Source organism: Helicobacter canis, assembly GCF_008693005.1.
GTDB lineage: Bacteria > Campylobacterota > Campylobacteria > Campylobacterales > Helicobacteraceae > Helicobacter_B > Helicobacter_B canis.
The window spans coordinates 57672-115342 of record NZ_VXKE01000019.1 but is presented as its reverse complement, the minus strand read 5'-3'; the positions used below and the strand labels follow the sequence as shown (position 1 = coordinate 115342).

59 protein-coding genes (1 of these 59 only partly in view) are annotated in these 57671 nt (G+C 42.2%); 30 read left to right on the top strand and 29 right to left on the bottom strand.

Going from position 1 to position 57671, the window contains the following annotated elements:
• The first annotated feature begins 155 nt into the window (after positions 1-155).
• From F4V45_RS06530 to mnmA, 6 genes are all read left to right on the top strand, one after another.
• On the top strand, positions 156-671 hold the full coding sequence (locus F4V45_RS06530; protein ID WP_150337586.1) for a copper chaperone PCu(A)C: 516 nt from the start codon (positions 156-158) through the stop codon (positions 669-671).
• 12 nt (positions 672-683) lie between these two features.
• Positions 684-1247, top strand: coding sequence for a hypothetical protein (locus F4V45_RS06525; RefSeq protein ID WP_150337585.1), 564 nt, complete (start codon positions 684-686; stop codon positions 1245-1247).
• A 25-nt stretch (positions 1248-1272) separates the two neighbouring features.
• The gene (locus F4V45_RS06520) at positions 1273-1827 is read left to right on the top strand and encodes an SCO family protein (protein ID WP_150337584.1); all 555 of its coding nucleotides are present in this window, start codon (positions 1273-1275) and stop codon (positions 1825-1827) included.
• A gap of 8 nt (positions 1828-1835) precedes the next feature.
• Positions 1836-2351: a thioredoxin family protein gene (locus tag F4V45_RS06515; RefSeq protein WP_150337583.1), complete on the top strand. Its 516-nt coding sequence runs from the start codon at positions 1836-1838 to the stop codon at positions 2349-2351.
• Positions 2348-3154: a pyridoxine 5'-phosphate synthase gene (locus F4V45_RS06510; RefSeq protein ID WP_150337582.1), complete on the top strand. Its 807-nt coding sequence runs from the start codon at positions 2348-2350 to the stop codon at positions 3152-3154. The genes F4V45_RS06515 and F4V45_RS06510 overlap by 4 nt, the downstream gene beginning before the upstream one ends.
• Positions 3155-3306: 152 nt before the next feature.
• Positions 3307-4335, top strand: coding sequence for a tRNA 2-thiouridine(34) synthase MnmA (gene mnmA / locus F4V45_RS06505; RefSeq protein ID WP_150337581.1), 1029 nt, complete (start codon positions 3307-3309; stop codon positions 4333-4335).
• Positions 4336-4354: 19 nt separating this feature from the next.
• Here mnmA and F4V45_RS06500 read toward each other — a convergent pair whose 3' ends face one another.
• Entirely contained in the window at positions 4355-4744 is a 390-nt protein-coding gene (locus F4V45_RS06500) for a hypothetical protein (protein ID WP_150337580.1), read from the bottom strand.
• 66 nt (positions 4745-4810) lie between these two features.
• Between F4V45_RS06500 and F4V45_RS06495 the strand changes: the two genes are divergently transcribed.
• Positions 4811-5227 carry a hypothetical protein gene (locus F4V45_RS06495; protein WP_023930248.1) on the top strand — a complete coding sequence of 139 codons (417 nt, stop codon included), beginning with the start codon at positions 4811-4813 and terminating at the stop codon, positions 5225-5227.
• Here the strand turns inward: F4V45_RS06495 and pseC are convergent.
• The 4 genes from pseC to accB are packed head-to-tail and all read right to left on the bottom strand — an operon-like array spanning position 5224 to position 8971.
• A complete protein-coding gene (pseC, locus tag F4V45_RS06490) occupies positions 5224-6369 on the bottom strand; it encodes a UDP-4-amino-4,6-dideoxy-N-acetyl-beta-L-altrosamine transaminase (RefSeq protein ID WP_150337579.1) in 1146 nt (381 codons plus the stop codon). The genes F4V45_RS06495 and pseC overlap by 4 nt on opposite strands.
• A complete protein-coding gene (locus F4V45_RS06485; protein ID WP_150337578.1) occupies positions 6369-7097 on the bottom strand; it encodes a hypothetical protein in 729 nt (242 codons plus the stop codon). The genes pseC and F4V45_RS06485 overlap by 1 nt, the downstream gene beginning before the upstream one ends.
• A 27-nt stretch (positions 7098-7124) precedes the next feature.
• Entirely contained in the window at positions 7125-8483 is a 1359-nt protein-coding gene (locus F4V45_RS06480; RefSeq protein WP_150337577.1) for an acetyl-CoA carboxylase biotin carboxylase subunit, read from the bottom strand.
• A gap of 2 nt (positions 8484-8485) precedes the next feature.
• Positions 8486-8971 carry an acetyl-CoA carboxylase biotin carboxyl carrier protein gene (gene accB / locus F4V45_RS06475; protein ID WP_150337576.1) on the bottom strand — a complete coding sequence of 162 codons (486 nt, stop codon included), beginning with the start codon at positions 8969-8971 and terminating at the stop codon, positions 8486-8488.
• 126 nt (positions 8972-9097) lie between these two features.
• On the opposite strand from accB, the gene dcd reads away from it, so the two are divergent.
• Positions 9098-9667 carry a dCTP deaminase gene (gene dcd, locus F4V45_RS06470; protein ID WP_023930240.1) on the top strand — a complete coding sequence of 190 codons (570 nt, stop codon included), beginning with the start codon at positions 9098-9100 and terminating at the stop codon, positions 9665-9667.
• Positions 9668-9765: 98 nt separating this feature from the next.
• On the opposite strand, the gene F4V45_RS06465 is transcribed toward dcd, so the two are convergent.
• Positions 9766-11226, bottom strand: coding sequence for a hypothetical protein (locus tag F4V45_RS06465; RefSeq protein ID WP_150337575.1), 1461 nt, complete (start codon positions 11224-11226; stop codon positions 9766-9768).
• Between the two features lie 205 nt (positions 11227-11431).
• On the opposite strand from F4V45_RS06465, the gene F4V45_RS06460 reads away from it, so the two are divergent.
• The 12 genes from F4V45_RS06460 to F4V45_RS06405 all read left to right on the top strand — a co-directional run bounded on the left by F4V45_RS06460 (position 11432) and on the right by F4V45_RS06405 (position 22664).
• A complete protein-coding gene (locus tag F4V45_RS06460) occupies positions 11432-12079 on the top strand; it encodes an NADH-quinone oxidoreductase subunit I (protein WP_210670620.1) in 648 nt (215 codons plus the stop codon).
• Between the two features lie 10 nt (positions 12080-12089).
• Entirely contained in the window at positions 12090-13241 is a 1152-nt protein-coding gene (locus F4V45_RS06455) for a Coenzyme F420 hydrogenase/dehydrogenase, beta subunit C-terminal domain (RefSeq protein WP_150337574.1), read from the top strand.
• Positions 13234-14421: a polysaccharide pyruvyl transferase family protein gene (locus F4V45_RS06450; RefSeq protein WP_150337573.1), complete on the top strand. Its 1188-nt coding sequence runs from the start codon at positions 13234-13236 to the stop codon at positions 14419-14421. Before F4V45_RS06455 ends, F4V45_RS06450 begins: the two co-directional genes overlap by 8 nt.
• A gap of 177 nt (positions 14422-14598) precedes the next feature.
• Positions 14599-15933: a sodium-dependent transporter gene (locus tag F4V45_RS06445; RefSeq protein WP_150337572.1), complete on the top strand. Its 1335-nt coding sequence runs from the start codon at positions 14599-14601 to the stop codon at positions 15931-15933.
• Between the two features lie 5 nt (positions 15934-15938).
• On the top strand, positions 15939-17342 hold the full coding sequence (locus F4V45_RS06440; protein ID WP_150337571.1) for a sodium-dependent transporter: 1404 nt from the start codon (positions 15939-15941) through the stop codon (positions 17340-17342).
• A 12-nt stretch (positions 17343-17354) separates the two neighbouring features.
• The gene (gene xseB, locus F4V45_RS06435; RefSeq protein ID WP_150337570.1) at positions 17355-17567 is read left to right on the top strand and encodes an exodeoxyribonuclease VII small subunit; all 213 of its coding nucleotides are present in this window, start codon (positions 17355-17357) and stop codon (positions 17565-17567) included.
• On the top strand, positions 17568-18353 hold the full coding sequence (locus tag F4V45_RS06430) for a carbon-nitrogen hydrolase family protein (protein ID WP_150337569.1): 786 nt from the start codon (positions 17568-17570) through the stop codon (positions 18351-18353).
• Between the two features lie 91 nt (positions 18354-18444).
• Positions 18445-19479 (top strand): ribonucleotide-diphosphate reductase subunit beta, encoded by a 1035-nt coding sequence (locus F4V45_RS06425; protein ID WP_147600344.1) that lies wholly within the window; start codon positions 18445-18447, stop codon positions 19477-19479.
• Positions 19469-20206: a carbon-nitrogen hydrolase family protein gene (locus F4V45_RS06420; protein ID WP_150337568.1), complete on the top strand. Its 738-nt coding sequence runs from the start codon at positions 19469-19471 to the stop codon at positions 20204-20206. The genes F4V45_RS06425 and F4V45_RS06420 overlap by 11 nt, the downstream gene beginning before the upstream one ends.
• Positions 20194-20877 (top strand): protein-L-isoaspartate O-methyltransferase, encoded by a 684-nt coding sequence (pcm, locus tag F4V45_RS06415; protein ID WP_150337567.1) that lies wholly within the window; start codon positions 20194-20196, stop codon positions 20875-20877. Before F4V45_RS06420 ends, pcm begins: the two co-directional genes overlap by 13 nt.
• Before the next feature lie 9 nt (positions 20878-20886).
• A complete protein-coding gene (locus tag F4V45_RS06410) occupies positions 20887-21651 on the top strand; it encodes a prepilin peptidase (RefSeq protein ID WP_150337566.1) in 765 nt (254 codons plus the stop codon).
• Positions 21648-22664: an LptF/LptG family permease gene (locus F4V45_RS06405; protein ID WP_210670618.1), complete on the top strand. Its 1017-nt coding sequence runs from the start codon at positions 21648-21650 to the stop codon at positions 22662-22664. The genes F4V45_RS06410 and F4V45_RS06405 overlap by 4 nt, the downstream gene beginning before the upstream one ends.
• A gap of 7 nt (positions 22665-22671) precedes the next feature.
• Here the strand turns inward: F4V45_RS06405 and lolA are convergent, their stop codons facing one another.
• From lolA to motA, 21 genes are all read right to left on the bottom strand, one after another.
• Positions 22672-23274 (bottom strand): LolA-like outer membrane lipoprotein chaperone, encoded by a 603-nt coding sequence (gene lolA, locus F4V45_RS06400; protein ID WP_170235197.1) that lies wholly within the window; start codon positions 23272-23274, stop codon positions 22672-22674.
• Positions 23198-23764 carry an FKBP-type peptidyl-prolyl cis-trans isomerase gene (locus F4V45_RS06395; RefSeq protein WP_150337563.1) on the bottom strand — a complete coding sequence of 189 codons (567 nt, stop codon included), beginning with the start codon at positions 23762-23764 and terminating at the stop codon, positions 23198-23200. The genes lolA and F4V45_RS06395 overlap by 77 nt, the downstream gene beginning before the upstream one ends.
• Positions 23765-23767: 3 nt before the next feature.
• Positions 23768-24676: a tetratricopeptide repeat protein gene (locus F4V45_RS06390; RefSeq protein WP_150337562.1), complete on the bottom strand. Its 909-nt coding sequence runs from the start codon at positions 24674-24676 to the stop codon at positions 23768-23770.
• Positions 24677-24698: 22 nt separating this feature from the next.
• On the bottom strand, positions 24699-25187 hold the full coding sequence (locus F4V45_RS06385; RefSeq protein ID WP_150337561.1) for an OmpA family protein: 489 nt from the start codon (positions 25185-25187) through the stop codon (positions 24699-24701).
• 64 nt (positions 25188-25251) lie between these two features.
• Entirely contained in the window at positions 25252-26505 is a 1254-nt protein-coding gene (gene tolB / locus F4V45_RS06380) for a Tol-Pal system protein TolB (RefSeq protein WP_150337560.1), read from the bottom strand.
• 12 nt (positions 26506-26517) lie between these two features.
• Positions 26518-27231, bottom strand: coding sequence for an energy transducer TonB (locus F4V45_RS06375; protein WP_150337559.1), 714 nt, complete (start codon positions 27229-27231; stop codon positions 26518-26520).
• Positions 27224-27625, bottom strand: coding sequence for an ExbD/TolR family protein (locus F4V45_RS06370; RefSeq protein WP_023930218.1), 402 nt, complete (start codon positions 27623-27625; stop codon positions 27224-27226). Before F4V45_RS06370 ends, F4V45_RS06375 begins: the two co-directional genes overlap by 8 nt.
• A 9-nt stretch (positions 27626-27634) precedes the next feature.
• On the bottom strand, positions 27635-28192 hold the full coding sequence (locus F4V45_RS06365) for a MotA/TolQ/ExbB proton channel family protein (RefSeq protein ID WP_150337558.1): 558 nt from the start codon (positions 28190-28192) through the stop codon (positions 27635-27637).
• Positions 28192-28581 carry an ATP synthase F1 subunit epsilon gene (atpC, locus tag F4V45_RS06360; protein WP_023930215.1) on the bottom strand — a complete coding sequence of 130 codons (390 nt, stop codon included), beginning with the start codon at positions 28579-28581 and terminating at the stop codon, positions 28192-28194. The genes F4V45_RS06365 and atpC overlap by 1 nt, the downstream gene beginning before the upstream one ends.
• 11 nt (positions 28582-28592) lie before the next feature.
• Positions 28593-29990, bottom strand: coding sequence for a F0F1 ATP synthase subunit beta (gene atpD, locus F4V45_RS06355; protein ID WP_150337557.1), 1398 nt, complete (start codon positions 29988-29990; stop codon positions 28593-28595).
• A gap of 26 nt (positions 29991-30016) precedes the next feature.
• Complete coding sequence (gene atpG / locus F4V45_RS06350; RefSeq protein ID WP_150337556.1) at positions 30017-30925, bottom strand: ATP synthase F1 subunit gamma; 909 nt, start codon at positions 30923-30925, stop codon at positions 30017-30019.
• Positions 30926-30944: 19 nt separating this feature from the next.
• Positions 30945-32456 carry a F0F1 ATP synthase subunit alpha gene (gene atpA / locus F4V45_RS06345; RefSeq protein WP_023930210.1) on the bottom strand — a complete coding sequence of 504 codons (1512 nt, stop codon included), beginning with the start codon at positions 32454-32456 and terminating at the stop codon, positions 30945-30947.
• Between the two features lie 41 nt (positions 32457-32497).
• Positions 32498-33025, bottom strand: coding sequence for a F0F1 ATP synthase subunit delta (locus F4V45_RS06340; protein ID WP_150337555.1), 528 nt, complete (start codon positions 33023-33025; stop codon positions 32498-32500).
• Positions 33025-33549, bottom strand: a complete 525-nt coding sequence (locus tag F4V45_RS06335) for a F0F1 ATP synthase subunit B (RefSeq protein ID WP_170235196.1) — start codon at positions 33547-33549, stop codon at positions 33025-33027. The genes F4V45_RS06340 and F4V45_RS06335 overlap by 1 nt, the downstream gene beginning before the upstream one ends.
• A gap of 13 nt (positions 33550-33562) precedes the next feature.
• On the bottom strand, positions 33563-33991 hold the full coding sequence (locus tag F4V45_RS06330) for a F0F1 ATP synthase subunit B family protein (protein ID WP_150337553.1): 429 nt from the start codon (positions 33989-33991) through the stop codon (positions 33563-33565).
• Positions 33992-34045: 54 nt separating this feature from the next.
• Positions 34046-34915 (bottom strand): ParB/RepB/Spo0J family partition protein, encoded by an 870-nt coding sequence (locus tag F4V45_RS06325; RefSeq protein ID WP_150337552.1) that lies wholly within the window; start codon positions 34913-34915, stop codon positions 34046-34048.
• 1 nt (position 34916) lies between these two features.
• Positions 34917-35711 carry a ParA family protein gene (locus F4V45_RS06320; RefSeq protein WP_150337551.1) on the bottom strand — a complete coding sequence of 265 codons (795 nt, stop codon included), beginning with the start codon at positions 35709-35711 and terminating at the stop codon, positions 34917-34919.
• A gap of 3 nt (positions 35712-35714) precedes the next feature.
• Positions 35715-36374: a biotin--[acetyl-CoA-carboxylase] ligase gene (locus tag F4V45_RS06315; RefSeq protein WP_150337550.1), complete on the bottom strand. Its 660-nt coding sequence runs from the start codon at positions 36372-36374 to the stop codon at positions 35715-35717.
• Positions 36368-37318, bottom strand: coding sequence for a methionyl-tRNA formyltransferase (gene fmt, locus F4V45_RS06310; RefSeq protein WP_150337549.1), 951 nt, complete (start codon positions 37316-37318; stop codon positions 36368-36370). Before fmt ends, F4V45_RS06315 begins: the two co-directional genes overlap by 7 nt.
• 73 nt (positions 37319-37391) lie before the next feature.
• Positions 37392-38201: a flagellar motor protein MotB gene (motB, locus tag F4V45_RS06305; RefSeq protein WP_150337548.1), complete on the bottom strand. Its 810-nt coding sequence runs from the start codon at positions 38199-38201 to the stop codon at positions 37392-37394.
• 9 nt (positions 38202-38210) lie between these two features.
• A complete protein-coding gene (gene motA / locus F4V45_RS06300; RefSeq protein ID WP_150337547.1) occupies positions 38211-38981 on the bottom strand; it encodes a flagellar motor stator protein MotA in 771 nt (256 codons plus the stop codon).
• Between the two features lie 341 nt (positions 38982-39322).
• On the opposite strand from motA, the gene guaA reads away from it, so the two are divergent.
• The 8 genes from guaA (at position 39323) to F4V45_RS06260 (ending at position 49519) form a co-directional block, all read left to right on the top strand.
• Positions 39323-40897: a glutamine-hydrolyzing GMP synthase gene (gene guaA, locus F4V45_RS06295; RefSeq protein WP_150337626.1), complete on the top strand. Its 1575-nt coding sequence runs from the start codon at positions 39323-39325 to the stop codon at positions 40895-40897.
• An 18-nt stretch (positions 40898-40915) separates the two neighbouring features.
• On the top strand, positions 40916-42055 hold the full coding sequence (locus F4V45_RS06290; RefSeq protein WP_150337546.1) for a class I SAM-dependent methyltransferase: 1140 nt from the start codon (positions 40916-40918) through the stop codon (positions 42053-42055).
• Between the two features lie 26 nt (positions 42056-42081).
• Positions 42082-43881: an HsdM family class I SAM-dependent methyltransferase gene (locus tag F4V45_RS06285; protein WP_150337545.1), complete on the top strand. Its 1800-nt coding sequence runs from the start codon at positions 42082-42084 to the stop codon at positions 43879-43881.
• On the top strand, positions 43881-44708 hold the full coding sequence (locus tag F4V45_RS06280) for a restriction endonuclease (RefSeq protein ID WP_150337544.1): 828 nt from the start codon (positions 43881-43883) through the stop codon (positions 44706-44708). Before F4V45_RS06285 ends, F4V45_RS06280 begins: the two co-directional genes overlap by 1 nt.
• 9 nt (positions 44709-44717) lie before the next feature.
• Positions 44718-45509 (top strand): R.Pab1 family restriction endonuclease, encoded by a 792-nt coding sequence (locus F4V45_RS06275; RefSeq protein ID WP_150337543.1) that lies wholly within the window; start codon positions 44718-44720, stop codon positions 45507-45509.
• Positions 45491-45853 carry a DNA methyltransferase gene (locus F4V45_RS06270; RefSeq protein ID WP_150337542.1) on the top strand — a complete coding sequence of 121 codons (363 nt, stop codon included), beginning with the start codon at positions 45491-45493 and terminating at the stop codon, positions 45851-45853. Before F4V45_RS06275 ends, F4V45_RS06270 begins: the two co-directional genes overlap by 19 nt.
• Before the next feature lie 183 nt (positions 45854-46036).
• Positions 46037-48052 carry a DUF8426 domain-containing protein gene (locus tag F4V45_RS06265; protein ID WP_281292481.1) on the top strand — a complete coding sequence of 672 codons (2016 nt, stop codon included), beginning with the start codon at positions 46037-46039 and terminating at the stop codon, positions 48050-48052.
• 9 nt (positions 48053-48061) lie between these two features.
• A complete protein-coding gene (locus F4V45_RS06260; RefSeq protein ID WP_150337541.1) occupies positions 48062-49519 on the top strand; it encodes an McrC family protein in 1458 nt (485 codons plus the stop codon).
• 32 nt (positions 49520-49551) lie between these two features.
• Here the strand turns inward: F4V45_RS06260 and F4V45_RS06255 are convergent, their stop codons facing one another.
• Both F4V45_RS06255 and F4V45_RS06250 read right to left on the bottom strand, forming a co-directional pair.
• Positions 49552-55551: a S6 family peptidase gene (locus tag F4V45_RS06255; RefSeq protein ID WP_150337540.1), complete on the bottom strand. Its 6000-nt coding sequence runs from the start codon at positions 55549-55551 to the stop codon at positions 49552-49554.
• A 352-nt stretch (positions 55552-55903) separates the two neighbouring features.
• Positions 55904-56293, bottom strand: a complete 390-nt coding sequence (locus tag F4V45_RS06250) for an SEL1-like repeat protein (protein ID WP_150337539.1) — start codon at positions 56291-56293, stop codon at positions 55904-55906.
• A gap of 146 nt (positions 56294-56439) precedes the next feature.
• Between F4V45_RS06250 and F4V45_RS06245 the strand changes: the two genes are divergently transcribed.
• Positions 56440-57618, top strand: coding sequence for an FtsW/RodA/SpoVE family cell cycle protein (locus F4V45_RS06245; protein ID WP_150337538.1), 1179 nt, complete (start codon positions 56440-56442; stop codon positions 57616-57618).
• 3 nt (positions 57619-57621) lie between these two features.
• Positions 57622-57671: the 5' end (the start) of a tRNA (adenosine(37)-N6)-dimethylallyltransferase MiaA gene (gene miaA, locus F4V45_RS06240; RefSeq protein ID WP_150337537.1), read on the top strand. 907 nt of this gene lie beyond the right edge of the window; 50 of the gene's 957 nt are visible here — the first part of the coding sequence; the start codon lies at positions 57622-57624; the stop codon falls past the right edge of the window.

Here is a 57671-nt window from a genome sequence, read left to right as displayed (position 1 = left end):
GTGATATTGTCGTTTTTTTTTTTTTGAAGATTTGCTTAAATGGCAAGGATTTTGGCTAAAGTGGCTTATCATATAGTAGCTTGTAGTAGCGGCTTGCTTGATTTTTAATAGGCTTTGTTATACCATAGCCAGCTACCCAGAATCTAGGAGTGTGTATGAAAAGACAAGCAAAACTCTCACCAATTTTTCTCGCCCTAACGCTATGGCTCGGGGCTTTGCACTGCAGTGGCGCAGCCAAGCAAGATAATGCTCAAAATAACGCTATTGAAGCGCAGGGCTTTCACGCATTTGCCACGATTGATGGCTCAAATATTAGCGCAGCCTTTGGCACATTAAGCAATACAAGCGAGCAGCCCATAGCACTGCAAAAGGCTACAGTCATCAATAGCACAGCCACAGCAGAGCTACACCAAAGTATCAAAGAAAAAGGTGTGGTAAAAATGCTCCCGGTAGATTCTATTACAATCCCTGCCAAGCAGAGCGTAGAGCTTGCTCCGGGTGGGCTGCACATTATGCTAATCAATCTTCCAAAGCCCCTTGAAGCAGGCAAAACAATCGCTTTAGAGCTTGCCTTTGATAATGGCACAACACTAAAGATAGAAGCCCCCATTAAAGGGCGCAATATTAGAGAGCGCGTTATCAACAAGAGCGACAAGCACGCCCACCACTAATAGAGACCCGCAATGCCACGCAAAGATAAGCATTTAACCAAAAAGGGGATCATCACAATCCTTGTGGTGTGCCTATGCGCGCTTGCTATCTATCTCATCTGGGGCAGGGGCTCTCTCTATCTCTTGCAGCCCAAGGCAGACTCTAAGCCAAAGCACAAGGAGCAAAGTGTGCAAGAAGATGAAAGCAGGCAAGCACCAGAAGATCTAATGCGCCTATGTATGCTTAATGCAGGTAAATGCCAAGTAATTTTCACCAAGACTAATCACAGCACGCAAGAGCAGGAGCAAATTCGTGTCTTTGTGCAAGCCATACCTAGCAATATCGTCTCTATGGAATCTGTGGTATTCCGCGTGGAGGGGGCGGACTTCACTTCACTCTCTGGCAGTATCGTAGGGCTTAATATGGATATGGGCGAAACTATCGTGCGCTTCCACAAGGTCGATGATGAGCTTTATGAAGGCAGGGCGATTATGGCAAGCTGCACAGAAGAGACAATGCAATATCGTATGCGACTAAGCAGCGAAGACACAGACTCGGCAACATCTGTAGATTTTGATGCCAAGCGCAAAGAGTAGCCACTAGGCTTAAGGGGTAGAATCTATGGCAAGAGTTATGGGGATCATTGCTGTGGGGATGTTTCTCACAGGGCTTCTTTGGTGGAGTGTGCAGAAATACCACTCCTACCACTTCAATGCCCAAACCCTAGGCGGCGAAGTATCACTAAACACATTTGCTAATAAATATAAAATCGTGTATTTTGGCTATATGTCTTGCCCAGATGTTTGCCCAGCTACACTTGCGCTACTCCAAGATACCCTGCAAGATTTAGAAGATGAAACAGACCTTAGCGATGTGGTCGTGCTCTTTATCACGCTTGATCCTAAGCGCGATAAGCTAGAAGCACTTGATGCCTATGTCAAGCACTTTTATCCTAATGCCTATGGCTTGCGCTTTGAAGAGCCAACACTGCAAGAAGTTACCAAACGCTATGGAGTCAAATACGAAATAATCCCCCTTAAAGATTCTAAGCTTGGATATAGTATCGCGCATAGCTCTTCGCTCTATCTCTTTGACAAGCAAGGCTTCTTAACGCAAGAAGTGAGCAATCTCGCCACGCTCAAAGATGACTTGCTAAGCTTTTTTGCCAACCATTAGGAGCTACTATGCGCTGGGGCTTAATCCTGCTTGCTTGCTTTATTATTGGCTGCAAGGATCAAGCAAGCACACAAGTAGAATCTAGCACCACGCTTGCACTAGATTCTAGCATTGTAGAATCTAGCAAGCCAATCGTGCTTATGTTTTACTCCACCTCGTGCCAGCCCTGCAAAGTCCTAGAGCAGAATCTAGCCCACGCTAAGCTGCAGCACCTCCTTAGCTCCTTTGCGCTCTATCCCATTGATATTTATGCCAAAGACCCCATCACCCTGCCCTTTGCCACACCCACTAGCGCAAAGTCCCTACGGCAGGATCTACACATCTATGCCACGCCTACGCTTATGCTTTTTGACAAGCACCATTTAGTGGCTTTCAAGCACATTGGCATTCTTAGTGTTGATGATCTAGCACTTTTGCTCACACTTATCCCAACCCTGCCAGAAAATCTACAAACCCAAGAGTCCAAGCAGCAGTGGCTTAGCTCTCATCTTACGCACGCGCGTGCTAGCAAAGGATCATTATGAAGCTCCCGGATTTAGGATTAAACATCGATCATATCGCCACACTTAGGCAGGCTAGGCGTATCCACCAGCCAGACCCACTTGAAGCAGTTTTCATCGCTAAAAATGCCGGCGTGCAGCAGATCACTATCCACCTGCGTGAAGATCGCCGCCATATCCACGAAGATGATGTCGCGCGCATTATCAAAAGCTCCCCCCTGCCTGTGAATGTCGAGTGCGCAAGCGATTTGAGCAAGGGCGGGGTCGTGGAGATTCTATGTGCTTTGCGCCCGCATAAAATCACCCTTGTCCCAGAAAAGCGCGAAGAGATCACCACAGAAGGCGGGCTAAATATGTGCTCTAGCGCACTTGCTGAGACAATCGCGCGCTTTAAGCACCACAATATCCCTGTGGCAGTGTTTATCGAGCCAGATAGAGAAGCAATCCACCTAGCCAAGGAGCTAGAAGTCGATGGTATCGAGCTACACACAGGCGCGTATGCGCACTGTTATGATCTTTTGCACTCTTGCTTGCCACATAGCCACAATGCCGCACAAAGCCCACACACAAGCCAGAATCTAGCCCAACAAATAGAGCAAGCCCTGCAAGCCCTAGAATCTGCTGCCACACTCGCACACTCCTTAAATCTAGGGGTCTTTGCAGGACACGGGCTAAACTATGAAAACATAGTCCCCCTACTCTCTCTCCCCTATATTAGTGAGCTAAACATTGGGCATAGCATTATCGCGCGCGCTGTTATGGTAGGGCTCCATCAAGCCATCAAAGATATGCAGCAAGCCATCGCTCGCGCAGCTGGCTGTAAGTGATGCAAAAGTGGATTCTAGGGTAGCGATTCAGTCTTGGGCAGACAACCTTATGAAAAGTGCTCCTATGGGCAAAGTCAAAATCTAAGCCATTAAGGTGGCTATGAGATTCCTAGCGATACAATGCGCTTCCATTTTACTATAAAGGCGTATCTATGAAAGTTGCGTTACTAATGAGCGGGGGAGTAGATAGCTCCTACTCAGCTTATTTACTACAAAAACAAGGCTATGAAGTGCTTGGGATCTACCTAAAGCTACACAATAAAGAAGAAAAGCACAAAGTCTTTATCCCAAACTGCGAGAAAGTCGCTAAAAATTTAGGCTTTGAATTTATCGTGCTAGAGGCGCAAGAGCAGTTTAAAGCGATTGTGTATGACTATTTTGTGCGCTCCTATGAAAATGGCGAGACGCCAAATCCTTGCGCTATGTGCAATCCTAATATGAAATTTGGCTTCGCACTGCAAAAAGCCCTAGAGCTTGGCTGTGAGAAAATCGCCACAGGACACTATGCGCGCATACAAGAAGTCAATGGCATAAAGCGCATTGCCAAGGCGGTGGATTCTAGCAAAGATCAAAGCTACTTCCTCTATGCCATCTCTCAAGAGGCGATTGATCGGCTGATTTTCCCACTTGGCGATATGCTAAAGGCTGAAGTCAAGCCCAAAGCCTTTGAAGCGATGCCGTGGTTTGGGACTTTGGAGACCTATAAAGAGAGTCAAGAAATCTGCTTTGTGGAGACAGATTATATTGATATTTTAAAAAAGCACACCAAAGTCGATAACCCCGGACTCGTGCGCGATACACAGGGCAATGTCGTGGGTAGCCACAAAGGCTATATGCAATACACCATAGGCAAGCGCAAGGGCTTTAGCGTCAAGGGCGCGCTAGAGCCACACTTCGTGCTAGATATTAACCCCAAGGCAAATGAAATCATCGTAGGCAAAAAGCAAGATCTAGCCAAAAATCTCGTGCAAGCAAGCAATGTCAGCCTATCTACACTCTATAACGATAAAGAATACGACATCAAAATCCGCTATCGCTCCGAGCCTACAAAGGCTAGGCTTGAAGTGCGAGATGATGGGATTGTCGCGCATTTGAGCGAGCCGGTGTTTGGCGTGGCAAAGGGGCAGGCATTGGTAGTATATGATGGGGACTGCGTGCTAGGTGGAGGCGTGATCGCTTAAGCTAGATTCTAGCTTAGCCCTACCAGCCTCGAATCAAGGCGTGGCATTTCATACAATTATGGTTTAGCTCTTGGAATGCCTCATAAGCCCGGACTTTGTCATTGTTTTTCAAAAATGTCTCTAAGGCTACACGATTTTCTACGATGTTATTGAGAAATGATGTGATAATGGGTGAGTAATTGAGCGTTTTTTCATCTAAAAACACTTCAATGTTGAATTTTTGCAGCGCGCTAAAATCCGCCTTATGCTTACTAATCCCTTCTGCTACGATGTCAAATTTATTTAAGAAAAATCCCTTTTGGATAAGGTCAGAATCTCTCTGTAAATACTGCATAATCTCTATGATATTAGATTCTAGCGCGCAAAGCGAGCTACAAAAAAACGCGATAAAAGCTATACTACGAAGCATTGGCTGTCCTTTTTTGGGGCTTTGTGTATTGTATAATAAAGTCTATAAAAATGTAAAAGGGTGAAAATGCTTAAATATAGCTTGGCAGCGATAGTGAATATTTGCGCAGCATTAGGGATCACTGCGCTACTGCAGATCTCAGCTGGGATAAGCTTTGAAGTAGCGTATTTTTCTACACTGCTTGTGATTATAAGCTCATACTACGCGCTACAAAAGCGGCTAGCTAGAGAGCTAGAATCCACACAGCAGCAAGTAGCAGAGCAAGACAAGCAAGATCAAGCAGCAAGCAAAGGTGTGGGCGTATCTAAGTTTATGCTAGGGGTGCAGCTATCATTTGGGCTATATCGGCTACTCTCTTATATCGTGCTTGGGCTTTGCGTGGTGGTTTTAATCGATCTGGGACGCTTCCACATTGTGGGCTATGTGGCAGGCGTGCTAGTGTGCTTGTGTAGTGTAGTTATCTTGCGCGCAGCTAGAATCTAGCAATTTTTGCGCACTTTAGCGCAAACTTCGAGTGTGCTATCTATGCAGTATTGCACTTGCTCATCACTCATCGCCTGATGACAGGGCAGCGACAACTCGGCATAATACCAATCAAGCGCATTTTGCCCACCACTTTTGCGCGCATTGGCAAAAAGCTCATAGAGAAATATCGGCTTATAATGCACCTGCACGCCAAGCCCCTTCTCCCATAGCATTGTAAAAATCTCTTCCTTCGCGCAATAAAGCTCTTTATGGAGCAAAATAGGGTAGAGATGATTGGTGCTTGTATGGGTGCTAGGGATTGCTGGGTGCGTGGGCGTGAAGTAAGGGTTTTTCATAAATGCTTCGTCATAGATTCTAGCGATCGCCTCTCTGCGCGCTAAAAACTGCTCGATTTTATGGAGCTGGGAGAGCCCAAGTGTGGCTTGCAGCTCATTTAGGCGGAAGTTAAAGCCCACTTGCGCTACTTCTGTGTCCCAAAGCTGCTTTTTCACTAAGCCGTGTGCTCGTATCAGCTTGGCTTGCTCATAGATTTGCTCATCATTGGTGCTAATGGCACCGCCTTCAGCCGTGGTTATGGGCTTAATAGCGTGGAAGCTAAAAATGCTCACATCAGCAAGCCCTCCAATCTTGCGCCCATTCACGCTCCCACCAAAGGCGTGTGAGCTATCAGCGATAAAGTGTAGGCTATGCTCTCTTGCGATAGCTTGGATTCTCTCTACATCAGCACTATTGCCAGCAAAATCCACGCTTACAATCCCTTGCAATCTCTCCCTATCGCTAGAATCCAAACTATCAATAGCGCGCACAATGGAATCTGGAGCGATATTGCCATCAAACCCAATATCCGCAAATATCGGCTCACAGCCGCAAGCTAGCAGCATATTTGCCGTGGCGACAAAGCTTATGGGCGTGGTGATGACAAGCGCATTTTGGCTAAAGCAAGCGCGATATGCGGCATAGAGCGCAGAGGTGGCGGAGTTAAAGCCCACCACATAGCGCACCCCCAAATACTCAGCAAGAGCCTTTTCAAACTCTTCTACTGCCTGCCCTTGTGTAAGCAAAGGCGCGCGCAGAGCCTGCGCCACACAAGCAATGTCTTCTTCATCAATAAGCTGTGTGCTATAGGGGATAACTTGCATTATCGTAGTAGGTGTAGCACTCTATCGAGTGTAACGCCACTGCTCCCTTGTGCAGCCTTGAACTCACTAGGATTTAGCCTGCTAGATTCTAGCTTCGCATACCTAGAATCTGTCTTTTGCACAGAGTCTAGCTTCTCATCAAGCGCACTTTGGACAAGCTTTTTTGCCTGCTTTGCATAGGATCTTTGCTCGCTTAAATCCTTAGCATAAAGAGAGAGATTCTCGGGCTGCTTAATATCAAGCTTATTTGGCGAGAGCTTTTTGGCATTGAGATGACTCTCTGGGATTTCTGCATAGCTTTTGGTGAAAACATTTTCATCATTAAAAAGCGCGGAGTCAAAAGTTTCTTGCATTTTGTCTTTTACTGCGTCTGCTTTACTTGTAAGATCCTTGGCTTCTTGGGTGTTGTCTTGGAGATTTTGAAGCTTTAGGGCGAGCTTTTGGTAGGCTTTATTCTGCGTCTGCAAAGAGTGGATAGATCGTATCATTACATCAAGTGCGCCTATCGTAGTGTTGGCATTTTTCACTACTACGCCTAGATCTTTTGCTTCTTCTTTGCCCAAAGATCTAGGTGTAGGTTTAGAAACCCTTGCGCTCTCTTCTTGCGCGTTTTGGGTGGCTTGTGTCGCTTTTGGCTGCTCACTTTGCTTTGCAGTCTTTCTTGCGCTCTCGCTCTTTAGAGCATCATCTTTCAAGGTAGTTGAAGCACTTGTATTTGCTACTTTCACGCTTGTCTCCTAATCCTAAGCCTACCGCTACTCCATATTTTGCTCAAGGTATTTGGTATGGATAGTGGATTTTAGAAAATCGGCATTACTCATCATTTTTAAATGGAAAGGTATGGTAGTTTTAATCCCTTCAATGCTAAATTCTTTAAGCGCGCGGCGCATTCTAGCGATTGCCTTATTGCGATCTTCGCCCCAGACGATGAGCTTGCCAATCATCGAGTCATAAAACATCGGCACGACATAGCCGCTATATGCGTGGCTATCAAGTCGCACATTTGCCCCACCGGGTGCTATCCACTGCGTGATTTTCCCCGCACTTGGATAGAATTTGACAGGATCTTCAGCGGTGATCCTACACTCTATGCTATGTCCTTTGCATTGGATCTCTTCTTGCTTTGGTAGCTTCTCACCCTCTGCTATGCGGATCATCCACTCCACCAAATCAAGTCCGCTCACCATCTCACTCACGGTGTGTTCTACTTGCAAGCGCGTATTCATCTCCATGAAGAAAAAGTCTTTGTTGTTAGAATCTAGCAGAAATTCAAAAGTCCCAGCCCCCACATAACCGATATGTTTAGCAGCCTTGACGGCTGTGGCAAGCAGTCTTTGGCGCACATCATCACTTAACACCACAGCTGGAGTTTCTTCGATGAGCTTTTGCTGGCGGCGTTGAGCAGAGCAATCACGCTCGCCGATATGCACGACATTGCCGTGTTTATCAGCTAGAATTTGCACTTCTATATGCTTTGGCTTGTTGATAAACTTCTCCATATAGATTGTGCCATCGCCAAATGCGCTTAAAGCTTCGGACTCTGCGGCTAGGTAGAGGTTTTTGAGCAGGGATTCACTCTCTACAATCCGCATTCCCCTACCCCCTCCGCCAGCAGCAGCCTTTAGGATCACAGGGTAGCCGATTTGCTTAGCGACTTCTTGGGCATGGTTGGCGTCTTTTAGCGCACCATCGCTGCCCTCAATCACCGGCACACCGGCATCTTTCATCACATCTTTTGCCTTAGATTTATCGCTCATCATCACCATCACATCACTACTTGGTCCAATAAACTCTATCCCGTGATGCGTGCAGATCTCTACAAAATGCTGATTCTCGCTCAAAAACCCATACCCCGGGAATATCGCGTCAGCATCAACAAGTGCCGCGGTGCTCATAATCGCTGGGATATTAAGATAGCTCTCTGCGCTCTTTGCCCCACCTACGCAAATCTTGGCATCAGCCACATCAAGATAATGCGTATCTTTATCCGCCACAGAGTAAATAGCGATTGCCTGCTTGCCCATCTCCTGTATCGTCCGTATCGCTCGAAGCGCGATTTCTCCGCGGTTTGCGACTAGAATGCGCTCAAGCTTCTTTGCAGCTACCTTTTTCATCTCTATACTTTTTCCACTTTGATAAGATGGCTACCAAACTCCACGGGCTGCCCATCTCCTGTCTCAATAGCTAGAATCTTGCAGTCAAACTCTGCTTCAATCTCATTCATAATCTTCATCGCCTCAATGATCCCTATCGTCTGCCCCTTTTTAATCACATCGCCAACCTTAATATACGGGTCAGCATCTGGGCTTGGGCGGTGGTAGAATGTCCCTACCATAGGAGAAGTGATAAAATCTCCACCCTTGCTAGCACTCACGCTAGATTCTAGGGCTTGGGCTGGGGCTGGCTCTACTGCTTTTGGCGCGTGCGCTTGCGCCTGTGGAGCGTGGGCAGCTGGCAGAGCTGGTGCTGGTGCAGCAGGGAGAGCTGATGCGCTACTTTTGTCAAGCTTTAGCTCAAAGTTGTCTTGCTTTATGCTAAGTCTTGCAATTTGTGAGCTACTATTGAAAATCTCGATAAGCTTCTTGATTTCAGCCAAATTCATCAAAAATCCTTTAAAAATGAAGTAAATTTTGTATAATAGCACACTTTTAAGCGCAAAATTGCTTAAAATCGTTTGGACCACTACTCACCCCACAAGATAAATTCACTTACTTAAAGGACAAACACTATGGGACTAAAATCAGATGCGTGGATACGGCAAATGAGCCTAGAGCATAAAATGATCGATCCATTTTGCGAGAAGCAAATCGGCAAAAATGTCGTGTCTTACGGGCTTTCAAGCTATGGGTATGATATTCGCGTGGGCGATAGATTTATGATCTTTAGCAATGTGGATTCTATGGTCGTAGATCCTAAAAACTTTGATGAGAAAAATGTCATCACCAAAACCGCTAAAGACGGATTCTGCATAGTCCCGCCCAACTCTTTCGCCCTAGCCCACACGATAGAATACTTCAAAATGCCCCGCGATGTGCTAGCGATTTGCCTAGGCAAAAGCACTTATGCAAGGTGCGGGATCATCGTCAATGTTACGCCATTTGAGCCAGAGTTTGAGGGGCATATCACCATTGAGATTAGCAACACCACGCCCCTGCCTGCCAAAATCTATGCCAATGAAGGCATAGCGCAAGTGCTATTCCTCCAAGGTGATGAGCCCTGCGAAGTAAGCTACAAAGACAAAAATGGCAAATACCAAGGACAAAGAGACATCACCCTCCCTAGAATCTTGCGAGATTAAGGCAGATTCTATATGCACGCAATGCCACATCTATACATTAAGATTCTAGCCTGCTAGAATCTTGCGCTAATGTTAAAAGCGCGACACACTACTCTATATTATGGAATCTTATATATGTAATCACGCAAAGGAAGCTTAAAGAAATTTTCATACCCTCGTGTAATCTCTTTGACAGCTTGATTAGAAAAAATGTATTTAATTATAGGTCTCAAACCAATGTATGGCAGCCCAAACCACGCACTTTCATATACAAGCGTGTATTTTTGCCGCATAGTAGCAAGATAGGTAGAATCTATCATTTTATTTGTATTAAGATTAAGCATAATATAATCACCACTCTGCGGTGCTTTTTGCAGCTGGATTGAGACATTATAAGTATCATAAAAAGCCTTTATATATATGTCAAAATAGCCCCAATACCAAGTAAAATCTCGCCACTTATCATTGTCATCACCATCAAAATAGAGATTGATATGCTCTGTATGCTTTGCCTCTTGCGCGATAAACATTAGCGCATTGTGGAATTTGATACCCTCTGTCTTTAAGCCCACATATGTTGTTATACCTTGGGGCAGGGAGTTTGTTATGTAAAAAACAAGTGTAGCAATACCCACTAGTTTAAAAACAAATTTTTTCCAATATCCTTGCACAAAAAGAAAATATATCACCCCACCAAATGAGATAAAATACATAGGCAAAATATAATAATTTCTAAAAAAACCCATTTTTATAAAAACACCGACATAAAGCAAAGAGCCAAACAATAAACCATCATAAATGATATGGACTGCATATCTATGCCGCACATATAAATAGATTCTATATACTACAAGCATAGGAAGAAATATAAGCAAAAACATATCATTTGTCGCAAGATTAGCAATGCCACTTATAAATGACAAAATCATCGCTCTTTGACTTTCATAGCCGACACCATAATATCCATTAACATTAGGAATAATTAACACGCAATAGAGTATAAAATACAGCAATGCACTACACACTAAAAATGCGTAATAGATATGCAGCTGTCTATGTCGTATATAATGCACAACAACGCCAAACACACCAAAAAATCCAATGAACAAAAATGTAGGCTCTTTATAATATAGAGCAATGGTAGCAGCAATGAAGCCAGCCCAAGCATAGCGCACTTTATCTGTTGCAGCAAATTTCATACTTGCCCACACAAATAGCAGTAAAAATAAAATCTGCATCCGCTCTGGATAGCAAATACCAAGCATTATAGTGGCAAACCCGGGGTGAAAGAGAAGAAGCCCAAGCGCAAATACTCTAAGCCATTTGTATGCTTCTCCGCAAACCAAGCGCGAAATCTGCCACAGAAGTAGCCCCACACATAGCACAATACACGCATTGAAAGTGAAAAATGCGTATGGATTTTTGCTCCATCGCATCAATATATTTAAATCCAGCGAAGCAAAGGGGAAAAATCTTCCAGCTTGTGGATCCCAGCCATTAAAAATAGGCATACCATAATAGATTTCAAGCCACATCCAAATATCATCAAGATTGAAAGTGTAGCGGGAGTAGGCAACCATACCCGCACAATACAAAACAAGCAACAACGCATAAATAAAGGCTGGATAAGTGATCTTATTGGGTTGGGTTGGGTTGGGTTGGGTTGGGTTGGGTTGGGTTGGGTTGCATAACTAACCTTAATTATTCATAAATTTCATAGTAAAAGTGCAAATACACAACACTAGGCGTAATCATAGCTATTTGGACTCTGCCTTGCAAGGTTTTGTGGCAAGGTTTTGTAGTGGTGGTGTGAAGTTTAAGCTAGATTCTAGGGTGTTAGATTCTAGCCTAGCCTTTTTTCCAAAACTTGCAAAATACTTCGCACACTTAGATTCTACTAGCGCAAATGATTTAGCGAGATTTGTGTATAATCCGCACTTCACTCTAATCCCACTTCTTTTAAGGAGCATTATGCCAATACTGCCCAAGGATAATCACTGCTGTGGCTGTAGCGCGTGCTTTAGTGCCTGCCCGCACGATAGCATTACAATGGCGCAGGATTTTTGTGGATTCTACTACCCTAAAGTCGATCCTAGCACCTGCACGGAGTGCAAGCTTTGTGAGATCGCCTGCCCTACGCTGCCCTATTTAGACTTCGCGCCCTATGATCAAGTGCGCAAAAAGTCGCGCTTCCCCTATGATGTCAAAAGCCATAGCCTAGATTCTCGTGGGATTTATGTGCATTTCTCTTGGCATAAGCCAAGCTTTTACTCCAAGCCCCTAGAATCTAGCGCGCTAGATTCTAGTATGGATTGCCACGCCGACAAGTCGGCTCGCAATGACAGAAAAAATGCAGAGATTCTAAACAAGCCACAAGATCAAGCAAGGCTAGATTCTAGTAAAAGCTCATACGATTCTAAAGATTTTAGATGAAAAATGTGGGTTGCAAGGAAAATCACAAGGGAGTTACCTAAGCGGTAATGACCGCAGGGATTTTTCGCCGCTCCCGCATTTTTCGCTAAAAGCTGAATCCCTAAATATTACCCCCCCCCCCCCGTTTTGCCTAGCACTTAAAGCCAAAAACCCCACCCTAAGAGCAAAGTCTTCAAGTGGCGGAGTCTTCTCCCTGCTTGCACTTGAAGTGCTTAAGCGTGGTGGCGTGGTCTTTGGCGCGTGCTATGATGAGAGCCTAAAAGTTATCCACAAGCCCATCGCTTCTGCCGATGAGCTAGAATCTCTACGCCGCTCCAAATATGTAGAATCTTTTATCGGCGATAGCTTCAAACAAGCAAAAGCATATTTACAAGCTGGCAGGCTCGTGCTTTTTAGCGGTGTGCAGTGCCAGATCCAAGGGCTACATAGCTTCCTGCGCAAGTCTTATGCCAATCTCCTTACCATAGAAGTGATTTGCAACTCTGTCCCAAGTGCGAAAGTCTGGGAGATTTATAAGCACAGCCTGCTTGAAGAAGAGGGCGAAAAGCTGCTTGATGTAAATTTCCGTGGGAAGGACTATGGCTGGGGCAAGGGGGCATTCGCCATAAAGACAAAGACAAAGACAAAGACTGCCGGAAAAGTCGTTTATATGCAAGGATTTTTGCGGCATTTTATCACGCGCCCAAGTTGTGAAAACTGCTACGCCAAAGGCTTCAAGTCTGGCGCAGATATCACACTAGGGGACTATTGGGGAGTGCATATCCATCACCCAGAGTTTTATGACACCACAGGCGTTACCTGCGCGCTTATCCATAGTAGGCAAGGCGTGGAGTTTATGGAGCTTATCGCAGAATCTATGGAGATAGTGCCAAGCACCTTTGAGAAGATCGCTTCGTGGAATGTCTCTCTAGTGCGCTCCCACCCCTACCCTAAACGCCCCTTTATCACACAGAGCAAAGTCCTACACAAGATTATCACCACCTATGAGCAGACAAATGACCCACACAAAGCCCTAAAGCCGCTAGAGCGTGCTTGCCTTTTAGATTCTATCTATGAGCTGCCCACAATCCTAAAGTGGCGACTGCGGGCGGCTCTTGTCGCTTGCTTGCCCAAGCCCATCAAACTCTACCTAAAATCCAAACTAAGGAGACACAATGCCTAATCCAAACACACCCAAACTCCCACTAGATTCTAGTAAATGCACGACCAAACAACACAAGGCAAAGACATTGCGCATCGTTACCTTTGTCTTTTGCGAGGAAAATTACGGGCAGATTCTACAAGCCTACGCCCTGCAACGCTCACTTAGAGACAACTACCCAAAGTTTGACACCAAAGTCATCTGGGGGCTGCCACAAGCCTTTAGCAAGAAGCTCTACTACTTCCACAGAATCTGTGGCGACTCCATCTACCGCTTTGTGCGCGCGTGCAAAAAGCGCGTGCTTGGCAGCAGCATACAAGAGAGCCAAGCAGAGCTAGATATGCGCAAAAGGCGTGGGTTTAATGAGTTTAAACAATCTCACATCGCCCTACACGCTTCTAGATTGCAGCACTATATACTCCCGCAAAAGCACCACTACCCAGAGCTTAGCGGCGATATTTTTATCACAGGGAGTGATCAGCAGTGGAATGACTGGGGCACTGCGCCAAAGGAGAGCCTACAAGGCTATGCCTACTCGTGGCTACCCTACTTCACGCTAGAGTTTGCTAAACCAGAATCTACAAAAATCGCCTATGCCGCAAGCTTTGGCAAAAGAGTGTTTAAAAACCAAGCCCAGCAAGACTACTTCAAAAATGTCCTTACAAGTTTCACCGCCATTAGCACAAGAGAGCAAGCGGGCGTTACAATGCTTGAGAGCATAGCAATAAAAGCCACTTGCGTGCCAGACCCTACAATGCTTTTAAGCAGAGAGCATTACTGCAAGCTTATAGATTCTGCTACGCTTGATCTGCCTAGCAATCTTAGTGAAAGTATCTTTATTTACACCTATGGTGATAGCGCATTTGGCGGGGATTTGCTACCAAAGATTCTAGGCAAATATGCCAATGTCGTAGCTGTGGCTAGCACCTATAAGCCAAGCGATACCTACAATGCCACGATACAAGAGTGGCTTGCTTGCGTGAGAGAGTGTAAGCTAATGGCAACAGGCTCATTCCACGGCACTTGCTTTGCCATTATGATGAACACGCCATTTTTCCTAATGCGCATACAAGATCGTGCGAGCGAGAGCCTAAACACACGCTTTGAAACCTTGCTAGAAGTCTTTGAGCTACAAGATCGTATGGTCTCTAGCCTAGAAGAGCTAGAATCTAAAATCAAAGAAAATCCACCCATTGATTAGGGAAAAGTCAATGAGCGACTTAAAGCGTGGAGAAAAGTGGGGCAAGAGTTTTTGGCTAAGGAGCTAGAGCCACACCACGCTAGCATTCCCTAGATTCTAGGGCTAGAATCTAAGAATCAATAAGTTTTAAGCCTGATTAGTTATAATGCTCGTTTTATTATTTTTTAAGGTTTAGCAATGGGTAATTTTTCTAAATTTGGCTTTATTATGGCGACACTTGGTAGCTCCATTGGGCTTGGGCATATTTGGCGATTCCCCTATATGGCGGGGCAGATGGGCGGCGGGGCGTTTGTGCTGCTGTTTTTGGTGATGACGCTTTTTATCGGTGTGGCAATGCTCGTTGGCGAAATGCTTATGGGAAATAAGACACAGAAAAACACAGCTGATGCGTTTGTCGAGCTAGATCCAAGCCCTAAGAAGCCGTGGCGATTCGCTGGGCTTACGCTCATTGGCGGTCCTATTATCCTTGCTTTTTATGCAGTGGTGCTAGGCTGGGTAGTGTATTATCTCGTGGGGGTGAGTGTCGATCTCCCAGACAATGCCCAGCAAGCTGACCAAATCTATGGCGCGCTGCTTACTTCACACTCTCTCTACCAGATTCTAGGTTTTACCTCTGTGCTAGGACTCACAGGACTTATCGTCTCTCTTGGGATTAAAGACGGGATTGAGAAGCTTAATCTCGTGCTTATGCCACTGCTTTTTATCATCTTTATTGGACTGCTTATTTATGCGGCATTTCAGCCATCGTTTATGCAAGCGGTGCATTTTTTGTTTGACTTTAAATATGAAGATATTAGCTTTAATGTCATTGTGGCAGCTATGGGGCAGATGTGCTTCTCGCTTTCACTTGGCATTGGGATCATCATCACCTATGCCGCTTCCACAGATCCTAAGCAAAATCTCCTTGAGAGTGCGCTATATGTCGTAGTGTGTGGGATTGTTATTTCGCTCATTGCTGGGGTGATGATTTTTACCTTTGTCTATGAATACGAAGTAGAAGTAACACAAGGCACCGGGCTTGTGTTTAAAGCTCTGCCCATAGCCTTTAGCAAAATGGGCTTAAGTGGGGTGATTGTGGCGATACTCTTTTTCATAGGGCTGGCATTTGCTGGGATCACTTCCACAATCTCACTCCTTGAGCCAAGTGTGATGTATTTTGTGCAAAAATACAACAAAAATCGCAAGGCTGTTACTTGGGCGATTGTCGGGGCGATTTATGCAGTGGGACTCGTGCTGATCTTCTCACTCAATAGCGACTACTCGCAAACTCTAAGCCTAGCAGGAAAGCAGCTTTTCGTATGGTTTGATAGTGCTAGCTCAAATGTCATTATGCCTCTTGGTGCGCTTATTAGTATGATTTTTGTCGGCTATGTGATTGGCAGAGATAGAGTCAAAGAAATGGCGCAAGGATTCTTAGGTGAGAGGGGGTTTGTAGTGTGGTTTTTCATTATCCGCTATATTGTCCCACTTGTTATCATCACTGCGTGGATTGGCACGATTATAAGCGAGTAAGCACAATGAATACATTCTCTAAACTTGGCTTTATCCTAGCGACACTTGGCAGCTCCATTGGGCTTGGGCATATTTGGCGATTCCCCTATATGGCGGGGCAGATGGGCGGCGGGGCGTTTGTGCTGCTGTTTTTGGTGCTTGCACTAGTTATTGGCGCAAGTTTGCTTATCGCAGATATGATCATCGGCAATCGTGGTAAAAAAGATGTTGTAGGCTGCTTTGAAACGCTTGATCCAAGCCCTAAGAAGCCGTGGCGATTTGCTGGGATAGCGATCATCGGTGGTCCGCTTATTTTGTCATTTTATGCTGTGATTTTAGGCTGGATTCTCTACTACTTCGTGGCTATAAGCTTCAATCTCCCTAGCAATATGTTTTTATCCAAATGGGCGTTTAATGAGCTTATGAGTGAAAGGATTTGGTGTCAAGTCTTAGGACTTTTTGCCTGTCTGTTTATCACTGCGCTTATCGTCTCTCTTGGGATTAAAAAGGGGATTGAGAAGCTTAATCTCGTGCTTATGCCACTGCTTTTTATCATCTTTATTGGGCTGCTTATTTATGCGGCATTTCAGCCATCTTTTATGCAGGCGGTGCATTTTTTGTTTGACTTTAAATATGAAGATGTTAATGCAAATGTCTTTATGGAAGCTCTAGCGCAGATGTTTTTCTCTCTCTCGCTTGGGGTTGGGACGATCATCACCTATGCTGCTGTGAGCCAAGAGAAGCAAAACTTCCTTGCTTCAGCACTATGGGTGGTGATCCCGGGCATTATCATCTCGCTTGTGGCTGGGCTTATCATCTTCACTTTCTACTTCGGCTATGATGGCTCACTAGGAAGCGATGGAGATAAGGGGATAAATCTAGTCTTCATCTCATTACCACTTATCTTTTCGGAGTTTGGCGCAGTTGGGCAGATTCTATGCTTGGCGTTTTTGGGGGCTTTGCTCTTTGCTGGGATCACTTCTACAATCTCACTCCTTGAGCCAAGCGTGATGTATCTCACGCAAAGACGCGGCGTATCGCGAGCCAAAGCGAGCTTTTGGGTAAGTGCATTGGTATTTGTGCTAGGGCTTTTTGCTATCCACTCTTTTAGCTCATACCACATACAGAATCTACAAACCCCACTGCTTATCACGACAGATAAGCACAGCATATTCTTCTGGCTCAATACCCTTATGCAATACAACAACCCAGCATTTTTCTGGCTTGATTATCTAACAGCCAAAATCATTATGCCCCTTAGCGCGCTTGCTTCGATCATTTTCCTTGGCTATGTTATCAAAGAAGACACTCTAAGGGGTTTTACACACGGATTCCTTAATCCCACTGCGTTTGGGGTGTGGTATTTTATCATTCGCTATATCGCGCCGCTTGTGATTCTAGCGGTATTTATTTTTAAATTTTTTGAGTAGTTGGAGGGGTGTATGGAGCACTTTGAGGACAGAATTAAGCAGACCAAAGAGATTCTACAAAAGCTCAATACCCAAGACCTGAGCCTAAAAGAAAGCCTAGAGCTCTATAAACAGGGTATGCAAGAGCTTAAAAATGCTCAAGATCTTTTAGAAAAAGCCAAGCTAGAGTATGAAGAAATCAAAGCAGGCGATAGCTCATCTAGCCAAGCAGAAGTAGAATCTTAAATGCGTATAGAGCTCTACCAGCAAGACACACTTGCCCTTAACGACTCCCGCTTGGCACTCTTCTGCCATAAACTCCAGCGCGGCACGCTGGTCGCCTTGCCAGAATACACGCTTAACCCATTTTTCACAATCTTGCACACACAAAAGATGAGCGACACTCTCGCGCACTCTAGCGCACAGCTTAAGCTACTTGAGAATCTAGCAAGCAAGCACTATATCCACTTCATCGCGCCCATCATCACCAAAGCCAGAGGCACGCTCTATAAGCAGCTTGTATATATCAGCCCAGAATCTAAGAAGCATATTTACTACACCCAGCAGCGACTAATCGAGTATGAATACTGGGACGAAGCAGCATATTTTGGCAACCCGCAGCCAAAAAGCATAAAAACTCCAAGTATCTTTATGATAGGCGAGTGCAAGATCGCTATGCTATTTGGCTTTGAAATACATTTTGACGAAATCTGGTGCAAGCTAAAGGCGCAAGGCGTGGATATTGTCATTATGCCTTGTGCTAATACCTTTGACTCTGCAAATAGGTGGAGAGAGCTATGCAAAATGCGCGCCCTGCTTAATGGCTGTGCAATTTTACGCGTAAATCGTGTGGGCTCTTGTAAAGTTGATAGCGAGCAGTGGGACTTCTATGGAGATAGTCTAATTGCTATGCCTGATGGCACGATTTTAGATCATTTAGGTGATACACAGGAGCGACTATCCATCACACTTACACGAGCGCAGATAACGCATATCGCTAAAGAATGGGGATTTAGAAAGGTATTTGACTAAAGCCTAGTATCTTATAAGGATTTTAGAAAAACTTTTCTACAATTCCAGCCTTATAAATATTGCAAGGAGGACAATCTACACTATGGAAAGTATGCCTATATCTCTACTATCTCATAAGAAAATATACGACCCAAACTCTAATGAATCTCTAGCTGAGCGCAAAATATTTGGCGGTAACCCAACTGCGATGTTTGATCTAACAAGGATCAAATACCAATGGGCATATAAGCTTTGGAAGACAATGATGGCAAACACTTGGTTCCCAGAAGAGGTCAATATGAATGGGGACAAAAAGGACTACGCGGAGCTTAGCGGTGCAGAAAGACAAGGCTACGATAGGGCACTAGCGCAGCTGATCTTTATGGATTCCTTACAAACAAACAACATAAACGACAATATCAACCCATTTATCACAAGCCCAGAAATCAACCTACTACTCATACGACAGGCGTTTGAAGAGTCTTTACATAGCCAGTCTTATGCTGTTATGGTAGAATCCATTAGCGACAATACAAATGAAATATACGATATGTGGCGCAATGATATGCAACTCCGCAATAAAAATGACTATATTGCCAACATTTACATAGGACTTGCCCAGAATCCCACAGAAACAAACTTCATCAAAGCCCTATTTGCCAACCAGATCTTAGAAGGTATATATTTTTACAGCGGATTTTGCTACTTCTATGCTATCGCGCGCACAGAAAGAATGCTAAATACAGCACAAATGATACGCTTTATCCAAAGAGATGAAGTTACACATCTGCTCATTTTCCAAAATCTCATCAACACACTCAAAAAAGAGCGTCCTGATCTCTTTACAAAAACGCTACAAGATGAAGTTGTAGAAATGTTTAGGGCTGGAGTAAATGTAGAAGCCAAGTGGGGAGAGTATATCACCCAAGGTCAGTCGTTGGGACTATCTCCTGAAAGTATTCGTGGGTTTTTAGAATACTTGGCAGATGAAAGGCTAAGTAAAGTAGGTATGCCAAAGCTATATAATGCAAAAAATACGCTGGATTGGTTTAGAAGCTTTAGTAGCTTTAATAACCAAAGGACAAACTTCTTTGAAGGCAAAGTTACAAACTATACTAAAGGTGGGGTAGATTTCGATGATTTTTAAAGATATTGTATCGCTGCAGATAAAAACAAAGCAAAACTTCCAAGATAATCTTGCTCGTGTGATTACAGAGATCCGCAATAGCCAAAATGGCTCAATTATACTTACTCCGGAATTGGTGTTTAGTGGATTCTGCTACCAAAATATGAATGAGGCAAGTGAGTTTAGCAAACACGCCACGGAGCAGCTCCTTAATGCAAGTGCCAACCACACCATCATCACCACAATGATTGAGAAAAAAAACCACAAATTCTACAACAATCTCAAAGTGTTTTCACAAGGTGAGCTCATACATAAGCAAGCCAAACACCAGCTCTTTATGCTAGGAGAAGAGCATTTACACTTTGCGGCAGGATCGATAAATGAAATTATCCCCTTTCGGCTTGATGGCATAAATTGTGGAGCACTTATTTGCTTTGAGCTGCGATTTGTGGAGCTGTGGCAGAAACTTAGAGGGGTAGATGTGCTATTTATCCCAGCACAATGGGGGCAAGCACGCAAGGATCACTTCGAAACACTTTGTAAAGCACTAGCCGTAGCTAATCAGTGTTTTGTCGTGGCAAGCAATAGTGCTAGCATACATATGGCAAAATCAAGTGCAATCATCAGCCCCTATGGTAAAGTTATCCAAGATGATGCTAAAGAGATCATTCAAGCACAAATCGATGTCGCTGAAGTGGAAAAAATGCGCAAATACATCAATGTGGGATTGAAGGAATGCATAGGATAAAAGGGCATTTGATGTGCAATGAAATTGCCAAGCATTTTCCTCTGCAAGACAAAATACGCAATGCACTAGAATCTGTCGATAGAGAAATGTTTGTCCCAGATTTTTCTAAGCACTTAGCATACAGCCTAGATCCATTACCTATGGAAGCAGCACAATGGGTATCTTCCCCACTCACAGTCGCCAAAATGACACAATATCTCACTCCCGGCGATAGCGTTTTAGAAATTGGTTGTGGGAGTGGCTACCAAGCTATGGTGCTTGCACAAATATTTCGGCGCGTTTTTAGTATTGAGCGGATAGAGCCACTGCTTGCAGAAGCACGCAAAAGGATCCGCTCAATGGGAGTAAGTAATATCCACACGAAATTTGGAGATGGGCAGCAAGGCTGGGCAGAATACGCCCCCTATGATAGAATCCTGTTTTCCGCGTGCGTGGAAAAGGAAATCCCCCAAGCAATTATTGATCAGCTAGAAGAAGGTGGAGTTTTAGTCGCACCCATTCAAGAAGCGACTGCTGCGCAAAATATCCTATCTCTCTCTGGCACCAAAACCACCCAAAAACAGGTCAAACAATATATCACGCGTTTTACAAAGCGCAATGGCATATTAAGCAATAAGGAAATTTTAGAAGAGTGTTTGTTTGTGCCAGTTGTAGATGGCACAACGCACTAAGGGCAAACAATGGAAATATTTGCCATCGCGCTCGATACAATATGGCGCAACGCTTTTACTACAACATTTTCGATTTTATGGTGTCTTATTGGTGCTTGTGTTGGCGCGATTGGAGCTTGGCTACTTATCCCAAACACACACAATAACCATCTCCAGCAAGATGCCATAATACACCAAGCCCAACCGCGCACCAATTTTCATAAATCACGCTATTTTTGGAGTGCTCTTGGCGCACTTATTTGTGGCATAGTGGGCGGCTTTGGAGAATCTATTTTACTACCTTGGTTATTTGCACTTGTAATTTTACTTCTATCTCTATGTATATGGGATATATACTATTATGCCGTGCCAAACTGGCAGAATCTAGCACTTTTACTCATAGGCATTAGCAAAAGTGCTCTACCACTTATCTCTCAAGTGCCATCGCATACGGGTTTTACTATCGATTTGTCCATTGTTTATCTTGAAAGTGCAAGATCCGTTCTCACCGATCTTTTGCTAGGGGCTGGTCTTACTAGCCTGATCTACATCTTAGGAATAATGTTTTTGCAAAAACACTTACTCGGCGAAGGTGATATTGTGTTTTGCGCGGGCTTTAGCGCGCTCTTTGGCTTTGGAGTTACATTGATTAGCATATTTTGGGGCTGCGTATTAGCAAGCCTAATTATGGTGGTTGGCAAAATTCTTTCAAAGGATACGCCACCGCTTGTGCCCCTAATCCCTTGCATAGTCAGTGGGCTTGGTATGGGCATATTATATGGACTATGGCTATGATGCAGCGTTATCTCTTCCAAGCAGCCGCGCAAATATTTTTGCCATTTTTTATCGTGCTGTTTTTTATCGCATCTGTTGTGCTGCTTATTGGGCTTGCAACCATTACGCAATTCATCAAGCTTAATGTTTGGGACTTAGGGCAGATATTTTTATACTCTATACCAAATGGTGTCTTTTTTATCATTCCCATTACCTTTTTTTGCGCTTGTGTATTAGGGCTATCAAGGCTATCCTTTGACTATGAGCTGCTGGTGTTTTTTTCACTAGGGATTTCACCGCGCAAAGTTTTAGCCCCATTTATTGGGCTTAGTATTTTTGCTAGCGTTGTGTTGCTGTTTTTTTCTCTCGCACTCATTCCACTATCAAAGAGTGCTTATGGCAATTTTATGGCTCAAAAGCGCGCTGAAGTTAATATCAATATCAAAGCCGGTGAATTTGGGCAAAAACTGGGAGATTGGCTTGTGTATGCGGATACTGCTCACGATAGGCATTATGAAGGCTTGGTGCTTTTTTCCAGTAATCTAGAATCTCAAGAAGTCTTCATTACTGCCCAAGAAGGAGAAATGTCCAACAATGATGGAGTCTTCACCCTACTACTTCGCAATGGAAATGCCTACTTCACTGAGCCCAATAAGGTTGAAAGAGTAGATTTTGCCCAAATGCTCGTGCATACCAAAATCGATGAAATTAGCCTGAGTTCCTATGACTTATGGGCATACTGGAAGAGTGCTTTTGAAGGAAGTCGGTCGCAGGCTAGAAGATTAGCACAAGCCATCATCACTTCACTATTTCCCATAGCAAGTATATTTCTCATACCACTATTTGGCATAGCAAATCCACGATTCCACAAAAACCTTAGCTATGTATATCTGCTAATTAGCGTGGCTGGATACTTCATAGCAATGCATATCTTTAGCCAAAATGCACCATTCTACGGGATCGTCATATTGCCCATCGTGTGGTTTGTGCTATCTTATGGGCTCTATCGTAAATTTGTATTGCGAATCTATTGATACCAATCTACTGCTCAATAATATCAACACCTACTGGCGGGACAAATACAAATATCTCATCACTAAGCGCGCTGTTTAAGCGCACATTATGCAAAGCAATCTCCACAACATTGTCAAATTCATCTGTGAAAGTAAGCTTTTTGGGAATATCACCATCTACAATAAGCACATAGCGCGTGCCTTCAAAATCAGTGGCGTATGAACCATCTTGCCGCCTCTTTGCCTTATGCAAAATCTCCAAAAAATCTATTTTTGTTTTCCCAACACTAACTTGCTCTAGAGCAGGCTCATAGATTGTCGCCTTGCCTGTTTCTATGTATATTTCTTTTTGTATAGGGGTCTCATACACCCACTTTACTTGAGACGGGGCTTTGATATACAGCTTCCCGCCATATACAAGAACACTCTCTTGACTCACTGTGCGCTGCGTAAAATTGGCTTGCAGCGTTTTAATATGCTCACCATAGCCATAAGCAACATTGCAGACTATGCCGCTAAATGCAGCACAAATAAACAATACTCTCAAACTTTGACTAATGGCAGCCACAAGACCCACCACCACAGCAGCCACCGCCTTGACTATGTTCGCTATGCTGATGGGAAGTATCACAAGAGCCGCTACCACAGCAGCCACCGCCCACATAGCCCTGTAGCACTTCATCAGGGGTTGCTTCGCGCATATCAACAATCTCCACATCAAATAGCAGTGTTTTACCAGCTAGCGGGTGATTATAATCAATCATCACACTACTATCATTGAAGTCCTTGACAATAACCTGCACTGTTTGTCCATCTTCTGCTTGCCCAAACAATGTCATACCTTTTTCCAAGACAATTCCATCAAATTGATCTTTTGGGACTTCTTGAACAAAATCAGCTTGATAAACTCCATAAGCATCTTCTGGTGCTATCGATAGATTAAGCTTATCTCCCTTTTTGGCAGTAGAAACTGCCTTTTCAAGCCCGCTGATCACCTGCCCAGCACCCAATAAAAACTCCAAAGGTCTTGAAGCCAAATTGCTATCTATAATGTCTTGCGTATCAGCATCCTTAACTTCATAAAATATTGCCACAACTTGTTTTTGCTCATTAGTATTCATACCTTACCCTTTGCTTGTGTTTTGTCGTAGATTCTTGGCTTTCTTACCTTGCTCAGATTCCGGATATAGCCGGATGAGAGAATCCAAGAATTTATTGTAGTTATCCATATCTTTAGAATACCTAAAAGCCCACGCGGTATGCCACAGAAGGATAGGCATATAGCTGGCTTTATCATCTATGGATGCACTTTTTTTATAAAAACCTATCGCTTCTGCAAATTTGCCGCGTTGATATTCAATCTCTCCAAGCATATATAAAGATGTCGCAGGTCTGTAATTGCGCTGCACAAGCCACTCATAGCGTTTTTTAGATTCTAGGAGCTTCTTCTCCTTATAGAGCTTTCTAGCTTCATCAAACACTTCTTTATGGCTTAATTTTGTAAAAGCTTCAGCCCGACTTCCTGTATCTGCCTGCTTGGTGCTGGGCTTATCGGTCTGCGATTTTAAGCTCGACTTGGATTGCCCTGAAGACTCAGCCCTAAGCTCCGCTAAAATTTCTTGGTTTAGCTTGGTTGTAAGTGTGGTTAAATCACTAAGCTTAGCATTGAGCTGATCAATAGCCTTTTGCATATCTGCGATAGTGGCACTATGCTGCTTTACTAACTCCCCCTGATAATCAAGACTTGACTGCAAACTTTGTATGCTTGTCTCTTGCTTTCCTATAGTATCAAGCAATGATTTAATACGCAAAGCCTGCCCATCTAAAACACTCTGCATTCCATCTATAGACTGCTCAAGCGTTTGGATTCTAGCACTATAATCAATCGCTAGATTTTCAAGATTCTTGTTAGTAGATTGAAGTGTTTTGAGCTCTTTCTTGGTCGCACCACTCTGCAGCTCAAAGGCTGATGGCTCGCCCCAAAGGGCTGCCACAGAAAGCAATAAGCACGGGTGGAATCTATTGTATTTCACTTATGTTGCTTTAATTACAAAATTATTTCGAAATTTTCACATCAGACCGGCGATTTTTTTGGTAGCAATCCTTTGTTTTATCCATACAAATAGGCTTACTCTCACCAAAACTTACAACACGAACAGCATCTTTACCAACACCCTTTACAACAAGCGCATCGCGCACAGCAATTGCACGCTTTGTCCCAAGAGCATAGTTGTATTCATCTGTCCCAAATTCATCAGTATTACCCTCGATTACTAGCTGGATAGATTCTTGATCCTTAACGCGACTGGCGATATCATCAACCACAGATTGCATATCAGTCCTAATGACAAACTTATCAAAATCAAAATACACACTACCAAGCAAATCTCCAGACTCTCCTGATGAAGCACCGACTGCAGGCTCATTGGGAGTTGTGCTCGCGCCGCTTTCGCCCGTCCCCACTACATTAACTTTTTCCTTTGGACATCCAGTCAGCATAAAAAGTGCTGCAAATACACCAATAACCGCAATTGTTTTCTTCATTTCAAGCTCCTTGTGAGATTTAAGCTTAGATTATACCAAAGCTTTTTGTTTTTACTCCATTTACTTACCAATCAAACGACTGGATATTGGCTTTATTAAGCGGGAATAAGTAGCTTTTATTATAATCAAGCCTAATTACACCCAATGCTGTTTGCCCAGATGTATGCTTTAAAAACATCACACTCCCACCATCTTTAGAAAATCTTGGCATTTGATTGTTGCCTATCGCAGTCAATCGTCTAATATAATCCGTCTTAGTTGAAATAAGATAGATATTAAAGGTATTGGCACCAAACTCATTATCACTCTCCCTGCTTGAGTAAGCTACATAGTCTCTATAGGCTGTGATGGAGTTGTTGTTTCGTCCGTGATAGACCACCTGCTCTGCTGGAGCGTCAATATCAAGTTTTTTTGAATAAATATTGGCATAGCCAGATCGATCCGATACAAACACCATAGATCTTTCATTATCAATGAAGTAGCCTGACACATCAATACCAGAATACTTGGTAAGCTGAGAGATTTCTTTACTTGCCACATTATAAAGATAAATATCTGGCTGGTGCTTTGGTGCCAAAGTAATTAGGAGATTCTGCCCATCTCTGCTGACATCAGACACCGCCGCCATACCATCACTATCAATAATCTGTTCAGATCTCCCACTATGAATGTTGTATTTTATAATTGTGGGGTGCGCAAGATACTTAGTAAAATAAAATTCTTGCTGTGTAGAATCTGCCCATTTTGGGAAAATATTTAATCCGCCAGTAACTATTGTGCGATTATATGTAAGTGTATAGTCGCTTAAGACTATATTTGCCCGCCCGGAGCCTGTATATTGAGAGTAGATCACATAACGATTCATCCAAGCAATCGTTGGTGCTTTAATATAAGCATTAATATCAATTGCCATTTTATGTGCCACAAAAGGATAGAGAGTAGAATCAGAGAGCTGATAGGTTTTGTTGATCTTGAGAGCAGATGAGTTACTATCATAAACTAATATTGTCGCCTTGAGAATCTTGTTTTCTTTAATAACCTGCACAATAGCTACAAGATCAATTTTCTTTGCTTGATAGGCACTAAAATCTATAGAGTCTTTGGCATATATTGCGCCATCTGTTGGTTCAAAATGCCCAGAGACATTCAAGTCTCCCAAGAGAATTTTGTAAATCTTTTTAGCCAGTAAGGATTCTCCACTACTGATATATCCAATTTCTATTTTTGGTGTCTTTTGTCCCGATTTGACAATATCAATCGTCGCATCTGCACCAAACAAACCACACATCAACGACACAATCAACAAAAAACTTCTCATAGCACCCCTTTGTTATTTGAGTCTAAAATTAACCTCTATCTCAATCACCCTGCCTTTTGGATAAGGCGGGAGCCTATCTTGCTTCAAAGACTCTAGGAGATCAATCACACTTTGATTATAATCTTCATATGGAGAAAGCTTTGTAACGCGATAATAAAAACTTCCAGTATTTGTTATACGAAGCAAAACACTAACTTCTGCATCTTGGTAATATTTTGACTGCCACTTGCGGTAGATTATATCATAAATTTTGCCAAACCATTCGTTATATTCGCCATCTGCAAACTCTGGAGAAATAGTTTGAGACTGCACATCAAGAGTTCTATTTTCCATTGCACTCAAGTTGGAATTAAGCTTTTCAAGCTGCTGTTGAATAGCTTGTAATTTGCTAGAATCTTTCTTATCTCTCGTATTTTTAGCATTTACACTACGATCATCTCCACTCTCTTTCGCCGATGCTGTCATATCTGGAATTGTTGAAAAAATATCTTTAATGCCTGTCCCTTCAAGATGTGTTCCAGAATCTTTTTTATTATCTTGGGGTATTTCAATCGAAGTAAGATCAATAGCCACCATCTGCTCCATCATTGTATCAGCACGAGGTGCATACTTCGTCATAAAAATGGGGGAAAGCGTCAATAATAGCACAAAAACAACGATGCTATAAAAAACAAATGCACCTACACCACTCCAAACAAGCAAAAACTCCTGCTTATGCTCACCCATTTGTCACCAAAGAAATTTTATTAAACCCTGCCTCTTTAACACTCTTTAAAATATACATAACACTTTCATAGCTTAGATCCTTATCGGCGCGAATAGAAATTGAGGTATCCTTTTTGCTGTATTGCTTTGCCAACAAATTAAAACTATCTGGAAACATTTTATAATCATAAGTGCTGTTTTTAATATAGATTTTTTTCTGTTTGTCGATGCGAATATCAAGTATGTTATTTTGGGCTTTTTTTGCTGTTTTACTACCCTTGGGAAGAGTAATATCCTCCTGATATACTATAGTGGGCGTTGTAACCATAAGAATAGCCAACAAGACAAGCATAATATCTACAAGTGGGGTAATATTTAACTCTGGCTTATCCTCCCACAAAAACTGCTCATCCATAACAAATACCTACTTCGCAGATGATAGATAATCAATTTGCATTTGTATATAAACACCCAGATCATATACCTTTCGCTTAAGAATCAAAAAGAAAGTGTATGCAGGTATCGCTGTTAAGATTCCAGCTGCAGTAGCAATTAGAGCTTTTGATATTACAGGAGCAATAACATCAAAAGAAACTTGACCACCACTGCCAAGCCTACCAAAAGCATCAAGAATTTCTACAACTGTCCCAAACAACCCAATAAAGGGAGATGTAGAAGCAATAATACTAAGAAAGGAAAGCCCTGTTGTAGAATGCCTGATCATCTTATTTTTCCACAAAGAAAAAAACCCAGAAGAAGCACTTCCATCGGTAGCACTGATAAATATCGCATCTCTTGGGAGTCTCTGCTCACCTTGCAGAATCGCTTCCAGCGAACTCTGCTCATCTCTTACCATCTTTGCAATACTAATATACTTATAAAAAAATATCCACAAAGTTGCGAAGCAATAAACAGAGAGCCAGCATAATGTAATGATTGTAATTAAACTAGACTCTTCAAAAAACTGAAAAATAGAACCCATTAGAAACGACTTTTTGCAACATGTTCAATTCTTGACACAACAGAATAAATAGCAACCTTATCGTTAGAAGCACTCTCAAGCAACTCCTTGGCACTAGCAATTGCCTCTGATACTCCAGTCTCATTTTGTCCGCCAATAGCCACCGCACCATTTGCAATAATATCCACCTTTGAAGATGTTACTTCAGCATACCCCCAATCAATGGCGACTAACTCCCTTGATTGTCCCTGAAAAATCTCAATCACACCCGCTTTTAACAAGGAAAGAAGGTTAGAGTGCCCATATAAAACGCCAAACTCCCCATCTACACCGGGCATTGTTATGCTATCCACATCACCAGAGAAAATCTCCCCATAAGGAGTAACAATACTTACTGCAAGTTTTTTCATCACTGCTCTCTTTAAGATTTCATTTTTTCTGCTTTATCTATAGCTTCCTGAATATTCCCAACCATATAAAACGCATTTTCTGGTATGTGATCATACTTACCATCAAGAATACCTTTGAAACCTTCCAGCGTCTCTTCAAGGGTTACATATTTTCCCGGACTCCCTGTAAATACTTCAGCGACAAAGAATGGCTGAGATAAAAATTTCTCAATTTTCCTAGCTCTCTCAACCGTCTTCTTATCTTCCTCTGAGAGCTCATCCATACCCAAAATAGCGATAATATCCTGCAAATCTTTATATTTTTGAAGGATTTGCTGAATCCCAGTCGCTACCTTATAGTGATCTTCTCCAACAATCTGAGGATCTAGAATCCTTGATGTAGAATCCAATGGATCAACTGCAGGATAAATACCCTTTTCCGCAATTTTTCTATTTAGAACCGTAGTTGCATCAAGATGTGAAAAAACAGATGCTGGAGCGGGGTCTGTCAAATCGTCAGCTGGAACATAAACTGCCTGGACAGAAGTAATCGACCCTTTCTTAGTGGAAGTAATACGCTCTTGCAATTTCCCCATTTCACTCGCAAGTGTCGGCTGATAACCAACGGCTGATGGGATTCTACCCAAGAGCGCAGACATTTCGGCACCAGATTGCGCATAGCGGAAAATATTATCAATAAACATCAAAACATCAAGCCCCTTTTCATCACGGAAATACTCCGCCATAGTAAGTCCAGTAAAGGCGATTCTGTTTCTTGCTCCGGGTGGCTCATTCATCTGCCCATAACACAGAGCAACTTTATCTAAAACACCACCCTCTTTCATTTCGTGATATAGGTCATTCCCCTCACGCGTCCGCTCTCCAACTCCAGCAAATACCGAGTAGCCGCTATGCTTATATGCAACATTGTGGATAAGCTCCATAATAACAACAGTCTTACCTACACCAGCCCCACCAAATAGCCCAACTTTACCACCTTTAGAATACGGAGCAAGCAAATCTACCACTTTGATACCTGTCTCAAACATTTCCGTCTTTGTGCTTTGGTTTTCGAATTTTGGTGCTTCTCTGTGAATAGGCCACTTCAAATCGGTCTCGACAGGCTCTCCACCATCTACAACCTCTCCAACAACATTAAAGATTCTGCCAAGCACTTCCTCGCCAACCGGAACCTCTATCATCTTGCCTCTTGCTACGGCTGCTTGCCCCCTTGTCAAACCTTCTGTCATATCCATAGCGATAGTTCGCACCCTATTATCACCTAGGTGTGCAGCAACCTCCAGCACCAGACTCTTTTTCTCCCCATCAAAATCATAAAACACATCAAGTGCTTCATTAATCGAAGGGAGATATGAATCGAAATCCACATCAACTACCGGACCCATTACTTGAACAATTTTTCCTTGCATACTTACGCTCCTTTCCAAATATTAAGTTACTTCATCGCTTCAACGCCAGCATTAATCTCTACAAGCTCAGTCGTAATAGATTCCTGCCGCGCCTTATTGTATGAGATGGTTAAATCTCTTACAAGCTCACCAGCATTTTTTGTGGCTGCATCCATAGCCTGCATTCTCGCACTGTGCTCGGCTGCCAAAGAGTCTATCAATGCATAATACATATTATACTCGACATATCTCTGCGCCAACTGGTCCAATACCATATCCTCTTCTTCATCAGGTTCAATATTAACAATATTATCTGCAGGAGGCACTACTTCACTCCCCGCTTGAATATCCAAACCTAATGGCAAGATACTTTTCACCTTAAGCTCTTGGGAAATCTTATTCCTGAAGCCATTGTGAATTAAAATAACTTCATCGGTCAATCCATCTAAATAATCCTGCGCTACTTTATGGATAAACTCACTTGATTTCTCATAGTCTGGACTCGAGCTAAGCCCCACAATTTTATCCAAAATCTCAATCTCATTAAAAGTAAAATACGCTATACCCTTTTTGCCTATACCACGCAATCTTACTTTGATTCCCTTGGATTTAAGGTCTGTAATCAATCTAATAACCTCTTTGATTGTCGTTGCATTAAATCCGCCACACAAACCCTTATCGGCAGTTACAAATACAATATCAACCTTTTTAATCTCTCTACGCTTCGCATTTACAAAAAAACTGCTATTGATATTATCCAATCCTCTCACTTGAATCTTTGAGACAATATCTTCAAAAATATCATTGAGCTTGTTTGCATAGATACGAGATCGCTTTGCCATTTCTTCAGCTTTTTTCAACTTCGATGTAGAGACCAACTTCATTGCACGCGTAGTCTTTTGGGTATTCTTTACGCTCTCAATTTTCGTTTTTATCTCTTTTAAGTTATTTCCCATATCTCACTCCATCCTACTACTAACTAAAGCTAAGTTTATACTCTTCAATAGCCTTTGCCAAAGCAGCTTCCAAATCTTTGTCTAGAGCCTTTTTACTACGAATTTCCTCGAAAATCTTGGGATACTTAGCTTCTATAAAAGGGTAAAGTTCATTTTCAAACTCCACAACACGATTCACAGGAATATCATCTAAAAATCCCTTAGCTCCCGCAAAAACAACAACAACTTGCTTCTCAATCGCCAATGGAGAATATGGTGGCTGCTTAAGCACTTCAACCATTCTCTGCCCTCTCTCAAGCTGCTTGCGACTTGTCTCATCAAGGTCGGAGGCAAACTGCGAGAACGCCTGAAGCTCTCGATATTGCGCCAAATCAAGACGCAATGTCCCAGCTACTTGCTTTGTCGCCTTAATCTGTGCCGCACCTCCAACGCGAGAAACAGAGAGTCCAACATTAATAGCCGGTCGCACACCCGAATTAAATAGATTTGTTTCCAAAAATATCTGCCCATCAGTAATGGAAATGACATTTGTAGGAATATAAGCTGAAATATCCCCAGCTTGTGTCTCAATAATTGGCAAAGCAGTCAAAGAGCCCGCCCCCTTCTCATCAGACAATTTAGCCGCTCTCTCCAACAAACGAGAATGGATATAAAAAACATCTCCCGGAAATGCTTCACGCCCCGGAGGTCTGCGCAAAATCAAGCTCATCTCTCGATAAGCGACAGCGTGCTTACTCAAATCATCGTAAATAATAAGAGCGTGGCGAGCATTATCCCTAAAATACTCACCAATTGTTACGCCTGTATAAGGAGCAAGATACTGCATAGCAGCAGAAGAAGAAGCAGGAGCATTAACAATAACAGTATATTCCATCGCGCCGTGCTCCTCAAGCTTACGCACAACTTGTGCAACGGTAGATTCTTTTTGTCCTATTGCAACATAAATACAAATGACATCTTGCCCTTTTTGATTAATGATTGTATCAATCGCCACTGTCGTCTTTCCTGTCTGCCTATCACCGATAATCAACTCTCTTTGTCCTCGACCAATTGGCACGAGCGCATCAATAGCTTTGATACCGGTCTGCAATGGCTCATGGACCGACTTCCTATCCATAATGCCGGGCGCCTTCTGCTCAACAAATCGAAACTCACTTGCTTCGATAGCACCTTTTCCATCAATAGGCTCACCAACAGTATTAATTACACGACCAACAACACCATCTCCAACAGGAACCTTCATAAGACGCTTAAGGCGCTTTACAGACATTCCCTCCCGTATATTGTTTCCACTGCCGAGAATAACGACCCCCACATTTCCTTCTTCCAAGTTGGAAGCCAATCCCAAATCACCAGTCTCAAACTCAACCATCTCATAGGACATAACATTCTTCAAGCCATAAACTTTAGCAACGCCATCTGCGTAGCCGATAACTTTACCTGTTTCGGATATGTCAATACCAACATCAAAACTACTGATCTTATCTTTAATGATTGAGCTAATTTCCTCTGCTTTCAGTTTTTGTACCACTTGCACACTCCTTTAATTTGGTGTAATTTTATGTAAATAGTTTATATGGATCTTAAGATATAAGCCTTAAGATCATCAAAAAATCTTTTCTTGAGAAAAGACACCTCTATGCCCAAATCCTGGACAACCAAGCGAATGCCATCGACCTTTGTCGCAGACTGCTCAATGTGCAATTGAACTCCCAGTTTAGCAGAAAGACTTTTAGCCACATTGGCAATCGTGCTAGAATCTAAATTTTTAGGCGCACACAAAACAGCCTTGTAACTATTTTCAAGCGCACGCAAGTATCTCTCTAGCACACTATCCACAAAGGGAATAATATCAACACGATTATTCTCTATCAGCAAATCAAGAAAAGCATCCAACTGCTTATCATCATCAAACAATGACAATAGCAATTCTTTCTTCTTCGTCTTCCCTACATAAGGAGACCGGATAATATCCCTAAAATTCTCTACACAAAAAGCCTGTGAAGCCTGCGAAAATAATTTAGACACACGCTCCAAATCCTCTCTATTAAAACACTGAATAAGAGCCTGAGCGTATTTCTTAGCAATAATCTCTTCCATCACGCTACCTTCTTACTTAAGATTCTTACATACTCTTGTGTATCAATATCTGCTTCATTGCTATTAAACAGCTCTTTTAATACCGACTCTACAAGCTCAACTCGAGCTTTTCTCTGCTCAAAAAACATTAACGACTCACTTGAATGAATAAGATTTTCTATATCAGCACTACACTGCTCTTCATACTTCTGTGCTATTATCACTGCTTCCTTCTTCGCAGTAGCAATAATATCCGCTGCTTTCTTTTGTGCCTCCTCAAGCTGTTTCTGCGCCTGCTCCCTGCTTTTCCTTGCTTCATTGATCTTTTCTTGAGCCTGCTCAAAACGACTGCTGATAGCCTGCTGGCGATTTTGAAGCAAGGCTTTTAGTCTATGAGCGCCCAAATACCACAATATGGCAAGAAAAATCGCAAAATTTATCACTCTCTCGCTGAAATCGGTATGAGCTATATCCACCCCGCCATCAGCGCAAGCCACAGCAACAAAACCGATTAACACAAAACCACATCGAAGAAAAAATTTCACCACCTTATCCCCCTTATATCTGCTGAATCTTACTCTTAAGTGCCGACTCAAAGCCCGCCATGTCTGCCAACAACTCCTGCCTCACCTGATATTTTTGGCTTTCAAGATCAGCTCGAAAACTCTCTAGCTTTGCTTGAATCTCGCTAGTCTTTTTCTCCATTCTTGCATCATAATCAGCCTTGGCACTATCGATAGCGTCTTCAATGATCCTACTTGCCTGAGCCTTAGCATCGGCAAAGACAGAACGAATTTTTTCTTGGATTTCCTTCACTTCATTATCATCACTTACAGCCGATTCCATATCCTTGCGCAAGGAGTTTTCGCGCTCATCCATAAACCCTATCAGTGGCTTAAACAACCAAGTATTGAGTAAAAACATTGTTATGATGAACACCACGAAAACTAACAACATCAGCCACGGATCAGGAATTGTAATACTCATCTCTATCCTTTCTTAACGATCAACTACATCAATTCTAACAACCCAAAACTTAAATTAAGATTTTAATTTTTTAATTAACTGAATAATTGCGTCTTTTTTGGGCTGGATAATCACTTTACCTTGAGAAATCTTAGCTTGCACACCAAGATCAGTAAGCGCGGCAAGCAACTCCTTTAGCACCTTACTATCTGCGCTAGAGTCTTGCTTTTTTGTAACACTATGCTTATTTTTAGGATCTAAATGCTTTAGATCTTTGACTAGCTGCTCCGTTTCTCGCACAGAGAGCCTCTGTCCAACGATAGAATCCGCAAGAACCTTTTGTTCATTTTCTTCCAAACCTACCATTACTTTTGCGTGTCCTTGCGTAATTTTGTTTTGGACAATTAGGTCCTGCACATATCCGCATAGCTCCAAAATCCGCATTGTATTGGTGATTTGAGCGCGCGACTTCTTAAGCTTTGCAGCAAGCTCTTCGTGCGTAATTTTATACTCATTGATTAGCTCTTGATAAGAATGCGCCAAATCAAGCGGATTTAGATTCTCGCGCTGGATATTCTCGATGATTGCTAGCTCGCGTAGCCTACTCCTATCAATGTATTCGTTAGCTACGACCGCCTTAATCGTGCTTTTTCCTGCAATTTTACTAGCCCGCAGTCTGCGCTCTCCAGCGATGAGAAAATACTCCCCTTCATCATCATAGACGAGAATTGGCTGCAAAAGCCCGTGCTCAACAATAGAATCTGCCAAATCATTGAGCGCATCGCTATCAAAGCTCTTTCTAGGCTGGAATGGGTTTGGCTGGATAATATCAACACTAAGCTCGATGATGGACTCCGTGTATTCGCTTAAATTCTTCTCATAAGCATTCTGCACCTCACCGAGAAGCTCCCCAAGCCCGCTACCAAGAGCATTTTTCTTCGCCAATCTACGCTCCTTGTAAAATCGCTTGGGCGAGATCTTGATACGCTATGCTACCGCTTGATTTAATGTCATAAAGCAAAATCGGCTTCCCAAAGCTAGGGGACTCTGCAAGCTTGACATTGCGCGGGATAATGATATAAGAGTCATCATCTTTGCCAGCTTTCTTAAACAGCTTAGAGTCAAAATGTCTAGACAAATCCGTGAATACCTGCTTAGAGAGATTATTCTGCGCGGAAAACATCGTAGGAAGCAAGCCGCGGATCTCTAGCGTTGGATTCACGCCATTATCCTTGAGCAGGCGGATTGTAGTAATGAGCTGCGCCAAGCCCTGAAGCGCATAATACTCGCACTGGATAGGAATGATCACAGAATTTGCCGCAGCAAGAGCATTGATTGTAAGCGGTCCAAGCGCAGGTGGAGAATCTATAATGATAAAGTCATAGTCATTCTCCACCTCAACAAGCTTTTTCTTCAAGATCAGCTCTCGCCCGCCCTTGTTAGTATAAAAGCTCTTCTCAATCCCAACAAGCCCAATGTCTGATGGCACAAGATCCATAAAGGGAATGTTGGTCTTTTTTATCACTTCAGAAATTTTCTTGCTCCCCATTAGCACGTGATAGACATTAAACTCTATATCAGATCGGCGAAATCCAAGACTTGTCGTAGCATTTGACTGCGCGTCAAAATCTATTAAAAGCACCTTTTTCTCTGCAATCGCCAGCGATGCAGCAAGATTCACAGCTGTTGTCGTTTTGCCAACACCGCCTTTTTGATTCGCCACAGTGATTACTTCATACATAGCCTACACTCCACACTCTCGTAAATTGTAAATCACCCTACCCCCAACATTCACGCTCCCATCTTCTAGCAAAAGCGCATCACGCAAAGAGACTCGCTCATCTCCTGTATGAAAGGCAAAAGGATAATTTCGCCAAAATTCTAGCTTATAATTGCTGAAAATTTGCTTCCAGCTTGGTGGATTTTGCAAAACTTCAAATAGCCTAGCAAAAAACCTCTCTTCATCAAGCAAAATATCGAGCGCACCGAACTTTCGGCTATCAAAATTCACCCCAATCCCACAGAGCAAAGCACCACGCCAACGCTCGATAAGAATCCCCCCAATCTTTTTCTCATCAATATAAAGATCATTTGGATACTTTAGCCACACTGATGAGCCAAATTCTCGCAAAATATCGCGTATAACGCAGCCTAAAAATATCGCCACGCTCTGTGCTGGCACATCATCTGGCAAAATGAGTGGGGCATTATAAGCAAATGAAAACATCAATGCCCGCTCATTTTCCCATACATTGCCGCGAGATCCGCGACCTTTGGTCTGCGATCTTGCTAGGACACATATCGGTGCGTGTAGATTAGATTCTAGTAACCTGCGCAGCTCATCTTGCGTAGAATCTACTCTCTCTCTTAAGATAAATCTAACGCCACAGATAGATTCTAGCACAGCACATCACCTACCCCAAGTCCCCTTGCGCGCAAAAATGCTCCAGCTTCCACGCGATTTTTACTAGGGGCTTGCAGCTCTTTTATAAGGAGTCTAGCCCCATCTCCACACGCGATGATACAAGGGCTAATGCTACAAATCTCCCCTGCGCATAAAGCAGACTTTGTTAGCGGTTGTTGCGCTGGATTGTGCTTGTGCGTGCTAGATTCTAGTGCTTCTCTCTCTAGTAGCTCTATACCAAATAGCTTCACCCCACTAGCTAGAAACACTCCGGGCCACGAGCTAAAGGCTAGCCATTTTTTATACACCAATTGCGCGCTACTAAAATCCACCAAGCCATCTTGCTTGCTAATCTTCTTGCAGTAAGTCGCTTTGCTGTGGTCTTGTGGCACAGGCACAATAGACGAAAATCTATCAATCACATCACAAAGCGTCTGCGCTCCAAGAGTCGCTAGATTCTGGCTTAAGGTGGCGTAAGTCGCGTGGCTATCTCTGGGGATTTTGGCTATGGCTAAAATATCCCCACTATCTAGCCCGCTATCCATACGCATAACGCTAATGCCAAACTCCCTATCATCGCTTAAGATCATCTGCTGGATCGGGCTAGCTCCACGATACAATGGGAGAATAGAAGCGTGCAGATTGATACAAGGTGCAAGGGACAAAATAGATTCTGGTAAGATCTTGCCATAAGCTACAACAACAATCATCGCAGGCTCATAGCTAGCTAGATTCTGGCGCACTTCATCATCTAGCACTTGTGGTTGTAGCACAGGGATATGCCTGCTCTGCGCCGCAAGCTTTATAGGAGATGGCGTGAGAATCTGCTTGCGCCCTACGGGCTTATCTGGCTGCGTGCAAACCACCACAATCTCATACCGCTCGCACAGCTGCCCAAACACCACGCGAGCAAACTCTGGCGTCCCCATAAACACAAGCTTCATTTACACTCCTACCCGCTAAATCCCACGCGCAATAGCCTAGGCTATCCAAGGTAGAATCTAGCCCCGCTAGATTCTACTGCTCACCAGCCCCATCACCAGCACCCGCACTATCTAGGACTGACTTAATCGTCCTAACACTGCTTGGAGAGCTAGAGAGAAAAATTTCCACGCGATTATTTTTCGCACGATTCTCTAATGTCGTATTTGGCGCGACAGGACTATATTTGCCATAAGATGAGTAAGATAGCTTCTCGGGATTCACACCATTTGTCAAAAGATTGCTCATCACAGCATACGCCCTAGCCGCAGCTAGCTCATAGAGATCTTTATACCTAGCATTGCTAGATAGCGGCTTATCAAGCGGCTTATCATCTGTATAGCCGCGCACATCGATCTTCACTTCAGGTGGAAGCTTATTGATAATCTCAGCGATCCTGCGCACATAAGTTATCATCTCTTCATTATTAAGATCCGCTCTCCCCTCTTCAAAGAGCAAGTCCGCTGGCAAGCGCAGGGTGATCCCCTGCTCGATTTGCTCTAGCACGCCACCTTCTTGGATTAGCATTTGGATCTGGGCGATACTATCCTTGACTGCGACTGCCGAAGCACTGCCATCTGCGGTTTGAGGCTTTTTACCCTCTGTATCTTCGCGCACCTCGCCCGGATCTGGTGGTCTCTGGAATATGGGCTGAAATACCGAAGACCTAGGTGGATTGGAAAAAGCTGTTACAAGTGCTTGGCTTAGGGCTTTTGCTTTAGAGCTCTCTGTGCTAGAGATCGCCCAAAGTGCGATAAAAAGCGCGAGCAAAAGTGAGAGAAAGTCCGCATAGGGGACCGCCCACTTCTCGCCAGCTGGACACTCTTGTGCTTTTTTCTTAGACATTAGAGTCCTTTACTCAAATTGTGAGATCTTGGGCTGATCTGGGCGCAAGAAGCCTAGCAGCTTGCTCTCAAGGTTACGCGGATTCTCACCATTTGCAATCGCCAAAATCCCCTCCATAATCACAACTTTCTCTTGCACAAGGTAGAAAGAGTTGTTTTTAATCTTATTGCCCAAAGGTCCAAAAATAACATACGCACACATAATCCCCGTAACAGTCGCGGTAAATGCCCCGGCAATCCCAGCTGCCATAGCGGTAGGGTCCTCTAGTAGCTGAAGTGCGAGCATAAGACCCATAACCGCCCCTACAAGCCCCATTGTAGGAGAGGTCTCCCCAGCGACAATCCAATAATGCGCCGCGCCGTGGTAGTAGTGCTCCATTTGCTCGATTTTAATCTCCAAATCTTCTTTCACCGATTTTGCATCGCGCCCATCGATAACCATACTAAGCCCATCGCGGAAAAAGTCATCTTCTATCTGTGCCGCGCGTCCTTCCAGTGCCAAAATCCCATCACGCCTAGCAAGCGAAGAAAACTCAACGACATCTTTTATCGTCTTTGTGAGATCAAGCTTAGGTCCCATAAAGGCGAGCCCAAGCTCCTTATAAGCAGCCTTAATCGCCGCAGAGTGCGTAGAAACCATCGCAGCAAACAAAGTGGTAGGAATAATGATGATACAAGAACTCAAGTGGATAACATGCAGCGGATTCCCACCCTCTAAAATATCCCCAATGGAGATAGAGGTGATCGCCAAAATAATCCCTAATAGTGTAGATAAGTCCATAAACACGCTCGCTGTGGTGATCTATTGTGCCCAAGATGATCAAAGGCACAATGCTTGCCAAGACTTCAAAGCAAAAAATATGCCAAGAATGCTCCAAAATCTACGCCAAGCCCGCGCACTCCCCTAACCTAAAGCGCGCAATACAACGCGCCCTAGCAAGACTTGCGCCAAACGCTAGGAAATATCGGCATACTAAGAGACTCTTTAAGCATAAACTTGAGCTAGAATCTAGCCTAGATCGCCCACAGCGCGCTGGGGCTTTGCTAGATCTAGCTAACTTCTTTCTAAATTTCATTTTGCTACAATCCGCGCACAAATTTTCTACTTATAAAGGTGTCTCTATGCAGTCTCCATACACTCATAATCTCGAAATTTTGGTGCTTGATTTTGGCTCACAATACACACAACTTATCGCTAGAAGATTGCGTGAATATGGCGTTTATACGGAGATTGTTCCTTACTTTGAAAAGCTAGATTCTATTAAAGCGAAAAATCCTAAGGGCATAATTTTGAGCGGAGGACCTGCTAGCGTGTATGAAGAGGGGGCGTATAAGCCGGATTCTGGGGTGTTTGAGCTAGGAGTGCCCGTGCTTGGGATCTGCTATGGTATGCAGTATATCGCGCATTTTTTTGGCGGAAGTGTGGTAAGGGCAGAGGCGCAGGAGTTTGGCAAGGCGGTGCTAGAAATCGCGGAACCTAGCGTGGATTCTGGACTCTTTAAGAGTGTGAAGCAAGATTCTATCGTGTGGATGAGCCACGCGGATAAGGTAGAGTCTGTGCCTAGTGGCTTTGTGGAGTTAGCAAAAAGTGGGAATACACAAAATTGCGCTATTGCGGATTTCACGCGGCGGGTGTATGCGCTGCAGTTTCACCCTGAAGTGGTGCATAGTGAGTGTGGCGGGGAGATTTTGCGGAATTTTGCCGTGGGGATTTGCGGGGCGGATACAAGCTGGAATATGCGAAATTTTGCGGAAAGTGAGATTGCAAAGCTAAGGGAAAAGGTGCTTGGGGATTCTAAGGTGCTTTGTGCTGTGAGTGGTGGAGTAGATTCTAGCGTGGTAGCAACGCTTTTGTATCGTGCCATAGGAGAAAATCTTATCCCTGTTTTTGTGGATACCGGGCTTTTAAGAAAGGGCGAGAGAGAAGCGGTAGAAGCGATGTTTAGAGAGAATCTAAAAGTGCCTTTGATTGTAGCAGATGCGAGAGAGCTATTTTTAGGGCGATTAAAGGGCGTAACTGACCCGGAAAAGAAACGCAAAATCATCGGCGAAACCTTTATAGAAGTCTTTGAAGCTGAAGCCAAAAAGCACAACACAAAAGGCGAGATAAAATTCCTAGCACAAGGCACACTCTACCCTGATGTGATTGAATCTGTGAGTGTGAAGGGACCAAGTAAGACGATAAAAAGCCACCATAATGTCGGCGGACTGCCTGAATGGATGAAGTTTGAGCTAATCGAGCCTTTGCGAGAGCTGTTTAAAGATGAGGTAAGGGCGTTAGGCAGGGAGCTAGGAATGCCAGAATTTATGCTTATGCGACACCCTTTCCCCGGACCCGGACTTGCCATACGCATTATGGGCGAGGTGAATGCGACGGATTTAGAGCTATTGAAAGAAGCAGATTCTATTTTCATAGAAGAGCTGCATAAATGGGGCTTGTATAATTCTGTGTGGCAGGCATTTTGTGTGCTTTTAAATGTGCGAAGTGTGGGCGTAATGGGCGATAATCGCACTTATGATAATACTATTTGTGTGAGAGCAGTGGAAGCAATGGACGGAATGACAGCGAGTTTCTCACACTTACCCCACGCATTTTTAGAATCTGTCTCAAATCGCATAATCAACGAAGTAAAAGGCATTAACCGCATAGTCTATGACATTACCTCAAAACCCCCGGGAACCATTGAGTGGGAGTAGGGGTATAGAGATAAATCAATGACAAAACCAACGCATTTAAGCACACAAGAAAAAGTCAATCTTGGCAGTTTTTATACCGCTGATTTTTTGGTCAATGCAGTCTATATAATGCTTAAAAAATATGTAGATTCTAAAGATTATGTGCTGCTTGATAGCTCGTGTGGGAGTGGGAATTTCTTGCAATCACAAGCGATTATTAAAAGCAGATTTGCTAAAGATAGCTTTAGTAAAATTATTGGAGCTGATATTGATAAAATGGCTTTAAGTGTCGCAAAACGCACACTAGATTCTAGGGTTATCTTGCTTCATAAAAATGCATTGCATAATGTTACTAGGGAGCATTTTTCTATCGCACAAACTGATAGGCTAATTATTGTAGGTAATCCACCTTATAATGACAGAACTTCCATCGTGCAAAATCATCTTAAAAATAAAGATTCTATACAAATAGATTCTGCTTTGCAACATAGAGATATAGGCATAAGCTTTTTGCGCTCTTATGAGAGACTAAAAGCGGATTTTATCTGTGTGTTGCACCCACTTTCTTATTTGATTAAAAAGGCTAATTTTAGTGCATTAAAAGATTTTGCAAAAGCTTATAGGCTTGTAGATTCTACAATTATTAGCTCTCAAATTTTTTGCAAGGATTCTAAGGGGCATTTTCCCATTATTATTGCCCTGTATAAAAGGGATAGTAATGGAATGGATTATGACTATATTTGCAATTTTAATTTTAAGACAATGGCAAACAAAAATGAGAGTAAAACATTCAGCTTAAATGATTTTGACTATATCGGCAATTACATTGATAAATATCCTAATAAAAAGCGTGTGGAAAACTCGCAAGTCAAAGCGATGTTTTACACAATGCGGGATATAAATGCCCTGCGTCGCTCTAAGACTTTTATAAGCCAAAAAAATAGCAATACGATTTTTGTAACAAAAGAAAAATATAGTCTTTATTGCTATGTTGATGTGTTTAAATTATTTTTGCCACATATCCCTTATTATTTTGGAAATTGTGATGTGATGATTGATTTTCAACAATTTAAAGCCTTAGAATCTCACTTTATAATGGCAAGTGAAAGCAAGATTCTAAGCCCTGAAATTTTGCAGTATTTTAGAGATTTACTAGGAGTGCATTATGAAAAGGTGTAGTATAATTTGATTCTTAAGGAGAAATAATGACACAAGCACATAAAGAGACATTGAATACCATATATCCATTGTTGATAGATAAGTCCAACATAGAAGAACACATTATGCACTATGCACTAGATACAATAAGGCCACAACAATTTGATAAGCATCAAAAAATAAATTCTAGTAACATTGATGAGAGCATTATCAATATCTTTAAAAAACACAACTTGCCTTTATGTCTTGAAACTTTCAATGTGCTTTTTGAAAAACTTTTAGAGCAATCATATAAAAATGAAAATGGTATTGTTTTTACTCCAAAATATATTGCTGATTTTATTTGTAAAGATATATTGAAAAATGAAGTAAATTTAGATTCTATAAAAATTATTGACCCAGCTTGTGGTTGCGGAATTTTTTTAATTTCTGCAATAGAGCTTATTAAAGAAAAAACACATAGAAGTATAAAAGATATAGTAAAAAATCAAATTTTTGGATTAGATATAAGTTCTATCAATACTGAAAGGGTAAAAATTTTACTTAAAATTATGTGTTTAATGTATGGTGAAACAATAAAGGATGATGATATAAATATACAATGCGTTGATAGCTTAAAAGAAAATTGGAATATGCTTTTTAACATTTCTTTTGACTATATTGTAGGCAACCCCCCTTATGTAAATCCACACACTTTAAACAAAAAACAAGTAGATTTTTTAAAAAATAATTTTCAAACAACAAGCAAAGGTGTCTTTAATATTTTTTATGCCTTTATAGAACAAAGTATAAAATTTTTAGATAAAAATGGCAAAATTAGCTTTATTGTGCCAAATAATTTTTTAACCATTAGCGCAGCAAAACCACTGCGAGATTTCATAGAGCCTTATTTGACGAAACTTATTGACTTGCAAGATAATATGGTTTTTAAACCGATAAGAACCTACAATGCTATTATTACACTTGATAAAACAAACACAAAGAGCTTAGAATATGCAAACTTGTCAAAAACAAATAATATCAAACAAGCCTTGCAAAATATACATTTTCAAGCACTTGATAAGCAGAATGTTTTTTTGGAAAAATGGCGTTTTTTAGATACTAAAACAGAATCTAATATTGCAAAAATAGAAAGTCAATTTTTTAATTTTGCCACTTTTATCAATGCAGGTATTGCAACACTAAGAGATGAAGTATATAGGGTAGAATATGATGGGAAGCAATATTATAAGGATGTAAATGGTAAAAGATACACTATTGATACAGAATTGATAAAACCCATTTATAAGATTCCAGAATTTAAAAATACAGGGCAGTGTGGCTATTTTATTTTTCCTTACGCAATTATTAAAGATAATGCTGTTATTATTGATGAAGTTAGAATGCAAAAAGATTTTACGCAAACTTACAACTATTTGCTTACCAGAAAAGATGAACTTGACTCGAGAGATAAAGGCAAAATAAATGCAGTATCTTGGTATGCTTATGGGCGAACACAAGGGCTTAATCGTTATGGTAAAAAATTACTTTTTGGCACTTTTTCATCAAAGCCAAATTTCACATTGATACAAGATAAAAAGGCTTTATTTTGCAATGGTTATGCAGTGTTTGAAAATCCTATAATGGAAATTGAAATTTTAGAAAAAGTTTTTAATTCTTGCATTATGGATTATTATATAAAAAACACAAGCTATCAAATTGAAGGGGGCTATTTTTGTTACCAAAAGAAATATATTGAAAAATTTAGTGTTCCTTTTTTAGATTCTGGTGAGAAGGAATTTTTACTTAAAAGCAATAATAAACAAATTGATAGTTTTTTAATCGATAAATATGGTTTGGATTTATAATGTTTGTTTATAGATTTTTAAAAGATTTTAAAACAATGCTTGAAGATGCTATTATAGAAAATGGGGAACAAGGGTTTAGCAATATTATTCGCTCACAAAAGCCCATTAATTGTATCCACGAAATTATTAAGCACGATTTGATAAGATGTGGAGTAGATGAGAAAAATATTTTTCCACCACTCAATAACTCAAAACCAGAAATTAAACTCGCAGGGTTTTTAAAACAAAAAGACCAAGATATTTGTGTAACACCAAACAATGTTGAAAAGAAAGCAATTTTAGTAAATTGGGGACCTTTAAGCTTTGAAAATAAAGAAGATGTTTATGGTTTTGATTTTTCTCAACATTGTTTGGTTGTTGGTATCCGCTCACAAATGAGAAGTATTGCTAAAAATACAGATACACTTTTTGAAAGAACTTTCGCTGAAAGCCTAAACTTGCATATGCGTTATCCAAAAATGGTATTAGGAGAGCTGTATGTTATTCCCATAAGAGAATATAGTCTTGAGTTTTCAAAAAAGAAGCAAATAGGATTTGAAAATAGAATGGTAAATATTGAAAAGTATATTTCATTTTTTCACGCTATAAGCGGTAGAACAAATGAAAAAGATTCTTTGTGGAAATATGAAAAATGTTGTCTATTGATTGTTAATCTTTGTTCAAAAGTACCTTTTTTCTATAACAACAGCTATGAGCTTATTTGTGATGGGATAATATCAAAGGATTTTACAATAGAATATGCAGATATTGGTTTTCACAATTTTACACAAGACTTGCTCACACAATATGCGGAAAGATTTGATATTAAAAATTTGCAAACTTACTAGGAGTGCATTATGAAAATACACAAATGTGAAAATAAACAAATCTTTGTAGAAATCCCACTTACCACGCAGAGTGGTAAAACGAGAGTAAAAATACGCAATAGTTTTTATGAATATGGACTGCCTACTGCGACAAGACAGATTCCATTTTCACAAAAACATTATATTGAGTGGCAAATCGGCTATGATGTAGATAAAAATGATAAAGAAAAGTTGGCTTTAAGCACTTTAGAGCAAAGTGAATTTATCGGGGCAAATGGCAAAACAAAAGCCCTATATGAGTTTAGTGAATATCTTTACTATTTCACGCAATGGGGGATTATCACAGAGAGTGAAATAACAAATTTATTAACATTTTTACAAAATATTAAAGATAATGAATATTTAGATTCTAGGAGCGATTTGCAGATTTTGCGAAGCCACCCTGTAAGCAAAAATATTTTAGGTGTGGAATTTTATGAATCTCAAGTTAAATATCCGCTTTTAGTGCATAAATTTAATCATTTTGATGTGCTAGTAGAAATCATCATTAAAGAAAAGCAAAGGGCAGTTGGTGTGCAACCTATGCTTTATGTCTGTTTTCCTATCACGGAATTATATTGCAACCCTGCACTTTTAGGCAGAGTGGCAGAATCTAAAGAATGCGGTTTGCTTATCTTAGATTCTAAGGACAAATGCTTTTTGCTAGAGACTTTTAAAATCTTTGGAATGCTAAGTAAAAATCACAATTATGATGTGTGTGAGATTGTAAAGATTATAAAAGTTAATATAAATAGCTTGACAAGTTGCAAGAAGCAGGGCTAATTGAATGGAGTAAAAACAACAATCCACGCAAGAAAGTTTATATAGATGAATGCAGGGGCAAAAAGATACAAGATATTTGGGAGTGTAAAGACTCTCAAAATCCAGCCTATCCTACCGAGAAAAATAGAGCAATGCTAAGGCGTATTATTGCGATGTCGTCAAATACAGAATCTAAAGTTATGGATTGCTTTTGTGGTGGGGGTGGATTTTTACAAGAAGCCCTAAATTTAGGGAGAAAATTCATCGGCATTGATGAAAGCATTGAAGCAATAAAACTTAATCAAAAATGGATAAAGAAAAGTGAAATTCACTTGCCTAATTGCAATATTGCTTTGATCAAGTAGAGATAGCCACGCCCTTCAGCCCCAAATACGCAAACACTCACTTCAACACTGCAAGACCCATAATAGCAGCCAAGATGATCGCCGCCCTTGACTTGAAAAAAAAAAAAAACGATAGAATCTAGCTCTATTTTAGCAACGCATTAGTCAAACTAAATCCTAAGATACACAATAAAAGGAGAAAATATGGAGAATAAAACAGAGCAAGAATGGAAATTGATTGAGAAAAATCTACAAGGCAGGCGTGTGTGGCTCTATAAGCCCGGAGAGCAAGGCTCAAAATGGGGGCTTATGTGCGAGCTTGGGCTTATGGGGATTGGCTGGAGTAAGCTTGGAGATTTACGACAATATAAAAAAGATGATGAGATAGAATCTAAGCTTAATGAGCTGTATCCAGCAAAAAATGGTAGCCTAAAGAGAATAAATGATAAGCCTGCAAATTGGGATATGTGCAATACGATTAGCAAGGGGGATATTATCATCGCTGCAAGTGGCTTGCATAAGCTATTGGGCTATGGTGAGGTGGTAGGCGATTATTTTTATGATGAAACTATCGATGATGAATTTGCTTCTTTTAGGAAAGTAAATTGGGCTTGTAGTGGGGAGTGGCATATTGATTGGAAAAATTTCGATACACAACAACTAGCTATAAAGACTTTAACAGAAATTTCTGATTCCAAATATAAAGATTATCCGCAAAAGCTTTTGGCAATTATGATTGGGGGGAATGCTTCAGGCAGGCTGGAGATCGCGCGAGATTTTGCAGAATCTATATCCGGCAATATCTCACTCAATCTCAATCAAATCCTTTATGGACCGCCGGGGACAGGGAAAACTTATAACACTATCGATAAGGCACTGGAGATTCTTTATGCTTATGAACTAATAGATTTTATCCCACAGGAGCGAGATGAGAAAAAGAAAATTTTTAGTGATTTTATAAGTGATGAGCAAATCGCTTTTGTAACCTTCCACCAAAGCTATGGATATGAAGACTTTGTCGAGGGCATTAAACCAAAAATGGATAATAACAATAAAGAAAAAGTAGAATATGAAATTGCAAATGGAATCTTTAAGGAAATATGTCAAAAGGCGAGTGAAAATTATAAAAATTATGAAGACTTTAAAAATCCCAGAGAAAATTATATAGTGCAACTTGATGACTTGTTGAAACAATATGCAGACTATGTAGAAAATGAACTTCAAGAAGGTAAAAACCCGAAATTTGAGTCTAAAAAATGGGCGACAAGTATGAAAATACAAGATATTCATCGTTTGCAAAATGGAGATTTTAACTCGATTGTAATAGGGGTTAAAAACTCTAGTTATCGAGTGCGGTTATCGCAAAAAATCATCAAAAGAGATTATGAGAAGTTTAAAAATAGCGAGATAAAAGACTGGAATGACATTAAGCCAAGCTATGAGTCAAAGTCCCATAGACACGGCAATGCTGGATATTATTTCACACTTTATGAATGTATTGCTGAATTTGAAAAGGAGCATTATAGACCTAGCACAATCCCTAGCCTAGAATCCACTTTAGACAATCGCTTAAAACCCTATATCCTAATCATTGATGAAATCAATCGTGGGAATATTTCTAAGATTTTAGGAGAGCTGATTACCCTGCTTGAGCCTAGCAAACGCAAAGGCGCAAAAGAAGCCCTTGAAGTTACACTACCCTATAGCCAAGAGCCTTTTAGCGTGCCAAAAAATCTCTACATCATCGGCACGATGAATACTGCTGATAGAAGCATTGCTTTGCTTGATACTGCGCTGCGTAGGCGGTTTGAGTTTATAGAAATGATGCCAGATTCTAGCAGGCTATCAACGGACTGCGATGGAGTGGATTTACAAAGACTTTTAGAGTCAATAAATAATCGCATAGAATTTTTGCTTGATAGAGAGCGGACAATAGGACACGCATTTTTGATAGATGTAAAAAATCTTAGCGATTTAAAAGCTGTATTTAAAAACAAGATTCTACCGCTTTTGCAGGAGTATTTTTATGATGATTATGCCAAGATAAATGCGGTGCTAAATGATAATGGAATGCTAGAATCTAAAACAATAAGTAATATGAAAATTTCTCTAAGCGATGAGTTTGTAGATAGTGAAAAAAAGGTATGGAAAATCACAGATTCTAGCAAGTGGGATATTGAAACTTTTAAAGCAATGTATAAAAATATAGAATCTAACTAAGGCTCATCTATGCCTACACTTCATATCGCTGAGTATCAAAGCTTTGGGCTTGAAGATATACAACGCACTTTAGAATCTTATGGCACAAAAGATTCTAAAGACAAAGCGCGAAAAATTTTTGAAGAGCTAAAAGACTTTGCTTCCTATGAAAAAAATCACGCATTTTTAATGTCCCACTCACCAAGCACTTTAAAAGCCACAAACTATGTCGGCACGATACAAACTAAAAGTGGCTTTTGTATAGAGATTTTACCTAAGACTTTTCATAATGAAAGAATACAAGATTCTAAAAAATGCGAATGTAAAATCCGCTTTGAGAAAGAAAAGATTAAAAAAGCTTTTGCATATTTTAGTAAGAATATTAGAGAATCTAGCTATACAGAATCTAATAGCAAAGAAAATAGCAATCTTTGTAATGTTTGTGAAGCTAAAATGATTCTATTAAATTGCCTTGCCACACTTAAAGACACGCCTTTTAAGCACAATGATTTTGCTAATCTCCGCACGCTTAAGTTCCCACTTTTAGAAATTTTTGTGCGTATGTTTTTGAATGAATGTGAGCGACTCATAAAAGCAGGGTTAAAAAGCGATTATCTTTGTATCGCACAAAATAGGGCATTTCTTAAAGGAAAGCTAGAGTTTAAAGAACATATCACACAAAATCTTATCCATAAAGAGAGATTTTTCGCAAGCAGTGATGAATACACACAAGACATACCCCCAAACCGCCTGATACAATCAACACTTCATATTCTATCACACTTAAATCTTAGCCCTAGCACACAAACAAAGCTAGATTTTATGCGATTTATCTTTGCTGATATTAGCCCAAGTGAAAATGTAGAATCTGACTTTATAAAATGTAATAATATGGGTAGGGCTAAAGAATATGAAATGATTTTATTGTGGTGCAAGGTATTTTTAGGACAAAAAGCTTTTAGCCCTTATGTTGGAAGAGATAAGTCGATCGCATTTTTATTCCCGATGGAAAAACTTTTTGAATCTTTTGTAAGTTTTTGGCTTAAAAAATGTGTCAAAGACTTTGAAGTAAAAACGCAAGAGAGCAGAAAATATCTACTACAAGATGAGGAGAATAAAGACATATTTTGCTTAAAGCCTGATATTGTAATGCGTAATGATGAAAAGATTCTCATCATAGATACAAAGTGGAAAATCCCAGATTCTAGCCTTGATGAGAAAAAATATGGAATCTCACAAAGCGATCTCTATCAAATGTGGGCGTATGCGAGTAAGTATCGCTTAGAATCTAGCAAAGTTAATGTAGTGCTTATCTATCCACAATGTGATAGAACAAAAGAGCTAGAAAAATCGTGGCAGGATAAGCAGTGGTTTTTCAAAGCAAGTGTAGATTCTAGCGATGTAGAATCTAGTAATGCTAACTCTACTAAGCTAGATTCTAGTATCTCAATCTCACTTGCCTTTGCCCCACTTGAGCCTACTATTTGAGCCTACTTTTGCAGCCCCGCTTCAAAGCCAAGCTAGAATTTATACTCTAGCTTGACATCTGCCTTGCCACCATAGCCGCCCTTGATGTCTGCCACGCCAGCTAGCCCATATTGCAGGGTAAATCCACGCCCCAGCTGCGCGCTGCCGACAAAGCCTAGCTGGAAAGTGAGATTGATAGGATTTAGCTCATAGCCGATAGAGTTTTGCGCATTGCTAAGGCTCACAAAGATTTGATCTGCGGAGCTATAGACATTCTGCCTAGCAAGGAAAGAGAGCGTATAGGACTGCTTCCTGCCAAGTAGGGCGTATTCTACCCCAGCTCCTAGCCCTAGATTAAAGGCGTTTAGTGCGTGCTGCTTGTAGTTTGTCCCTGTGTATGCGCCTATGCCATTATACCCCACACTTAGCAGCCCCACAGGCTTTAGTATAGAGTCAAATCTCTCGCCCTTTTTGAGCACGAAGCGGTATTTGTAGTAGGTGTGTGAGAGCAGCCCTAGGGAGTTGGCTTTTAGATTCTCGCTCCCTAGCACGCCACTTAGAGCGCGCTCACCCATAATCATACTAAAAGATAGGTTGCTTTGGATTTCATTACCGTCTTTTTGGTAGAGCCCATAGAGTCCTAGATTCACAACCTTGGCGATGTCATTAAGCGTTTGGGCATAGTAGTTTGAGCCGCCAAACCCAGCCATAGCCCCGATAATCAAGCTATCATCACCAAAGCTAAATGTCCTATCATAGCCCACATTTGTGCCATAAAATCCCATAGCCGCCTTGCTCTCCCCACCTTTGGCAAAGCCCCCTCCTGCCACACTTAGCCACGCGCCGTTTTTCTTTCTCGCTTCTTTGGCGGCTTGGGCAGATTTTAGAGCTAGGGCGATATCTTTGCTATCATTGCTGGCAAGGCGCGCGAGCCCAGCTAGAGGCGTAGCATTGAAGCGGCTTTGCGCGTATTGGACTTGGGCGATTCTGGCGTTTATACTCTGGTCATTGGCGAGCAGGATTTGATCGCTTAAGCCTAGCTCGCTGTGGTGTGCTATCTCGCCTAAGTCATTATCGATACGCGCTAGATACCCATCTAGCTCTTTGTGCTGGTTTGCCGTGCCCGCCATTTGGACGAAGTCGTCTTTGGGGTTATGCTGGATTAGGATTTCTAGCAGCTTATCATCGCTGATATAGTTTTTTAGCTCATCGTAGCTGCTTGGATCTTCTTTGGTAAATTTGACTTTGATCTCGCCATTTTCCACAATCGTTACCCAATACAGCGGCGTGCTACCCTCTGCAAAGCTAAAGTAGATTCTCTTATCTGTGCGATTATCTGTAATGCTCCCAGCAGAGATAAGCGTGTAGTATTTATTGAGCTGGAAGTCGCCGGGCTTGCCGCCGCTAGATTCTGCTTTGATACTTTGGTCAAGCTTGACATCAATGCGCGTGCCATTCTCTAGAGTGAGATTTTTGCCTGTGTTTTGCACTTCGCCGCCCTGCATAGTGTTGCCCTCTAGCTTTAGCGCGTGGAATCTATCATCACTCGTGCCAGCTTGTGCGGCAAGCTTTAGCGGATCGGAGTTAGATTCTACTTGATTGGTGGGCGTGGGGGCACTCTCGCTTGTGATTTCTCTAGTCATCATATTTGTAGCTGTGCCACTTGGCGCGGCTTTGTTCCCAGCACTTGCTGTAAGCTTGCCGACATTCTCTAGGCTTAGGTGCTGGGAGATAGAGAGATTTGCCTTGATGGGCTGGGCGATGTAGTTTGTCTTTGCCATATCGTGCTTTAGTGTCCCAAAGTGGATTCTAGAATTCTCATCAGTAGTTAGGCTTGTCTTACCATTATCAAACCCAGCGCGATTCATATCCCAGCTATTGACATAGACATTGCTAGCATTGTTTGCTTCAATGCTGAAATTTTTCTGCTGGCTTGCAGACTTTTGCGCGCTAGAGTCCTTTTCCACTTTGTCCAAATCTAGCGCGATGATTACCTTGCTTCCGCCTTGGGCTAGGAGCTTGCTAATCTCTAGCTTTGAGCCAATTTCTGTTTGGATTATGGTCTCTCCGCTTTCATTCACGCCCAAAGTCCCATTGCCACTTGCTATGCTAAAGCTAGATTCTCCGCCGATTGAGAGCTTTTTGCCCCCGCTTAGTATCGCTTCATTTGGCGTGGTGCTAAAGGTGGATTTGCCATCGATGTAGAGATTGTGATTAAGCGTGCCTCCATTTGCAAGCGTTACTTTTGCTCCCTCTTGTAGCCAGACATTTTGCCCATAGAATTGATTACTGCTGACATTTCCCTTTTTAAACACAAAGTTTGTAACATTAAACTTTGATTCACTTCCCACGCTTAGCGTGAGATTTTTCAAATCTTCCGCGATAATCGTGCCGACATTAAGGGCAGTATCTTTGCCATCTAGCTTAATGCTATTGAAAGTGTCTTTAAGCGTTAGGATTCCGCTGGTTGTGAGCTTCGCGCCGTTTTTTAGATCCACGCTTGCGGTGATATTGCTTAGGGTAGAATCTATTTGCGAGTCATCTGCGGTGATTTTGCCCTGATACTGCGAGGCTTCTAGGGCTTGCTTCAAAGGCTTAGAATCCTTTGCCAAAGACTCTTTAGCGTAAGCGCTTAGCGTGATGTGGCTTTTCTGCTTGGCGGTGATGTCAAACTCCTGCTGCCTTGCTCCGCCTAGCTCGAAGTTTAATGCCACGCTTGAAGCATTAGATTCTAAAGTTTTGCCACTGCCCAAAAAGCTAGAGTCCTTATCCACATCGACATTGAGCTGTAAATTTGTCGCCTTAAGGTTAGAATCTAGCTTGCCTCCGGTGCTTAGCACGATATTGCTAACCTTGCCCTGCATAGATTTATCAGCAAAGCAGCCCACGCCGACTTTATCGCCATCGCATCTTGTCTCTAGTCCGCGCTGCGTTGTGCCTTGTAGCTCTATGCCCCCACTCGTGCTTAAAGTCGCGGAATGCACCACTTCTTGCCTTTGCCCCTCTACTCTATCGCGTGTGCCTTGGGCAGTGGTCTCTCTAAAGCCACTAACGACAATCAGCGTGTCATCTTGGGCTGTAGAGCTGATCTTGCCGCTCACACTTAGGCTAGAGTTTTTGCCATCTACGAGAATAGAGTTTTTATGCTTGCTAGATTCTGGGGTGGATTGCGCTTGTGTAGAGTCTGCCCCTGTTGTCGAGCTAATATCTTTTAGCGTGATAGATTTTAGCGTAAGGCTAGATTCATTCATCACGCCGACATTGCCGGTGATGTCTGTGCTATCTCCTGTGATCTGGGAGCTATCTTTGACAAAAATATCGTAGTTTGTGGGCTTTGTGAAGCTGCTTCCACCAATAGAGCTAAGATTTTTCAAATCAAAAGTCGATTTCTCAAAGCCTAGAGATTCTGTAACCTTAAGGCTCGAGCCGCCTGTGATATTTACGATGTCATTCGCACTGCCATTAAGCCCTTTGAAAATAAGATTTTTCACATTTGCACTGCTGTTAGTATTCATTGTAAGAATCGCGCCGCTTGCGTGCGTCTCTCTATCAAGGGTTAGAAAATCTGCATTAAGCTTCGCGCTATTTTTCAAATCAAGCTTGGCGTTGAAGTCATAAATGTGTGAGTTTATTGTCGTGCCTGTGGCATCAATACTGCCTTTGAAGTGGATAGTTTGATTGGCGAGCTTCTGTGTTGCTTCTTTTAGCTTCTTTTTTTCTACTTCTTGCTGGTATTCAAAGCCATTGCCCGTGGTGTTTTCGCCGTCCTTTTTATCGATGTAATGGTCTATATCCCCGCCAAAGTTAATCGCCGAGCTAGAATCCGCTGTAATATTACCCTCCAAAGTCGCTTCACGCCCCACATCAAGCCTTGAGCTTTGTAAATCAATCTTGCCAATCTTAAACACTCTGTGGTCCCAGTCGGGCTGCTCTAGTGTGCTAGGGCGACTTAGGTCCATCCAGTCGGGCAGTTTGCTGCCCTCGGCTTTTATAACGAGTTTTAAAAAATTCTGTGTTCCAAGGTTTGTTGTTATGTTTTGATCTCGTATATATGCGTGGGTTGTGGGGTGTCCTTGCAGCACGACCTTGCCGCTATCTACCTGCAAGCCCTTGGCATTGACATTGCCGTCAAAGACGAGCGCGGCTTTATTTTCATCAGTAGCAGCTTTCTCATCGCCTTTATAGACAAGATTTATATTGTTATTTTTATCGGCATTATCTTTTTTAGAATCTGTGCTTTGCCCAAAGCTCGCGTGGATAATAGTGTCGGCTTTGCTGCTTGTTTTCTTTTTATCCTTATCGTAGCCCAAGCCCTCGATAGTCATCGTGCTTGTGTTTTTCTCATCAGTGTTGATAATATTTGCACGCGCGTCATTGCTAGAGATAGCATTGAGCGTTAGGCTATTGCCCTTTAGGTCCAAGTTCCCGCCGCCATTGCCAAAGTAGATTCCTAGCTTGTCTCTATGCTCTTGGTTTAGTATGAAGTGATTTGGGAGCGTAGAATCTAGCTGTGAAGGATCTTTCACCGCGCCAAAGGCTTGCGCCTTGCCATTTACCAGCTCCAAAGTCCCGCGCCCACTTGTGAGATACACGCCATTAAAGGCTTGAGACTCGGTATCAAAGACCACTTTCCCATCGCCCACGCGCAGGTAGCCGTATTTGCCATCATCTGGCGGCGTATCATACTTTGTGGTTATGACCAGTGTGCCTTTACCGACTTTATGCAGGGCGTCATTGACACCCCTTTTATCGCCAGTGCCATTACCCTTGATAAAGCCTAGTCCCCACTCTACTTTGACATTTTCCTCGATATCAAGCCCCGCCCCGTCAAAGCCATAGAGCTGACCATTTTTGCTTGTGATTTTGTAGGTTGTGGGACTGCTAGCATTTGCTCCATTTCCAGCTTTAAAGACAAAGCCACCGGTTTGCCCGCTATCAAGCAAGCGTATGTCTTTTTGGACTTCTATGCTCCCACCATTGCTAAACACGATGTCTTTGTTTTGCTGCTTGCCTGTCCAGCTTCCATTTTGGAATCCACTCCCATCAAAAGTCCAAGTATGCAACCCCATTAAATCAATATTTTGCTCATTACTCTCTTTAAACTTCTCAAAATCCTTTTTAGTCGCCACAGCAATAGCAGAAGTCCCACCCCCTACAAAATCCGCTTGGGCAGTTACACCAAGTAGTAGCCATTTTTGCTTCGTCTTATCATAGATATAGAATCCACTTCCGCTATCTCCTGGGCTTATAGCATTGACCCAAGTAAGATCGGTGCGCTCTACTATTTGGAGTCCCCTAGCATCGACATTTTGATTCGCCTTTGAATTTTGATAAGTGATTTTCTCAAAATCAATCGCACCGCTCAAGCTCCCTCCACGCGTCCCGGTAATCGCAGCGATCCCTGCTTCTTTAAAGCCACCGCCCGGAGCGTTAAAAAGGCTCAGTCTCCCTGACCCTGCTTGAAACACGATAAGATTGCCATTAGAGTCTTTTTGTTTCTGTAAATATTCTTTTAGCTTTTTTAGATTCTCTGCTTCTTTTGTCGGGTTAGGCTTACTAGCGGTGATACCTTGATCTGACTCTAACCCCGCGTCAAAGATTTCTGTCTCGCCCTCTACGATATATTTATTAAACCGCGCAAAAGACACATCAAAGCCCTGATTTTGAGATTTATTATCTGTGTTGATAGTGTAAGAAGTCTGCCCCCAGCGTCTTATCTCTACATTTGACGCATTAGCAAGCGAGTCGCTGCTACTACCGCTACTCCCTACCACATGGGTAGCGGTGATGACGAAGTTGCGCCCAAGGGAAGTGGAGTTGCCATTATTACTTCTGGCGGATTGATCGATGATAGGGGCTTCAAAGCGCATAGAGGCGCCGGGCTGCTTGGCTGACTCTATCACCACGCCTTGCGCCCCAGCGGCAAACGCCCCCTTATTCTGCCCTAGGTCCAAAAAATCGCGGTAGAAAAACTTATCAGCGTGAATAATCTGCGCATCGGCTTGGGCTAAAAGCAAGGCGGATAATGCTATGGAAATACGCAAGCCTCTCACTCATCTCTCCTTGTCTCTGTGTGGATATTTGCCACAAAATCGCGGTAGTGCCTTGAATGCCTTAAAAATTTGCGCGATTATACAAAAAAAAAAAAAAAACGCTTTGCAAGAGATCATTATATAGATAAAGGTATTCTAGGATTGGGACTGATTGTGAAAAAACGATTCTAAGATTTCTAAAGAAACCTGCTGCGGCTACGCCTTGCACCGCTTCGCTGGTTTTGCAGTGGGGCTGTGGCTGTTTTACACGATTTTTAGGGTAGGAGTTACCTAGATTGGTAATGACTGCCATAAAAATCGTGTAATCAACCGCATTGCTCACCCAAAGCTGAATCGCTTGAAAAAGTAGATTCTAGTGTTTAGACAATGCTCCGTCTATGTCATATTGCCCTAGTGCCTCGCGCTCCCATAGCCGCCAATAGCTTGCATACATTCTAGCCGGAGATGCTTGAAGCTTGCTAAATTCATAGCACGCATTGCTAACCCCAAGCACACACGCCCTAGAGTAAAACGCCCTAGCACGCACAATATCACTCGCCTTTTTATCGCCAAACAAGAGATTTTGCGCGACATAGAAGCACGCGACTCCATCGCCTTTGGCGCACCAGCTTGCAGGTGCTGTGAGATCTTGGGGCTTAGGCTTCACTAGGCTAAATGCGCTCACTATGCTCGCTGTTATCCCCAGCAGCACAAACACTATCCATACATACAATATCAATGCCCGAATATTTGGGTGCTGCATACAAATCCTTTACTTTCTAGCTGCATTAAAGTAGATTTCATTACATCGCACTTTTTATTAAACTTTGTAGCTTTATCTTAAAGCCGCAAGCACAAAAAGAATGGATTGTGCTAGAATCCACTTTTACTTTTCACTAGGATTTGTCTATGGATTTGCGTGCGGATTCTAAGCTATTTTTCTATGCTGGAGCTTTAATAATCATCGGCGTGGTGATGAGCTACTCTCTACCTGCCTACACCACGCTTGCCTATCATTATAGCGAGTGGCACTTTTTCCAAAGGGAGTTTGCGAGTGCTGTGCTTGGGATTTTGCTAATGTGGATGATCGCTCAAATCGCTCCAGAAAAATACTTTTTAAAGTTTGGATTCTTGCTCTTTTTTGTCGCGCTTATCCTTATGCTACTTATGCCATTTTTGCCAGAGAGTTTGGCGACTTCTGCTGGGGGTGCAAAGCGGTGGATACGGCTGCCATTTATCTCTATCGCGCCAAGCGAGTTTTTTAAAATCGGCTTTGTCTTTTTCCTAGCGTGGAGCTTCTCGCGCAAGTTTGTCGATAACCACAAGCGCACCATAGCGCAAGAGATTCTAGTGATTTTGCCTTATGTTGCGGTGTTTCTCATCGCCGTGCTGCTCATAGCCGTGCTGCAAAATGACTTAGGGCAGGTGGTGCTACTAGCCCTTACACTTGTAGTAATGCTCATCGCAGCTGGTGGAAGCGTGGGGCTATTTGGGATTTTGCTGCTTGTAAGCTCAGCTCTTGCTAGCATTTTTATCGCCATATCACCACACAGAATCCTGCGCCTAAAGCTCTGGTGGGCAAATGCCCAAGACTCCGTGCTAGCGATTTTACCCCAAGGATTTGAGCAGTATTTGCGCGTGGAGAATCTCCCAGAGCCTTACCAAATCTATCACGCTACCAATGCCATACACAATGGCGGACTACTAGGGCAAGGGCTGGGCAATGGCACGATCAAGCTAGGCTTTCTAAGCGAAGTGCATACAGATATGGTGCTAGCAGGGATTACTGAAGAGCTGGGATTCCTTGGGCTTAGTGTGTGCGTGGGGCTGCTTATGCTTGTGGTCTTTCGTGTGCTTAAAGTCGCCAATCGCGTGCAAAATGATGTGTATTATCTCTTTTGCATAGGGGTGGCTATGCTTATAGGAATAAGCTTTATCATAAACGCCCTAGGAGTAGCTGGGCTTATCCCGCTAAAAGGCATTGCCGTGCCTTTCCTTAGCTATGGGGGTAGCTCTATGCTAGCAAACTGCCTTGCCATAGGGCTTGTGCTAAGTATTAGCCAAAAAGCCCAATACCAAAAATCCTAGCCTATGCCCACGCCCAAAAGCCTGCCTGCCAAGCTAGAATCTAGCCTAGCGTG

What these genes read in the sequence shown, in the direction of transcription:
- F4V45_RS06500 (WP_150337580.1), bottom strand. Translation starts at nt 4,744, where the DNA reads ATGCTTCGTAGTATAGCTTTTATCGCGTTTTTTTGTAGCTCGCTTTGC.
- F4V45_RS06330 (WP_150337553.1), bottom strand. Translation starts at nt 33,991, where the DNA reads ATGAGTATTACAATTCCTGATCCGTGGCTGATGTTGTTAGTTTTCGTG.
- atpD (WP_150337557.1), bottom strand. Translation starts at nt 29,990, where the DNA reads ATGCAAGGAAAAATTGTTCAAGTAATGGGTCCGGTAGTTGATGTGGAT.
- F4V45_RS06250 (WP_150337539.1), bottom strand. Translation starts at nt 56,293, where the DNA reads ATGCAGCACCCAAATATTCGGGCATTGATATTGTATGTATGGATAGTG.
- F4V45_RS06280 (WP_150337544.1), top strand. Translation starts at nt 43,881, where the DNA reads ATGTTTGTTTATAGATTTTTAAAAGATTTTAAAACAATGCTTGAAGAT.
- F4V45_RS06510 (WP_150337582.1), top strand. Translation starts at nt 2,348, where the DNA reads ATGAAGCTCCCGGATTTAGGATTAAACATCGATCATATCGCCACACTT.
- F4V45_RS06450 (WP_150337573.1), top strand. Translation starts at nt 13,234, where the DNA reads ATGCCTAATCCAAACACACCCAAACTCCCACTAGATTCTAGTAAATGC.
- xseB (WP_150337570.1), top strand. Translation starts at nt 17,355, where the DNA reads ATGGAGCACTTTGAGGACAGAATTAAGCAGACCAAAGAGATTCTACAA.
- F4V45_RS06370 (WP_023930218.1), bottom strand. Translation starts at nt 27,625, where the DNA reads ATGGATGAGCAGTTTTTGTGGGAGGATAAGCCAGAGTTAAATATTACC.
- F4V45_RS06420 (WP_150337568.1), top strand. Translation starts at nt 19,469, where the DNA reads ATGATTTTTAAAGATATTGTATCGCTGCAGATAAAAACAAAGCAAAAC.
- F4V45_RS06445 (WP_150337572.1), top strand. Translation starts at nt 14,599, where the DNA reads ATGGGTAATTTTTCTAAATTTGGCTTTATTATGGCGACACTTGGTAGC.
- pcm (WP_150337567.1), top strand. Translation starts at nt 20,194, where the DNA reads ATGCATAGGATAAAAGGGCATTTGATGTGCAATGAAATTGCCAAGCAT.
- F4V45_RS06525 (WP_150337585.1), top strand. Translation starts at nt 684, where the DNA reads ATGCCACGCAAAGATAAGCATTTAACCAAAAAGGGGATCATCACAATC.
- F4V45_RS06265 (WP_281292481.1), top strand. Translation starts at nt 46,037, where the DNA reads ATGGAGAATAAAACAGAGCAAGAATGGAAATTGATTGAGAAAAATCTA.
- F4V45_RS06340 (WP_150337555.1), bottom strand. Translation starts at nt 33,025, where the DNA reads ATGGAAGAGATTATTGCTAAGAAATACGCTCAGGCTCTTATTCAGTGT.
- pseC (WP_150337579.1), bottom strand. Translation starts at nt 6,369, where the DNA reads ATGCAAGTTATCCCCTATAGCACACAGCTTATTGATGAAGAAGACATT.
- F4V45_RS06285 (WP_150337545.1), top strand. Translation starts at nt 42,082, where the DNA reads ATGACACAAGCACATAAAGAGACATTGAATACCATATATCCATTGTTG.
- accB (WP_150337576.1), bottom strand. Translation starts at nt 8,971, where the DNA reads ATGAATTTGGCTGAAATCAAGAAGCTTATCGAGATTTTCAATAGTAGC.
- F4V45_RS06440 (WP_150337571.1), top strand. Translation starts at nt 15,939, where the DNA reads ATGAATACATTCTCTAAACTTGGCTTTATCCTAGCGACACTTGGCAGC.
- F4V45_RS06520 (WP_150337584.1), top strand. Translation starts at nt 1,273, where the DNA reads ATGGCAAGAGTTATGGGGATCATTGCTGTGGGGATGTTTCTCACAGGG.
- dcd (WP_023930240.1), top strand. Translation starts at nt 9,098, where the DNA reads ATGGGACTAAAATCAGATGCGTGGATACGGCAAATGAGCCTAGAGCAT.
- tolB (WP_150337560.1), bottom strand. Translation starts at nt 26,505, where the DNA reads ATGAGAAGTTTTTTGTTGATTGTGTCGTTGATGTGTGGTTTGTTTGGT.
- F4V45_RS06245 (WP_150337538.1), top strand. Translation starts at nt 56,440, where the DNA reads ATGGATTTGCGTGCGGATTCTAAGCTATTTTTCTATGCTGGAGCTTTA.
- F4V45_RS06530 (WP_150337586.1), top strand. Translation starts at nt 156, where the DNA reads ATGAAAAGACAAGCAAAACTCTCACCAATTTTTCTCGCCCTAACGCTA.
- F4V45_RS06260 (WP_150337541.1), top strand. Translation starts at nt 48,062, where the DNA reads ATGCCTACACTTCATATCGCTGAGTATCAAAGCTTTGGGCTTGAAGAT.
- guaA (WP_150337626.1), top strand. Translation starts at nt 39,323, where the DNA reads ATGCAGTCTCCATACACTCATAATCTCGAAATTTTGGTGCTTGATTTT.
- motB (WP_150337548.1), bottom strand. Translation starts at nt 38,201, where the DNA reads ATGTCTAAGAAAAAAGCACAAGAGTGTCCAGCTGGCGAGAAGTGGGCG.
- F4V45_RS06410 (WP_150337566.1), top strand. Translation starts at nt 20,887, where the DNA reads ATGGAAATATTTGCCATCGCGCTCGATACAATATGGCGCAACGCTTTT.
- F4V45_RS06405 (WP_210670618.1), top strand. Translation starts at nt 21,648, where the DNA reads ATGATGCAGCGTTATCTCTTCCAAGCAGCCGCGCAAATATTTTTGCCA.
- F4V45_RS06480 (WP_150337577.1), bottom strand. Translation starts at nt 8,483, where the DNA reads ATGAAAAAGGTAGCTGCAAAGAAGCTTGAGCGCATTCTAGTCGCAAAC.
- F4V45_RS06365 (WP_150337558.1), bottom strand. Translation starts at nt 28,192, where the DNA reads ATGGGTTCTATTTTTCAGTTTTTTGAAGAGTCTAGTTTAATTACAATC.
- F4V45_RS06465 (WP_150337575.1), bottom strand. Translation starts at nt 11,226, where the DNA reads ATGGTTGCCTACTCCCGCTACACTTTCAATCTTGATGATATTTGGATG.
- F4V45_RS06515 (WP_150337583.1), top strand. Translation starts at nt 1,836, where the DNA reads ATGCGCTGGGGCTTAATCCTGCTTGCTTGCTTTATTATTGGCTGCAAG.
- F4V45_RS06275 (WP_150337543.1), top strand. Translation starts at nt 44,718, where the DNA reads ATGAAAATACACAAATGTGAAAATAAACAAATCTTTGTAGAAATCCCA.
- F4V45_RS06375 (WP_150337559.1), bottom strand. Translation starts at nt 27,231, where the DNA reads ATGGGTGAGCATAAGCAGGAGTTTTTGCTTGTTTGGAGTGGTGTAGGT.
- F4V45_RS06430 (WP_150337569.1), top strand. Translation starts at nt 17,568, where the DNA reads ATGCGTATAGAGCTCTACCAGCAAGACACACTTGCCCTTAACGACTCC.
- F4V45_RS06290 (WP_150337546.1), top strand. Translation starts at nt 40,916, where the DNA reads ATGACAAAACCAACGCATTTAAGCACACAAGAAAAAGTCAATCTTGGC.
- F4V45_RS06385 (WP_150337561.1), bottom strand. Translation starts at nt 25,187, where the DNA reads ATGAAGAAAACAATTGCGGTTATTGGTGTATTTGCAGCACTTTTTATG.
- F4V45_RS06320 (WP_150337551.1), bottom strand. Translation starts at nt 35,711, where the DNA reads ATGTATGAAGTAATCACTGTGGCGAATCAAAAAGGCGGTGTTGGCAAA.
- fmt (WP_150337549.1), bottom strand. Translation starts at nt 37,318, where the DNA reads ATGAAGCTTGTGTTTATGGGGACGCCAGAGTTTGCTCGCGTGGTGTTT.
- motA (WP_150337547.1), bottom strand. Translation starts at nt 38,981, where the DNA reads ATGGACTTATCTACACTATTAGGGATTATTTTGGCGATCACCTCTATC.
- mnmA (WP_150337581.1), top strand. Translation starts at nt 3,307, where the DNA reads ATGAAAGTTGCGTTACTAATGAGCGGGGGAGTAGATAGCTCCTACTCA.
- F4V45_RS06425 (WP_147600344.1), top strand. Translation starts at nt 18,445, where the DNA reads ATGCCTATATCTCTACTATCTCATAAGAAAATATACGACCCAAACTCT.
- F4V45_RS06395 (WP_150337563.1), bottom strand. Translation starts at nt 23,764, where the DNA reads ATGAATACTAATGAGCAAAAACAAGTTGTGGCAATATTTTATGAAGTT.
- atpG (WP_150337556.1), bottom strand. Translation starts at nt 30,925, where the DNA reads ATGGGAAATAACTTAAAAGAGATAAAAACGAAAATTGAGAGCGTAAAG.
- atpC (WP_023930215.1), bottom strand. Translation starts at nt 28,581, where the DNA reads ATGAAAAAACTTGCAGTAAGTATTGTTACTCCTTATGGGGAGATTTTC.
- F4V45_RS06495 (WP_023930248.1), top strand. Translation starts at nt 4,811, where the DNA reads ATGCTTAAATATAGCTTGGCAGCGATAGTGAATATTTGCGCAGCATTA.